Origin of the sequence: Corynebacterium sp. MSK047, assembly GCF_030232285.1 — a bacterium.
Classification (GTDB): Bacteria; Actinomycetota; Actinomycetes; order Mycobacteriales; family Mycobacteriaceae; genus Corynebacterium; species Corynebacterium jeikeium_D.
Genome location: NZ_JASPJI010000018.1, coordinates 1 through 57,671 on the forward strand (window position 1 = coordinate 1; position 57,671 = coordinate 57,671).

At 58.7% G+C, this 57,671-nt stretch carries 49 protein-coding genes and 2 pseudogenes (1 of these 51 running past the window's edge); 34 read left to right on the forward strand and 17 right to left on the reverse strand.

Annotated elements, in window-relative coordinates; all coding sequences use genetic code 11:
- Positions 1 to 272: 272 nt before the first annotated feature.
- From QP981_RS08260 to QP981_RS08275, 4 genes and pseudogenes are all read right to left on the reverse strand, one after another.
- Positions 273 to 1,491 (reverse strand): annotated as a pseudogene (locus QP981_RS08260) (IS110 family RNA-guided transposase).
- A 165-nt stretch (positions 1,492 to 1,656) separates the two neighbouring features.
- Positions 1,657 to 1,863, reverse strand: a complete 207-nt coding sequence (locus QP981_RS08265) for a hypothetical protein (RefSeq protein WP_284857829.1) — start codon at positions 1,861 to 1,863, stop codon at positions 1,657 to 1,659.
- 301 nt (positions 1,864 to 2,164) lie between these two features.
- Positions 2,165 to 2,320, reverse strand: coding sequence for a hypothetical protein (locus QP981_RS08270; protein WP_284857828.1), 156 nt, complete (start codon positions 2,318 to 2,320; stop codon positions 2,165 to 2,167).
- A gap of 2 nt (positions 2,321 to 2,322) precedes the next feature.
- Positions 2,323 to 5,703, reverse strand: coding sequence for a type ISP restriction/modification enzyme (locus QP981_RS08275; RefSeq protein ID WP_284857827.1), 3,381 nt, complete (start codon positions 5,701 to 5,703; stop codon positions 2,323 to 2,325).
- 272 nt (positions 5,704 to 5,975) lie between these two features.
- Here QP981_RS08275 and QP981_RS08280 point away from each other — a divergent pair, with 272 nt between their 5' ends.
- The 4 genes from QP981_RS08280 to QP981_RS08295 all read left to right on the forward strand — a co-directional run bounded on the left by QP981_RS08280 (position 5,976) and on the right by QP981_RS08295 (position 8,057).
- Positions 5,976 to 6,185, forward strand: coding sequence for a helix-turn-helix domain-containing protein (locus tag QP981_RS08280; protein WP_284857826.1), 210 nt, complete (start codon positions 5,976 to 5,978; stop codon positions 6,183 to 6,185).
- Positions 6,186 to 6,365: 180 nt separating this feature from the next.
- Positions 6,366 to 6,872: a hypothetical protein gene (locus QP981_RS08285; protein WP_284857825.1), complete on the forward strand. Its 507-nt coding sequence runs from the start codon at positions 6,366 to 6,368 to the stop codon at positions 6,870 to 6,872.
- 61 nt (positions 6,873 to 6,933) lie between these two features.
- Positions 6,934 to 7,137 (forward strand): hypothetical protein, encoded by a 204-nt coding sequence (locus QP981_RS08290; RefSeq protein WP_284857824.1) that lies wholly within the window; start codon positions 6,934 to 6,936, stop codon positions 7,135 to 7,137.
- Between the two features lie 677 nt (positions 7,138 to 7,814).
- Entirely contained in the window at positions 7,815 to 8,057 is a 243-nt protein-coding gene (locus QP981_RS08295) for a hypothetical protein (RefSeq protein WP_284857823.1), read from the forward strand.
- Positions 8,058 to 8,870: 813 nt separating this feature from the next.
- On the opposite strand, the gene QP981_RS08300 is transcribed toward QP981_RS08295, so the two are convergent.
- Both QP981_RS08300 and QP981_RS08305 read right to left on the reverse strand, forming a co-directional pair.
- The gene (locus tag QP981_RS08300; protein ID WP_284857822.1) at positions 8,871 to 9,788 is read right to left on the reverse strand and encodes a hypothetical protein; all 918 of its coding nucleotides are present in this window, start codon (positions 9,786 to 9,788) and stop codon (positions 8,871 to 8,873) included.
- Positions 9,785 to 10,375, reverse strand: coding sequence for a DUF6932 family protein (locus QP981_RS08305; protein ID WP_284857821.1), 591 nt, complete (start codon positions 10,373 to 10,375; stop codon positions 9,785 to 9,787). The genes QP981_RS08300 and QP981_RS08305 overlap by 4 nt, the downstream gene beginning before the upstream one ends.
- 374 nt (positions 10,376 to 10,749) lie before the next feature.
- On the opposite strand from QP981_RS08305, the pseudogene QP981_RS08310 reads away from it, so the two are divergent.
- A pseudogene (locus QP981_RS08310) lies at positions 10,750 to 11,859 on the forward strand (acyltransferase family protein).
- Here QP981_RS08310 and QP981_RS08315 read toward each other — a convergent pair.
- Together QP981_RS08315 and QP981_RS08320 are read right to left on the reverse strand one after the other, a co-directional pair.
- On the reverse strand, positions 11,853 to 12,278 hold the full coding sequence (locus QP981_RS08315; RefSeq protein ID WP_049171597.1) for a carboxymuconolactone decarboxylase family protein: 426 nt from the start codon (positions 12,276 to 12,278) through the stop codon (positions 11,853 to 11,855). The pseudogene QP981_RS08310 and the gene QP981_RS08315 overlap by 7 nt on opposite strands.
- Complete coding sequence (locus tag QP981_RS08320; protein ID WP_284857820.1) at positions 12,262 to 13,164, reverse strand: LysR family transcriptional regulator; 903 nt, start codon at positions 13,162 to 13,164, stop codon at positions 12,262 to 12,264. The genes QP981_RS08315 and QP981_RS08320 overlap by 17 nt, the downstream gene beginning before the upstream one ends.
- A 69-nt stretch (positions 13,165 to 13,233) precedes the next feature.
- On the opposite strand from QP981_RS08320, the gene QP981_RS08325 reads away from it, so the two are divergent.
- Positions 13,234 to 14,157 (forward strand): TDT family transporter, encoded by a 924-nt coding sequence (locus tag QP981_RS08325; protein ID WP_284857819.1) that lies wholly within the window; start codon positions 13,234 to 13,236, stop codon positions 14,155 to 14,157.
- Here QP981_RS08325 and QP981_RS08330 read toward each other — a convergent pair whose 3' ends face one another.
- Positions 14,158 to 15,348, reverse strand: coding sequence for an MFS transporter (locus QP981_RS08330; protein WP_126107987.1), 1,191 nt, complete (start codon positions 15,346 to 15,348; stop codon positions 14,158 to 14,160).
- Positions 15,348 to 16,073 (reverse strand): IclR family transcriptional regulator, encoded by a 726-nt coding sequence (locus tag QP981_RS08335; protein ID WP_069358794.1) that lies wholly within the window; start codon positions 16,071 to 16,073, stop codon positions 15,348 to 15,350. The genes QP981_RS08330 and QP981_RS08335 overlap by 1 nt, the downstream gene beginning before the upstream one ends.
- Positions 16,074 to 16,138: 65 nt before the next feature.
- Here QP981_RS08335 and leuC point away from each other — a divergent pair, with 65 nt between their 5' ends.
- The 4 genes from leuC (at position 16,139) to QP981_RS08355 (ending at position 22,129) form a co-directional block, all read left to right on the forward strand.
- Positions 16,139 to 17,566, forward strand: coding sequence for a 3-isopropylmalate dehydratase large subunit (gene leuC / locus QP981_RS08340; protein WP_284857818.1), 1,428 nt, complete (start codon positions 16,139 to 16,141; stop codon positions 17,564 to 17,566).
- Between the two features lie 62 nt (positions 17,567 to 17,628).
- On the forward strand, positions 17,629 to 18,219 hold the full coding sequence (leuD, locus tag QP981_RS08345; protein WP_038628602.1) for a 3-isopropylmalate dehydratase small subunit: 591 nt from the start codon (positions 17,629 to 17,631) through the stop codon (positions 18,217 to 18,219).
- A gap of 47 nt (positions 18,220 to 18,266) precedes the next feature.
- The gene (locus tag QP981_RS08350) at positions 18,267 to 19,658 is read left to right on the forward strand and encodes a 3' terminal RNA ribose 2'-O-methyltransferase Hen1 (protein WP_284857817.1); all 1,392 of its coding nucleotides are present in this window, start codon (positions 18,267 to 18,269) and stop codon (positions 19,656 to 19,658) included.
- Positions 19,659 to 19,660: 2 nt separating this feature from the next.
- The gene (locus QP981_RS08355; RefSeq protein ID WP_284857816.1) at positions 19,661 to 22,129 is read left to right on the forward strand and encodes a polynucleotide kinase-phosphatase; all 2,469 of its coding nucleotides are present in this window, start codon (positions 19,661 to 19,663) and stop codon (positions 22,127 to 22,129) included.
- A gap of 3 nt (positions 22,130 to 22,132) precedes the next feature.
- Here the strand turns inward: QP981_RS08355 and QP981_RS08360 are convergent, their stop codons facing one another.
- Positions 22,133 to 23,113 carry an NUDIX hydrolase gene (locus QP981_RS08360; protein ID WP_172954645.1) on the reverse strand — a complete coding sequence of 327 codons (981 nt, stop codon included), beginning with the start codon at positions 23,111 to 23,113 and terminating at the stop codon, positions 22,133 to 22,135.
- A gap of 112 nt (positions 23,114 to 23,225) precedes the next feature.
- Between QP981_RS08360 and QP981_RS08365 the strand changes: the two genes are divergently transcribed.
- Positions 23,226 to 24,224: an NAD(P)H-dependent glycerol-3-phosphate dehydrogenase gene (locus QP981_RS08365; protein WP_016422532.1), complete on the forward strand. Its 999-nt coding sequence runs from the start codon at positions 23,226 to 23,228 to the stop codon at positions 24,222 to 24,224.
- 35 nt (positions 24,225 to 24,259) lie between these two features.
- Positions 24,260 to 25,363: a D-alanine--D-alanine ligase family protein gene (locus tag QP981_RS08370; protein ID WP_070603797.1), complete on the forward strand. Its 1,104-nt coding sequence runs from the start codon at positions 24,260 to 24,262 to the stop codon at positions 25,361 to 25,363.
- A gap of 10 nt (positions 25,364 to 25,373) precedes the next feature.
- Here QP981_RS08370 and QP981_RS08375 read toward each other — a convergent pair whose 3' ends face one another.
- Positions 25,374 to 26,354: a DUF3515 domain-containing protein gene (locus QP981_RS08375; protein WP_069358786.1), complete on the reverse strand. Its 981-nt coding sequence runs from the start codon at positions 26,352 to 26,354 to the stop codon at positions 25,374 to 25,376.
- Positions 26,355 to 26,465: 111 nt separating this feature from the next.
- Between QP981_RS08375 and QP981_RS08380 the strand changes: the two genes are divergently transcribed.
- From QP981_RS08380 to ftsY, 16 genes are all read left to right on the forward strand, one after another.
- Entirely contained in the window at positions 26,466 to 27,422 is a 957-nt protein-coding gene (locus QP981_RS08380; RefSeq protein WP_049171566.1) for a thiamine-phosphate kinase, read from the forward strand.
- A 37-nt stretch (positions 27,423 to 27,459) separates the two neighbouring features.
- Positions 27,460 to 28,125, forward strand: a complete 666-nt coding sequence (locus QP981_RS08385; RefSeq protein ID WP_048735462.1) for a uracil-DNA glycosylase — start codon at positions 27,460 to 27,462, stop codon at positions 28,123 to 28,125.
- Positions 28,126 to 28,131: 6 nt separating this feature from the next.
- Positions 28,132 to 29,658, forward strand: coding sequence for a DAK2 domain-containing protein (locus tag QP981_RS08390; RefSeq protein ID WP_284857815.1), 1,527 nt, complete (start codon positions 28,132 to 28,134; stop codon positions 29,656 to 29,658).
- Between the two features lie 4 nt (positions 29,659 to 29,662).
- Entirely contained in the window at positions 29,663 to 31,813 is a 2,151-nt protein-coding gene (locus tag QP981_RS08395; RefSeq protein WP_284857814.1) for an ATP-dependent DNA helicase RecG, read from the forward strand.
- A 24-nt stretch (positions 31,814 to 31,837) separates the two neighbouring features.
- Entirely contained in the window at positions 31,838 to 32,110 is a 273-nt protein-coding gene (locus QP981_RS08400; protein ID WP_187405325.1) for an acyl-CoA carboxylase biotin carboxyl carrier protein subunit, read from the forward strand.
- Complete coding sequence (gene rsmD / locus QP981_RS08405; RefSeq protein WP_048735471.1) at positions 32,111 to 32,677, forward strand: 16S rRNA (guanine(966)-N(2))-methyltransferase RsmD; 567 nt, start codon at positions 32,111 to 32,113, stop codon at positions 32,675 to 32,677. It abuts the gene before it with no gap.
- A 44-nt stretch (positions 32,678 to 32,721) separates the two neighbouring features.
- Complete coding sequence (coaD, locus tag QP981_RS08410; RefSeq protein ID WP_016422540.1) at positions 32,722 to 33,195, forward strand: pantetheine-phosphate adenylyltransferase; 474 nt, start codon at positions 32,722 to 32,724, stop codon at positions 33,193 to 33,195.
- Positions 33,196 to 33,205: 10 nt separating this feature from the next.
- On the forward strand, positions 33,206 to 33,967 hold the full coding sequence (locus tag QP981_RS08415) for an SPFH domain-containing protein (protein ID WP_016422541.1): 762 nt from the start codon (positions 33,206 to 33,208) through the stop codon (positions 33,965 to 33,967).
- Between the two features lie 29 nt (positions 33,968 to 33,996).
- On the forward strand, positions 33,997 to 34,557 hold the full coding sequence (locus tag QP981_RS08420) for a YceD family protein (RefSeq protein WP_048735478.1): 561 nt from the start codon (positions 33,997 to 33,999) through the stop codon (positions 34,555 to 34,557).
- A gap of 42 nt (positions 34,558 to 34,599) precedes the next feature.
- Positions 34,600 to 35,328 carry a ribonuclease III gene (rnc, locus tag QP981_RS08425; RefSeq protein ID WP_038628630.1) on the forward strand — a complete coding sequence of 243 codons (729 nt, stop codon included), beginning with the start codon at positions 34,600 to 34,602 and terminating at the stop codon, positions 35,326 to 35,328.
- A complete protein-coding gene (gene mutM / locus QP981_RS08430) occupies positions 35,328 to 36,191 on the forward strand; it encodes a bifunctional DNA-formamidopyrimidine glycosylase/DNA-(apurinic or apyrimidinic site) lyase (RefSeq protein WP_284857813.1) in 864 nt (287 codons plus the stop codon). The genes rnc and mutM overlap by 1 nt, the downstream gene beginning before the upstream one ends.
- 18 nt (positions 36,192 to 36,209) lie before the next feature.
- Positions 36,210 to 37,670, forward strand: a complete 1,461-nt coding sequence (locus tag QP981_RS08435) for an alanine/glycine:cation symporter family protein (RefSeq protein WP_284857830.1) — start codon at positions 36,210 to 36,212, stop codon at positions 37,668 to 37,670.
- Positions 37,660 to 37,941, forward strand: coding sequence for an acylphosphatase (locus QP981_RS08440; RefSeq protein ID WP_069358780.1), 282 nt, complete (start codon positions 37,660 to 37,662; stop codon positions 37,939 to 37,941). Before QP981_RS08435 ends, QP981_RS08440 begins: the two co-directional genes overlap by 11 nt.
- A gap of 257 nt (positions 37,942 to 38,198) precedes the next feature.
- Positions 38,199 to 39,515 (forward strand): ammonium transporter, encoded by a 1,317-nt coding sequence (locus QP981_RS08445; RefSeq protein ID WP_284857812.1) that lies wholly within the window; start codon positions 38,199 to 38,201, stop codon positions 39,513 to 39,515.
- 88 nt (positions 39,516 to 39,603) lie between these two features.
- Entirely contained in the window at positions 39,604 to 43,098 is a 3,495-nt protein-coding gene (gene smc, locus QP981_RS08450) for a chromosome segregation protein SMC (protein ID WP_284857811.1), read from the forward strand.
- 47 nt (positions 43,099 to 43,145) lie between these two features.
- Positions 43,146 to 44,705 carry a signal recognition particle-docking protein FtsY gene (gene ftsY / locus QP981_RS08455; RefSeq protein ID WP_049171536.1) on the forward strand — a complete coding sequence of 520 codons (1,560 nt, stop codon included), beginning with the start codon at positions 43,146 to 43,148 and terminating at the stop codon, positions 44,703 to 44,705.
- 167 nt (positions 44,706 to 44,872) lie between these two features.
- Here the strand turns inward: ftsY and QP981_RS08460 are convergent, their stop codons facing one another.
- Positions 44,873 to 45,625 (reverse strand): intestinal mucin, encoded by a 753-nt coding sequence (locus QP981_RS08460; protein WP_101687588.1) that lies wholly within the window; start codon positions 45,623 to 45,625, stop codon positions 44,873 to 44,875.
- 475 nt (positions 45,626 to 46,100) lie between these two features.
- Entirely contained in the window at positions 46,101 to 47,063 is a 963-nt protein-coding gene (locus QP981_RS08465; RefSeq protein WP_284857810.1) for a collagen-like domain-containing protein, read from the reverse strand.
- 605 nt (positions 47,064 to 47,668) lie between these two features.
- Here QP981_RS08465 and ffh point away from each other — a divergent pair.
- The gene (ffh, locus tag QP981_RS08470; protein WP_284857809.1) at positions 47,669 to 49,282 is read left to right on the forward strand and encodes a signal recognition particle protein; all 1,614 of its coding nucleotides are present in this window, start codon (positions 47,669 to 47,671) and stop codon (positions 49,280 to 49,282) included.
- Positions 49,283 to 49,298: 16 nt separating this feature from the next.
- Here ffh and QP981_RS08475 read toward each other — a convergent pair whose 3' ends face one another.
- Complete coding sequence (locus QP981_RS08475) at positions 49,299 to 51,449, reverse strand: acyltransferase family protein (protein ID WP_284857808.1); 2,151 nt, start codon at positions 51,447 to 51,449, stop codon at positions 49,299 to 49,301.
- Positions 51,450 to 51,747: 298 nt separating this feature from the next.
- Here QP981_RS08475 and rpsP point away from each other — a divergent pair, with 298 nt between their 5' ends.
- The 4 genes from rpsP to QP981_RS08495 all read left to right on the forward strand — a co-directional run bounded on the left by rpsP (position 51,748) and on the right by QP981_RS08495 (position 54,400).
- Entirely contained in the window at positions 51,748 to 52,230 is a 483-nt protein-coding gene (gene rpsP, locus QP981_RS08480; RefSeq protein ID WP_038628648.1) for a 30S ribosomal protein S16, read from the forward strand.
- A gap of 144 nt (positions 52,231 to 52,374) precedes the next feature.
- Positions 52,375 to 52,869 (forward strand): ribosome maturation factor RimM, encoded by a 495-nt coding sequence (gene rimM / locus QP981_RS08485; RefSeq protein ID WP_070652970.1) that lies wholly within the window; start codon positions 52,375 to 52,377, stop codon positions 52,867 to 52,869.
- Positions 52,866 to 53,753: a tRNA (guanosine(37)-N1)-methyltransferase TrmD gene (gene trmD, locus QP981_RS08490; RefSeq protein WP_070605002.1), complete on the forward strand. Its 888-nt coding sequence runs from the start codon at positions 52,866 to 52,868 to the stop codon at positions 53,751 to 53,753. The genes rimM and trmD overlap by 4 nt, the downstream gene beginning before the upstream one ends.
- On the forward strand, positions 53,753 to 54,400 hold the full coding sequence (locus QP981_RS08495) for a phosphatase PAP2 family protein (protein ID WP_150963187.1): 648 nt from the start codon (positions 53,753 to 53,755) through the stop codon (positions 54,398 to 54,400). The genes trmD and QP981_RS08495 overlap by 1 nt, the downstream gene beginning before the upstream one ends.
- Here QP981_RS08495 and QP981_RS08500 read toward each other — a convergent pair.
- Positions 54,360 to 54,854, reverse strand: a complete 495-nt coding sequence (locus tag QP981_RS08500) for a DUF1877 family protein (protein ID WP_016422552.1) — start codon at positions 54,852 to 54,854, stop codon at positions 54,360 to 54,362. The two genes, QP981_RS08495 and QP981_RS08500, sit on opposite strands and share 41 nt — an antisense overlap.
- 82 nt (positions 54,855 to 54,936) lie before the next feature.
- Here QP981_RS08500 and QP981_RS08505 point away from each other — a divergent pair, with 82 nt between their 5' ends.
- Positions 54,937 to 57,252, forward strand: coding sequence for a Tex family protein (locus QP981_RS08505; RefSeq protein WP_284857807.1), 2,316 nt, complete (start codon positions 54,937 to 54,939; stop codon positions 57,250 to 57,252).
- A 38-nt stretch (positions 57,253 to 57,290) separates the two neighbouring features.
- Here the strand turns inward: QP981_RS08505 and QP981_RS08510 are convergent, their stop codons facing one another.
- Positions 57,291 to 57,671, reverse strand: the 3' portion of a protein-coding gene (locus QP981_RS08510) for a DUF1648 domain-containing protein (RefSeq protein WP_284857806.1). 603 nt of this gene lie beyond the right edge of the window; 381 of the gene's 984 nt are visible here — the last part of the coding sequence; the start codon falls outside the window, past its right edge; it ends in the stop codon at positions 57,291 to 57,293.

A 57,671-nucleotide genomic window follows, 5' to 3' on the forward strand; every position in this document is an offset into this window, starting at 1 on the left:
AGCTATTCTTTGGTGATTTGTGGTGTGTGGTCTGGGGTTATGGTGGCATGCGGACACACTTTTCTTTACTTAACCCGTGGAAACACTTCCAATGTTTCGGTTGATGGTAGCAATTGAGCCTTCCGTTCGGCTGGGGAGTCGTAGTCGAGGGATTTTCGGGGCCCTATGTTTTTGTCAAGCCAAAATCAGAATTTTTAAATGAAGCTCTTGGGGGGGGGGGCACGGTCATTGGGCCCATCAAATGGTGTTGGTGGGCCTGATTGCTACTCGGCTTAAACTGCTACTGATTGTTTGGTAGGTGCCTCTCGGTAGAATTCCTTGTTCCCAGCATGGCGTAGGATGACGTTACATCTGCGTCTGGCTAGGCACATGAGTAGGACGCATTGTGGCGTTTGCCTTCTGCTCTATTGCGTTCATAGTAGGTTCGGGATGTTTCGTGGCTTCGAATGGCAGCAAACGCTTCAGTAGAATATTGTATTTTTCAGTCGCTTGTTTCCTGTTCTGGATGGGAACTCGCCTCGTATTGATGAGCTTGATCTTCGTGTCACAGGAGCAATTCCTGCATAGGCGGCCAGGTGGCCAGAGGATGCGAAGTCGGATCCATTACCGATGGAAAGCAGGATTTGTGCTGCGGTCTTGATGCCGATTCCCGGCATACTCGATTCAAGACCGCGGAGGCAGGGATATCCTCCAGCATGCCGTCGAGCTGGCCGGCGATAGTTTCGCGTTGGGCCTTTAGTGCTTTAATGTTGGCTGCCAGCTGCGGGAGAGCAAGCTCGGCTGCCTCTGTTTCGGGAACAGTAACAGTTTGTGCCGCTAGTGCGACGAAAATGTTGTCTACCGGCACGTCTGGGTGTGGTGGCTTGTCCTGGATAACCATGCCAGAACCCGGGTGCGACCAGCTTTTTCAGTCCTGTCGGGCCTTTGTAATGGATGAGTAGGTCCAGTACCGGGGTGGGGGTACGTGTGCTGCCAGTGAAAACTCGCTCCAGGCTGGGGTGGATTTGGGTGATAATACTGCGTAGCCGGTTGAGGGTTGTGGTGCGGTCACGAGAAATGTCATCGTCAAAGCTGGACAGCATCTTGAGGGCCGAGAGTACTTCGCTGTTTGGGTCAACCGCCCGTAGGGTGTGCGGCATTGTTCGTGCAGTGTCGGCGATGATGAAGGTGTCGCGCCTGTCGGTTTTCGCCTGTTCAGGGTAGGGATCCGCGGCTTTTGGTGCGGCCAAGCCTGGTAAGTAGTCGACCTGGCAACCGTGTTGATAGGGAAACCGCAATGGGTAGTGCTCCGATGGTGTTGGGTTGGTCAACAACAACTAAGTCTGTGCCGTGAGCCTGAAGGTCATCGAAGAGTGCTGCTAACTCTGATTCGAGTTGGAGAAGCGGTTTGTCGAAAACCTTTGTTCCGTCCTTGTTTAAGGCGCAAGCGTGGTATTTGGATTTGTCTACATCTAGGACAAGGAAAGTGTCGATGGGAATATCCGGCGACATGGATGGCTCCTAGGGGGGGAAAACGTGGTGGATTTGTCGGTCGCTGGTGTCATGACATCGGTGGCGCACCCACGTTACAAGGAGACCTTGAGATTCTGGTCGCCTCCCTATTAGCTGTCATCGAATGCTCTGGTGTCGGGCGGCATCACTTCCGGATTATTGAGACTACAGGGCGATGAAGCCGTACCCGGCCCAGTGGCTATCCCCATTATCGGGGATGACTTCAAGGTAACGGGCTAGAATAAACTGATTGGGGCGGTAGTGGGCTTTGCCGTGAGCCAACGGTGCCGCATGGAAGCGGCGCATGGGTACGGCGCGGCCAGCCACATCGAACAGCATCACTCCTGTCTCATCGACGTAGACTGTTCCCACGTGAGGTAAGAAGCTTTCTTGGCCCTCAGACCCGCGCCAAGGCACAGACAGACCACCAGCTGTTTTTGAGTACGTGGGTCGCAGCATTCGCCGCGTAGTTCATCCAGATCACGCTTTGCTCGATCTCTGCTGGCGTATACGGCGTTGGAGCGGAGTCAGGTCCGGCAGGGTCGAGTGCGTCTGGTTCGACGTAGCTGGGATTGACGATGCGGGCGATGGCTCACAGTCTAGAGCGGCGGCGTTGCGCGGTTCCCGGCGAGTAGGCGGGGATGAGGGACTCGGCATAAGCGTTGATGATGTCTCAGTCGGGTACGTACTCCTTCTCCAATTCGTAGCTTTGCGTCTCAACAGCCCACGTCACGAGATCCGTTAGGACGAGACTGTCCTGCGAGCCAGGGGACAGGTTTGGATGGGAGAGCAGCTGGGCTACGAAGTCGGAGATAGGGGTGGTGGACATGACTATTCGAGATTCAGGGTGGCTTGCGTCCTAGGTTGCTCTTTCGGCTTGGAGCTCTCAGACTTGCTTGGGGCTCCAAACAATCGTGTCGGGATCTTGGGCTCTGTAATCAATCGTTCCAACAAGTGCCCAGCTCGGGGCTCTGCATTTACGAAAAATTCTAGCTGCCAGAGAAGTTGTAAGAGCTCGCCATCCTCCGACCATTCGTGGGCTTGAATCTTGTCCAACCAGGAGTCGGAAAGTCCACGTGCATCTTTCATTCTGTATCCGAGCCACGAGTCAACTACGCGCATGCCGGAGACTTCGAACTCCATGACTTCAGGTGAAACGTTGATAATCTGCAGTTCGCCCACGTTCAGAACCCGTGCAGTGCGGTCGTAGCTCCAGGTTTCAGGGTATGTACGCGCAGGAGTCACCTGCTTGATTGACGCTGAACCGCGAGACAGAGTCTGGGTTTGGACACCAAATTGATTGATGCGGCCGCCGCGTTCGCCCCATGTAGCCTCGAAAACTAGCTCGGCTCCAAGTTCAGCCACTTCCTTAAATAGGGCATAGTCGGTAGGAAAAATCACCGTTGGGGTTGATTCTGCTAGCTCATCTCCGAATCGTCGAGAATACGCAGATGTGCCCAATTGACCTACAACAAATTGTGCCACTTCCAGTCCCGTTATGGCTTGCTGGTACGTATCTGTTAGCACGGGGAGAATTGAGTGCAGGAGATTGAAAGACTCGTCGTTGACGTCTCGGTACAGAGGACGGACATCTTTGGCTCCACGATTACTGAAGAAGTCGAAATCGACCGGGTAAGGACTCACCGTGAGTGCTGGTCCTTGTCCGATTGCTGTGGACGACAGAGATACGAAAAATATTTGTTTCATGCTTGCTTGGTAGCGCCACACAGAGCCAGGACGATCGATCAGCCTGTGATCTGCAAAGCAAAACTGACGATCGAAACTCCTGTATCCATAGCGCTCAATTGAAATCGTGTGTAGTGATGGATCCTCAGAGATCGCTGTCGATTTATCCGCTGACGAGGGGATCATCGAAGATTTAGAAGGCTCATTGAATTTTCGACCCGACGGAGAGTTGTCAAAAATCTCCTCGCCTACGGAGTCCTTTTGGTGCTCAATGAGTGCTTCCATCCGTCGCGTCAAAGCTTCAGTGGTTGGCGCGATCGGCCATTTGCGTCCAACCTTTGAACCGGAGAAATACCACGGGAAGACCGACTCCAGTGGAATGCCGTCGCTAAGTGAAGCTGCTGTGGACGGAACAAACTTATCCGACCAGTCGGCGTCTTCGAGCCTGATCCATTCGTGTGACGTATCCGGCGCGCTGACGTTGTTGAGTGCGTCAAGTTTTTCCTTGCGAGTTCCGTTGATTCGGCGATAAAAGATCTCCGCCTTTTGTTTCATGCGATTGTCATGGCGCTTTTTGACGAACTCCCCCGTCTGTTTGTTGAGTGTGTTTTGATGTTGTACGCCCACAAAGATTGCAACTGGTGTCTCAATCGTGAAGACATTTTCATCCTTCCGCGCTCCTCGGTTATCTCCACCGAGATCGATAATCCAAATCTCATCAAAGACTTTTCGCATATAGGAGCGCACACCAGCGAAACCTGGGCCGCGCAGGTACGAGGACGAAGTAATGAACGACACCACGCCAGGTTCCTGAGGATTTTGCTGGCACGCTTTCCACAGTGCCCAGCGGATGAAGTACACGTACAAGTTGTAGAGGTTCTTAGCCTGTCCGCCCGCACCAAGTGCCCTCAACGGAGCAATGAAGTCATTGATAAGCGGCTCATTGCCGTCAAAGTCTTGGAGAACCACGTTGGGAATTTCCGCTGTACCAAGAGAATCTCTGCGTTTTCCGCGCTTATATGGCGGGTTGCCGATAATAACACGAACGGGAGTTTGCTTGTCTTTGATAATGCCTGCTCGCTTTGACTCTTCGCTAAGGTCGGCTTCGACATGCCACAGCGCATATTGGGAAGAGTCTTGAGACAAGTCTCCGGCGGCGAGCAGCGTGTTAGTAAACAGAACCTGCACGCCGTCCTTGTCGAGTTCGAGACCAGTTGCTTCGAGCGCCTGGGTCATGCGCAGGTGTGCCACTGAGTAGGGGCCCATCAGTAGCTCAAAGGCACTCAGCCGCTTCGACAGTGAGCGGGCTGCGTCCTGAGGCGCTGCGGAGTCTTTGAGGACATGCTCGGTGATAGCCAACGGGTAAGTTGCGGTGCCGGCGGCGGGGTCAAGGATGTTGACCGAATCGTCACCGAGGCCCTTGGGGCGACCGATTCGGGTCCTGATTGCATAATCAACAAGGCGGACCTGCGCGCGGACAATCTCGACAGGCGTGTAGTAGACACCGGATTCCTTGCGCATCTTCGGGTCGTACGCGGCCAGGAAGTCCTCGTAGAAGTAGAGCCACGGGTCCGTTTCTTTGGTGAACTTCGCTGAGTCAACGGCACCGAGGGTGGCTTCTAGGAGGTTAATCGGATCTTCGACAAGCTCGCGGAACTGTTCTTGACCCATCAGCTCTAGGACAGAACCCAAGAGTTTGTGTCCATTGCGCCGCAGCCCTCGGGTAAGTGTGTTCACGCTGAACTCGTCGGCGGGGATGTCAGTCTCCACGCGAGCTAGCAACAAAGCATAAGTGAACGTCTGAGCGAACGAGTCAGCGAACTGAGCCTTGCTCGCACCAGGCATGAAGTCGATCTTCCAACGGGCATACAGACCATCAAGGGCATCATCCTCGTTGTCCCCAATAACTTCCTTGACACTGTCACGTAGGAAAGCCGTTAGCGGAGCTAAGAGATCTGCCAGAGCACGGGGAGATGAGGGAGTGGTTGGTTTCCACGTCAGGAACGCTGTGAGAAGCTCAGCTAGAATTTCCAGCTGATTGTCGGGCACGTTACCTTGCGAGTCGGCGTCGAGGATTACGTGATAGAGCGGAGCCTTGAGCCCCTGACGGACCAGTGACCACTCCCAGCCGTTTGTATAAATGAGGTTGGAGTGGTTCTTGAGTTTCTTCCATTGGGCTTTGTCATGCTTTGACCAGCCTTGAGCCTTGTATGGGTTTGCGCCCTTAAGCGAGGATTTGAGCTCGATGTGTCCGACGAGTGGACCTGTGGTCCGCTTGATGGCCATGTCGAGTCGAACCCCCTGAATATCATCGGCTGCGGTCTGCCGGTGCTCCGTGACTACACGGATCTTGCGCGCCATAAACTTAGCCGTGCCCATGAGGAAGTTGTGGATCGGTGTCTTGAGCTGATCCTCGGGACTGGTTCGACGGTCCTTTCCGAGTTCGTCATCGATTACCGCAAGTTCACGAACGAGCGTAGAGACAAGCAAGACGAAGTCAGTCGAGCTGGGGGATAGGGCAACCACAGTGATCCTTTTGGTCGGGGATAGCTGGGTTTAGTTTATCGATTCGAGATTGGGGCGGACTGAGTTTACGGCAGTGAGTTTGGTATTTTCGGTTGTCCTGGTGCTTCTACGCACCTATAATCAGTCACAACTGCCGTTGCCTAACAAAAGTGGTCGTATGCCCCGCATAGAAGCGTCTCGTGGACATGTATCCCGACTGGCCTAATACCGATTCTGTAGATATACGCAACGAGGTTTATCGTTGCTTGCCCCTGTTGGCGAAGAACGTACAGATGGAGGCTGGTAAACACGGCTCTGTTCGCTATGTGGCGGAGCGCTCGCAAGTCTCGCACACAATGATTACTCGCTTCGTTCGCGGCGAGTCGATCCCTAGAGCCGATACCATCATGGCGATTGAAGAGTTCGTGGAAACGAGCGTGTGGCCGGTACGTGAGACCACAGCTACGCCTGTCGAGTTGCCTAAAGGATCCTGGACCCGGTAGACGGGTAAGCCATCCCTACTACCTCGAATCTATCGAGAGAAAAGGCCGACGAACATGGCCCTCGAAACCTACCAACCGTCCATCATCTCCAATACGCGCTGGGAAGCGATTCGCGACTTCACAGTGAGCCTTGGGCAGTAGTACCGCGACCTTCACCCCGAGATTGCCTACAACCGCTACATGCCTGTCCTAACGCGACTGATCGATGTGGCGTGCAAAAGGGACGGCTATGAGCAAGGCATCGAGGTCGTGCTTGACGCTGAGATGATGATCCGCGATGAGCTAGACGATCTCTCCGTCCATTCACGGGGCGTATACAAGACCACGCTGCGCAGGCTCGGAGAAACGCTCAACCCGAGCTGGATGGGGCAGACGATCTACAAGAAGCACGCCCGTACGACCTCACAGCCGCCGTACACCCCAGCTGAGATAACTGACATACTCGACTGGTGTGTGGACACGGACGAGTTCATCAGCTGCGAGCGACGCACGATCGTGGCGCTGGGATTAGGCGAAGGGTTGACGAGTCGGCAGATGAGTGGGCTGAAGTGGTCAAGTGTCGAGGTTGACGAGCGGGGAGTGCTCATCTATCTGTTCGACCGCACGATCGCTGTAACGGCTTGCTGGGTCTACCTACTCGACCTGGACAAGGAGGGCGAGATGAGTACGTTCTGCGCCCCAATGTGACGAGCCGAGAGCCTGATGATGTGACGGGCAGGACGGCACGCAACAAGATCGAGTCAGGAATGTGGCCGATATTCGCCGACTGAAAGCGACATGGATCGTGGACTTGATAAACCGCTATGTGCCCGCTGCGTTTACCTGTTACGCGGCGGGGATCAAGACGTTGAAGGGCTACGATCAGCATCGACCAGACCTCGGGGATAGGGATTTGGTGGCGACGCTGGGCCGTTTCATTGAGACAAGCGGGGTGGGGGTGCGGGTGGTTTAGGGGGGGGGGGATCCGTGTCCGCGCTGCTTACTAGTATGCGAGGCATGACTCCTAAGTATCTCCAAAAGAACCCCTTTCCCGCCGTGACATCGAGACCTGTTGGATCTGCCTAGAGCGTCCAGCTGATTCTCAGGGGCATGCATTTAAAGCCAGTCGAATCTGCGAGCTGATGGTCGATGGAGAGCCGCTTCATGTTTCATGAATACGTACGCCAGGGCGAGCGCTATCGGACTGGACGGGAATACCTACGTACAGGGTCAACCGCTGGCTTATTTTGCTGCGGTAATTCAGGACGGACCTGTTGGAGTCGTGTTCGAGTGGGCAGATCCGAGTCTCAAACAAAACCCCTCCACTCGCCTTTGGTATTCAACCGAACTTCGTCGTGCAGGATCGGGAATTGTTTCAAGGGCCAATCCGTGAACTACTCTATACCTGGGATGACTACACGCGAGGCGTATTTCTTTATCAAGACCTTGAAAAGGTTGGGGTGGCGTTGGAGAAACTTACCGCGCAATTAAATAACCCAGCTCTCCAGCCATTTGAAAAGAACTCTGCTATGTAGATTGCGCAGACCAAGCAGAAAAGAGGCAATGCGTTGTTCGCGGAGCTTCAGGAGGTACTACCCGAAGCGCTTTGGCTTACAGGACAGGATACATACGACAACGGCTACTAAGGCTGTGCCGACGACGGTTCGCCGGACCGTCGCTCAGCTCCCCGCGGAGACTATCACCCAGACTCAGCCCGCAACGGTAACTTCGACTCTCGTGGTTTCGACCGTCACCAAGACCGTCTTCGCAGAGCCGAGCAACTCTGGCTCATCCGATGGCTCGGTAGTTGGCTGGATTCCGGCATTCTCGTCGCTCTGGGCCTCGGCGGTATCGATGGGTTCATGGCTCAGAACCTCAATATCTCTAGTCTGAATTTCTAATATCGGCTGTTGAAGCTAATCGCGCTCCGTTGACTCGACGGAGCGGGGTTGGCTGATCCTGCTCCTATCCGGCGTAATCATTCCTGTCCCTACGACGCAGGAGCTCATATGCCCGCAAAACAATTCACATCAGCTGGTTACTGGAGCAATGGAGCCGAGTCCGAAACCACAATCTCACGATCCGATTTCCCACCCGACATAGTGGCGATGATTGATCTGCTCACAGCTCGGTGATACCGGCCCAACCTTCCGCATATCGGCTTTGACCTGATGGAGAAACACCACCAAGGAGCCAAGGAACTTATCACTGACTTGAATCGCGCTTTGCATAACGAGTGGGACATGCTCGGCGGCTGGGCGGGACTGTATGAATCTGGTCAAGCCCAGCGAATCGTAGCGCGGGTGACAGCCGAGGTCGAGGATTGAGAGCTGGCTTCTTTTTGCGGCGGCATCATCGAGGATTTGTTCCTGTCGGCCATGAACGATGAGCGGTCAGCGCAGGAAGGCCGCAAAGTTCTCAAAGAATTAGGGGTACAATGCCCCGACGTCCTGTTGATGTTCCGGCACGATCTATCTGGTCTTGCTGACGGCGAACTGGAGTTGTGGCACTCGGAGCTGCGGCGTAGCTATCTGCCACTGGCTGATTCAAAATGCTGTCGCAGCGGAGCAGGAAGGGGATGGTTTACCGGCGTGGCAAATAGCTAGGTCGTAAAGGAAAACTCTCCAAACCGGGGGGGAGTTCGGTGAGTCTTGGGTCTGCCAATCCCTTGCGCAATGGTCCGATGAGACAGAGTGGCAAAACACGTCAAAACAGACCATGTTGTGAGTAATCGACTTTATCTGACACATAATCAGACCGCGCGGAAACCTCAGAGCCAAATCCATCAATGTATTTAGTCGTTTCGACGTCCCACGACACTGAATCCCCAATGAACTTGTCGAGATTCTTGAACGCACTTTGTTGTACGAAGACTTCGTTCTTTTGTGCTCGTTTTGTAAGGGATGAACGAACAGTGACTACATAGAGATTATCTTCCGCATAAGCTACTGCAGCTATGATTCCCTGAACGACCTTTCGCTGTGAGGAAGGCAGTTGCTTGTGCTTGAGTTCATTTAGGTACTCAGCGGAACTCTCGGTGATTGCTACCACTCGGGCATTGCCAGTGTGGGAGAACCAAGCAAATTCCGCAGTTAAATTATGCTTGGTCAACTCTTGACTCAACTTGTATGCCCGACGAAGGGCAGCAGTTTGCCCCGGCTGATCGATGTGCGCCTCGATGTTCTTTATAAATGCGAGGGCCTTGGCAGCAGCAGCGTGAGCAGACGAGTGTGACACAGTCACACTAGGGTCTCCAAGGACATCTTCTTCAACTACGTCACGCTGAGTCGGTTCATATACTAGGACAGTGCTTCCGGATTCAATGCCAGTCAATTTTAGGTCCATGTTGAACGGGCTTTCCGCAAAAAGACCAGTTACAGCGGATTGAACAGCTTCAAGTGGCTTGTCTACACCTGCGAGTTCGGCGGCAGGACCTTCGAGGTGAACTTTTAGTGCCTGAGGAGATGAGGGATCGATGCCGTACTGCTCTCGAAGCATTTCGTTAGTGAAGCTATGCGTGCGCGCGCGCTGCTCGAAGTCACTTTTTTCGTCGATAGCGCTTAGCCATGATGTGTCGTGATCTCGGCTTAGATCAAGTAATTTCTTTCGAGTTTCAGGAGTCACAGGATTACCTCAACATATCCACGTCGAGACCCGGCCGATGACCGGCTTGGGGCTCTATCATCGCTGTTTCTTTTGCGCTGCCACCAGTCATCCCATGCACCTCGATTCGTCAGATAGCTAAGCTCAGCCTGTGTAAGATCACCAAGCTTGAAAACTGACTTTACCGGATAATAGTCCACTCGCAGAGGGGTAATTTTTGAAAACTCGGTACTGCTTCTTAGCTTCTTTCTTGAGAAAGCTTCTTGGCCAATCCACCCAGTTCCGGGTTTTCCTTTTATTTTTTGCAATGTGCTGTGGTTGAGAAACAAGGTGAAGTCCAGATTTCCAGGCTCAGGCTTATCACTTATGAAACTCCCGCCCAGCCACAGATACGTTATTAGTGACTCAGTTGGCTCAATCCAACCTTCACTGATTGCGTGTTCTTCAATCTTCGCAAACCTTGCTAGATAAGTCTCAAACTGCCCCCAAATGTGTAGCCTGTGTTGTGATTCGGGCATTTGAGTCACCCACTTATTCTTGGCTTCGGAGAGTGACATCCTAATCCGGCCAGGTACCGGAGTGACGTAGTCGTTTTGTGCAGTAGTCATTATTCTGAGGGGAATTTGAATCTTCGGTGATTTCCGCTAAAGCTTGCTGAATTAAGTTTACTTTGTCCGCGCTCAAAGATGGCTTCAGGGGGGGCGAATACCAAAGAACAACCGAACTCACTATGTTCCTGTACGTGGGGCTCAGAGCGACGGATCGTTTTCGTGAAATGACCGGTGCTACTTCTGAAGTTGATCAAAGGTTGATCATCGGTCATGCATTTTTACGTAGCGCTAGGAGTTGTTGTGGTGCAAGCCCCGAATCTCTGTGGTGCAGAGGTATCTGTAGGTTGGGGGGGGGCAGGCTTGTGGGGAGATTCGTGATTGTGCCGAAGATAAAAAGCACGACAACCCGATCGCGCTCCTAAAATATTGGCATGAATTCGGCCAAGTCCACCTACGTTCCGGAGCTGACCAGCATCCGAGCCATCGGCGCGTTCGGCGTCCTGCTCACGCATGCCGCGTTTTGGACGGGCAATTACACCGGCGATTGGTGGGGGCGCCTCAACGGTCGATTCGAAATCGGTGTCACCATCTTCTTCGTGCTCAGTGCGGTTCTGCTCACAGGGCGCTGGCTCGGTTCGCCTGACGACGTCCCCGCGAACCGACCGGACTTGCGGAAGTACTTCACCAGCCGTGCGAAGAGAGTCCTGCCAGCCTACTGGATTGTGGTCACTGCGGCCTTTCTCATTCACACCGCAGACGACCCACCACCATCTGGTGGAGGGCTACAGGGCTGGTTGCGCACGATGTCGTTTACCCAGACGCTCCAATTCGGCTGGATTCACCCGGGCTTGCCGTAGATGTGGTCGATGGTGGTGGAAGTCGGCTTCTACTTGGTATTGCCGCTGGTGGGGCTTGGCATCTGGACGATCACAAAGGGGCGGCTACGGCCTGGTCCAACGTTGGCCATCATTATTGGTTTTGGCCTCATTGGCCCGGTCTGGACTGTGCTATCGCACGGGGAAAACCTGCTGCCGGTGGTGGCACGGCTGTGGCCGATGGCGTATTTCGACTGGTTCGCCATCGGTATGCTGCTGGCCTACGGGCGAAAAGTTGGCTGGCGCGTTAATTTGGCGGCCAGCTGGCTGATAGCGCTAGTCCTGTTTTTCCTATCCACAACCACTCACGTGGGGCCAGCAACCTTGGTGCCGGATGATGTCGACCAGGCGTTGTGGAAGACCACGCTGTATGGCTTGTCCGCAGGCGCATTCGTGGCCCCGATTGCGCTGGGTACGGAGGTAAGGTGGCTTCGTCATCCAGCCTTGATGTGGTTGGGGGAGGTCTCCTACGAGTTCTTCCTCGTCCACGTGTTGGTCATGGACTGGGTAATGAGCTTGATGGGTTATCAGACCTTCCAGGGCTCGATGTTGGCAGTGGCAATTGTCACCACAGCCATCGCCCTGCCATTGTCGTGGCTGCTGCGCCGCATCACTGATGTACTAATGCGGAGGCCAGGGCCTGAGAGCCCGTGGGCTGCCTACTGATCGTCGTCGTCAAGCGGGCCGAGCTCGGCAACGAGCACTTCCTGCGCGACCTTCATTGCGGACAGTGCGGCCGGTGCGCCGCAGTAACCGGAAGCGTGGACGATGGCTTCGGTGATCTCGGTGCGGGTCAGACCGTTGGCGAGGGCGCCCTTGATGTGGCCGCGCAGTTCCTCGGTGGCTCGCAGAGCGACGAGCATTCCAATGTTGAGCAGAGAGCGATCGCGCTTGGCCAGCCCTTCGCGGCTCCAGACAGAACCCCAGACTGTGGCGGTGATGTGCTTCTGCAGGGTCTCTCCGTCGGAGCCAGCATTGCGGGCGAGGGCGGCATCGACGAATTCGTCGCCCATTACCTCGCGGCGGATTTGGATACCGGCATCGTAGCGGTCGGAGGAAAAGAGTTCATCATTCGAATTGCTCATGCTTGCTAAGTATAGGACTAGCAATGCGGATAAATTCCGAAATGTCCCCACTAGCTTTACTGCCACGACGCATAACCACGCTGAGGTTGCGAGTAAAAACGGTGTCGGTGGGAACGATGACGATGCGCCCGAGCGTTACCTGATCGCGAATTGCGCCGCGGGCGATGATTGTTGGCGCTGCCAGCGCAATCATTCCAGCGCGCTGTGCTGAAAGGGAGCCAAATTCTCCGGCGGGTTCGGTGAGAGTGCCCAGTGCATCTTCCACCACCTGTCGGCTGCCGGAACCCGGTTCGCGAATAACGAGTGGCGTCGCGCGCAGTTCCTCGGCGGATATCTCGGCCCGCTCAGCCCACGGATGGCCAGTCGGCACGGCGAGGACCAATTCGTCGGTGCCGATGATTCGTTCTTCGAGGTCGTGCCGACCAGCCTCGCCCTCTACCAGCCCGAAGTCCACCGCACTGTCGGCTACTAGTTGCCGCACCTCACGGGAGTTTGCCTGCACCATCGAAAGTTTGACTGCGGGATGTTGCCGGTGGAACTCTGCGGCCCAGCCGGGGTAGTAGAGCTCAGCGACAGTGTTGGACACCGCAAGGGTGAGGTGGCGGGGAACATTGTCGGAACGCAAGCTGGCGGCAATGCCCGAAAATCTGTGGCAGGCGGCGAGGAGATCTGGGAGGGCGTCGATAAGCACTTGCCCTTTTTCTGTAGGTGAGACGCCGTAAGGGGAGCGTTCGAAGACGGTGATTCCCAGCGCTCTTTCCGCCCGTGCGATGCGTGCGGACATGGTCTGCTGGTTGGTGCCGAGCTCACGCGCGGCCTTCGAGATCGACCCCGCACGGGCGACGGTGAAAAGTGCTTCGAGTTCGGCCACAGCGGAGGGGTACATGCGTCAATGGTACCCCTCACAGAGTTTCGTGATAGCGGTGACTGCAGCAAGAACAAATACGGTATGGGCATGACCAACTCTCCTTGCAGTGATGTGCTTGCGCCCGCCGGGCCTGCGTGGGCAGGATCGCTGATGGGCACCTCCATCTTCGCCACGCTTACGCACATTCATGATGTGCCGGTGGTTCCGGAACTGCTTCTCGTCGTGGCAGGTGGCATTCTCAGTTTCATAGTGGTCGGTTGGTTGCGATTTCGAAACCCGGCTTTTCACTCGAAGTTGCAGGCGCCGTGGGGCATGTTCGCGATGGGCATTATGTCTCTCGGTAGTGCTGCGACTGCGCTAGCTAGTAACTCATCGTGGCAGCTGGCGTCCTGGTGGATCGGTGCGCCGCTGGCAATCTACGTCAGCCTTCGCCAACTGCGAGGATTCGAAGGCGAACCAACTTTTCAGTGGGGCCTCGCGCTAGTCGCCCCGATGGTGGCGGCGACAAGTGGCGCGCAGCTGAGCGTTGACTACGGCACGTTCTATCACGTCTGCGCACAAATACTCTTTTGGATGGCGTTGATTACCGTTCTGCCGATTTTCGTACGCTGCTACGTCGCGCTGTTCTCTGGCACCATGCGCATCCCCGATTCCATCGCCGGTACTGCCTGGATTCCGCTCGGGCTGGTCGGTCAGTCCACGGCCGCTGTGCAGCTGCTTTTCAACCGAACCTTCGCTGTCGCTTACGGCACCGCTGTGCTCATCGTCGGTGTCTTCCTCGCTGCCATTGCTTTACGACGATTCACCCGCGCCGTAATCAGTTGGGCCGGATACAGCCCTGGTTGGTGGGGTGCAACCTTCCCCGTGGGCACTCTGAGTCTTGGTACGCACAGTCTGGGTGACACTACCGGCGTGCAGTGGCTATACGTGATCAGCGCTGGGCTGCTGTGTTTGCTGGCTGTGCACTGGTGCGCGTGCGTGGCTCGATTTGTTTGGTGGGTGCGGAGCTAGCTAGTCAAGCTCGACCCGCACCCTCCCGTTGCGGTTCTGGTCTTCTCGTGGCGCAATACCCAGCGCGGCGGCGGGGAACAGAGCCGTGACGGCAAACAGTGCGGGGAAGCCCGCAGCGGCCACAATCGCACCCGAAACCGGAGGCGTTGCAGCGTAGATAATGTTCTGGAACGTGTTCTGCGTACCCATAGCGCGTCCGGACCAGAAGGGGCCTGCGTATTCAGCAACTGCGGTGAAGGCAAGACCATTCGGGCTGACCACGGCAACGGCCAGTGCGCAGACCAGCACAGTGCCAAGTGTGCGCCAATCAGCCCAGCTGGCAATCATCATTGTGACAGCCAGGATAAAAGTCGCACCCGAGACCCAGCGGTAGGGGCGGATGCGGGACCGAACGCGGTCGGAGACCACACCCATCAGTGCTCGCGATCCGGCACCGAGCAGCTGTGAGACCATCACAATCGTGCCCGCCGTGCTATCGGCATAACCCACGGACAACAGCCACACCAGAATGTAGGCGCCCATCATCGACTGCGGCCAGGACAGCAGCGCCGAGGCGATATGGATGCGCACAAGGTATTTGCCGTCGCGGTAAGGGCTGGCCGTGACGGTGGGGTTCGAGGCATCAGGGCGAGGGGGATTCTTTACGCCTATCAACACAAGTAACGCCAGCACGGCGCACAGGATTGCAGGCATCGCGAGTGCGACACCGATGCTGTAGTTCTGCGCGAGAGGGTGCAGGGTTACCGCTGATAGTGCAGCGCCAAGGGGCTGAGCCATTTGGCGAATGCCCATCGCAGTACCGCGTTGATGCGGCGGATACCAGCCCGACACCACGCGGCCGGATGCAGAATTCACGCTCGCCGCCGCACATCCAGCGAGGAAGAGCGCAGCCCCGAGCAGGGCCGGGCTTGACGACGAAGCCAGCGCCGCAAGCCCCGTCGTCAAGGCGGTAGAAGTCAAGCCTGCGAACAGAGCTGCGCGTTCGCCGTAGCGGTCGACAAACCAGCCCCAGGCGATGAGTGTGAAAACAATACCGGCCGCCGGCATTGCTGCGACGAGACCGGCGGCGGAGAGGCTTAAACCGTTTTCCTGCAGGGATGGGATGAGAAAAGGCACACCCATGTGAACGACGGACGAACCGACCGCCGCGAACATGGACAGAAGTAGGACAAGGTGACGGTAAGCGGGCATTACAGTCGGGAGCTCATCTCCTCGGCAGCGGAAAGAACCTTTGTGCCCCAGCATTCATAGGGCGACGGAGTCATGCGCTCCACGGGGCCGGAGACGGACAGGACTGCAATCATGCGGTGGTTGCCGTCGAAAACCGGGGCGGAGACAGAGGCGAGTGCGGGGTCGCGCTCGCCCATGGACTCAGACCAGCCGAGACGTCGGCAGTCATCGAGATCCTGTTCGTTGAAGTCGGCGTCGGGCAGCATGCGCTCAGCGAGATTGGCCGGGCCAAAAGCCAGCAGAACACGTGCGGCGGAGCCGGCGGTCAGCGGCATACGAGAGCCAACCGGCACGGTGTTGCGCAGCCCGGTGGCGGGCTCCATGGAGGCAATGCAGGTGCGGGTGTCGCCGGTGAGACGGTAGAGCTGCACGGACTCTCCGGTTACCTCTACTAGCTTCGGCAGGATGTGCGCTGCGGCGTCGGCAAGCAGGTCGGTTGTGACAGGCGTGATCTCGGTGAGGCCGGGGCCCGTCGTCCAGCGGCCGTCCGGAGTGCGGGTGACAAGGCGGTGTACTTCCAACGCCGTGGCCAGCCGATGGGCGGTGGCGCGGGGCAGGCCGGTGTCGTCGCAGAGCTCGGCGAGGGTGCGAGGAGTTTCTGCAACGGACTTGAGAATGAGTACCGAACGATCGAGAACTTTAATGCCACTTAGAGCTGGCGTCTCGGATGTGCTAATCTGTCCCATGCCATGATATTAACATCTCATACTTTGAGATAAAAGCGATATATCCGGAAGGCGGCTCACCCACTATGCGCACCACGGACACTAGCCCGAAGACTCTGGCCGAGAAAGTCTGGCGTGACCACGTTGTCAAGCAAGGCGAAAACGGCGAACCAGATCTGATTTATATCGATCTGCACCTCGTCCACGAGGTTACCTCGCCGCAGGCTTTTGATGGCCTCCGTCTGGCAGGGCGCAAGGTGCGCCGCCCGGATCTGACCATCGCAACCGAGGACCACAACGTTCCGACGACTGTAGCCGGTGGCCAGATTGATTTAATTGAGGAACCGACCTCTCGCACCCAGATTGCCACATTGCGCAAGAATGCCGAGGAGTTCGGCATCCGCCTGCATCCGATGGGTGACCGCGAACAGGGCATTGTCCACGTCGTAGGCCCGCAGCTGGGCCTGACTCAGCCGGGCACCACCGTTGTCTGTGGTGATTCGCACACCGCTACCCACGGCGCTTTCGGTGCGATGGCCTTCGGTATCGGTACCTCCGAGGTGGAGCACGTTCTGGCTACCCAGACCCTACCGCTGAAGCCTTTCAAGACCATGGCGGTCAATGTCACCGGCGAGCTGCAGGATGGCGTTACCGCCAAGGATCTGATTCTGGCGATTATCGCCAAGATTGGTACCGGTGGTGGCCAGGGCCACGTTATCGAGTACCGTGGCGAGGCCATCGAGAAGCTGTCGATGGAAGCCCGCATGACCATCTGCAACATGTCCATCGAGGCCGGTGCCCGCGCCGGCATGATCGCCCCGGACGAAACCACCTTCGAGTACCTGAAGGGCCGCCCGCACGCGCCGCAGGGCGAGCAGTGGGACGAGGCTGTCGAGTACTGGAAGTCGCTGGTCACCGAGGACGATGCGGAGTTCGACAAGGTTGTTGAAATTGACGGTTCCGCGCTGACCCCATTCGTTACCTGGGGCACCAACCCGGGCCAGGGCGTACCGCTGGGCGAGACCGTGCCGGACCCGGAGTTCATTGCTGAAGACTCCGACCGGATTGCCGCCGAGCGTGCACTGGAGTACATGGATCTGAAGCCGGGCACCCCAATGCGTGACGTCAAGGTCGACGTTGTCTTCGTTGGCTCCTGCACCAACGGCCGCATCGAGGACATGCGCGCCGTTGCCGATGTACTGAAGGACCGCAAGGTTGCCGACGGCGTTCAGATACTCATCGTGCCGGGCTCCGCAAAGGTCCGCGCGCAGGCTGAAGAAGAGGGACTGGGCAAGATCTTTGAAGAAGCAGGCGCTGAATGGCGTATGCCGGGCTGTTCCATGTGCCTGGGCATGAACCCGGACCAGCTGACTCCAGGCCAGCGTTGCGCTTCGACCTCCAACCGCAACTTCGAGGGCCGCCAGGGCAAGGGTGGTCGTACCCACCTGGTCAGCCCTGCCGTCGCCGCAGCTACCGCCGTCGCCGGTCACTTCGCAGCACCGGCTGATCTCTAACTGACTCTCACTGCCGATCTTTGCACAACAGAACCAAGCAGAACTTCTAAGGACCTTTCACCATGGAAAAGTTTGATACTCACACCGGCGTCGGCGTTCCCCTGCAGCGATCCAATGTCGACACCGACCAGATCATCCCGGCCGTCTACCTAAAGCGCGTCACCCGCACCGGATTTGAGGATGGCCTGTTCAGCAACTGGCGCAACAACGAGTCCGACTTCGTGCTCAACCGCCCGGAATACGCCAAGGGCTCCATCCTCGTAGCAGGGCCGGACTTCGGTACCGGTTCCTCCCGTGAGCACGCCGTGTGGGCGCTGATGGACTACGGCTTCCGCGTCGTCATCTCATCCCGCTTCGCCGATATCTTCCGCGGTAATGCCGGCAAAGCGGGCCTGCTCGCCGCACAGATGCAGCAGTCTGATGTCGAGCTGCTGTGGAAGTTGCTCGAGGCCAACCCGGGCATGGAGCTCACCGTCAACCTGGAGACCCGCACCGTCGAGGCCGGCGAGCAGGTCTTCCCGTTCGAGGTCGATGACTACACTCGCTGGCGTCTGATGGAAGGGCTTGACGACGTCTCTCTGACCCTGCGCAACGAAGCGGACATTGTGGCCTACGAGAAGAGTCGTCCGGCCCACAAGCCGAAGACGATGTAGGTCAAAAATGCTCTAGTCCAATCCGCGGTAGGCGTTAAACTTGCCGTATGTATCTGGCAATCACTAAACACTCTCGGCTAGGTGAATCTTCGCCTGTTGAATCGGCACGCGATTTGGGATTTATTTTGCGAAAGCATCCCGATCGCGTGCATGAGGCCGAGTTAAAGTTCGGTGTTGCCCGCGTCTTTTTCCCCACTGCAACCGATGCCGAATGCACGGCAGCCCTCTGGGTTGATATTGACCGCGATGAGTTGCTGAAACTCAAGCAGTACCGTGCCGATACGTTCAATCTGACCGGCTACATTAATGATCGGCAGTGGGCTGCGTCATCGCTTTTGACTGTGGCGTTGAAGTCGGTCTTCTCCACGGCGATGGTCATGGAAAAGATTTCGCCTTACGACGAAACCCCTAGCGACCTCACCGCGACAGTCGCGGCGGTACCCGGCACCGAGGAAGAAATCCGGGCTCTGTTCGAACCGCTGGGGTGGAACGTCGCCTGCGATTTTTCGAACAATATTGCCGGCCAGAAGTTCTCACCGACGGTAACGCTTTCGGGTAGGGCAACCGTCCGCGATTTGCTCAATCACCTGTATATTCTGCTGCCCGTCCTCGACGGTGGGAAACACTATTGGGTCGATGACCGGGAAATCGACAAGCTCGCCGCGCGTGCGCGGGACTGGCTACCGGAGCACCCACAGCGGGAGAGAATCCTGGGGCGCTATCTTGCGGATCAAAAAGGCCTGGTCAACGAGGCCGTCGTGAAGCTTGCTGGGGAAGCTGCTGCAATCGAACTGCCCCGCGGTGACCAGCCAGCCAAGCCACTTAATCGACAGCGCCAAGAGCGAGTACTGCGTGAAGTACTTAGCCTGCGCCCGCGCAGTGTAGTCGACATCGGCTGCGGTTCCGGCGTGCTACTGGGGCCGATGCTGGAGAATCCGCGAATCGCGCAGATCGTTGGTACCGATGTTTCTGTGGGGGAGCTTCGTAAGGCGCACAAGGCGCTGAACCTAGATCGCATGCCGGAGCGCCAAGCCGCGCGGGTTGAGCTTTTCCAATCCTCGGTCACCTATGCCGATGAGCGCATTGCGAACATGGACGTGGCAATCCTGATGGAGGTCATCGAGCACATTGATGCCGACCGGCTGCCCGCGTTGGAGAACAACGTCTTTGGAGCAGCCCGGCCACAGTACGTCATCGTCACCACGCCGAACAGCGACTATAACGCGTGCTATCCAAACCTAGCGCCCGGGCAGTTCCGACACCTGGATCACCGTTTCGAGTTTAGTCGAACGGAGTTTCGCCAGTGGGCGAAGGACGTGGCCGAGAAGTTCGGTTATCTGGTGGACTTCGACGGTATTGGGGACGTGCACGAAAATTACGGCCAACCAACACAAATGGCGGTCTTTTCCTACGACTTCACCGCAGCAGAGGAGAGCTAACTATGAGTACCATCTCACTTCCTAACCTCAGCTTGGTCATGCTGGTCGGTGTCTCCGGTGCTGGAAAGTCGACCTTTGCGGCACGACACTTCGGCCCGTTTGAAGTCGTATCCTCGGATACTTGTCGCGGCATTGTTTCCAACGATCCGAATAACCAGGCGGCGACGGCGCCTGCTTTTGAGCTGCTGGAGACGATCGTCGGCAAGCGGCTGGAAGCAGGCTTACTCACCGTGGTCGATGCGACGAATGTGAAACCGCAGGACCGCGCCCGGCTCGTGAAGCTGGCGCGCAGACACCATGCGCTCAGTGCTGCTATCGTTTTGAATCTTCCGTTGGCGGAGGTGAAGGAGCGGCACAGGCAGCGCACTGACCGCAACTTCAGAGTAGAGGTGTTGGAGCGCCAGCACCGTGACCTGCGCCGAGGGCTCAAGCACCTGAAGCGCGAGAAGATTCACAACGTTTTCATCTTGAATTCCGCGGAGGAAATCGACAACGTCACCATTGAACGTGTGCCGCTGAAGGTCGATCGCAGCGATCTCCACGGCCCTTTCGACATCATCGGCGATGTCCACGGTTGCTTCGACGAGCTGACCGCACTGCTGGAGAAGCTCGGCTACGAGCTCTCGGCGGATGGCAGCAATGCTCATCACCCAGATGGCCGCAAGACCATTTTCGTTGGTGACCTCGTTGACCGCGGCCCCAATAGCCCAGCCGTCTTGAAGCTGGTCATGGGGATGGTCTCGGACGGCAATGCTCTCTGCGTGCCCGGAAACCACGACTCTAAGTTGGTGCGCGCCCTCGACGGCCACAACGTCACCACGGGCCACGGGCTGGCCGAAACGCTCACTCAGCTCGCAGGCGAAAGTGAGGAGTTCCGGAAAGACGTCCGCGACTTCATCGACCACCTGCCTGTGCACTACGTGCTTGATGACGGAGCCCTGGTCGTAGCCCACGCGGGACTGCCTGAGCACCTCCATGGCAGGGCCTCTGGAAAAGTCCGCGAGTTCGCGCTCTACGGTGCGACTACTGGCAAGCTCGATGAAAATGGCCTGCCAGAACGTCTGGATTGGGCGGCGGACTACCGCGGTGCCGCCCGTGTTGTCTATGGCCACATGGAAGCGGACCGTCTGCGCTGGGTCAATAACACCATGTGCATCGACACCGGTTGCGTATTCGGCGGTAAGCTCTCTGCACTGCGCTATCCCGAACTAGAGAACGTGCAGGTCGATGCAAAGCAGACGTGGTGGGAGGCCCCATCCCGCAAGACCACCAACCGACCGGAGTCCGAGCTGCGTATCACTGACGTGTTAGACGTCGATGGTATCCAGACTGGGCGCCATGGACGCATCCGCATTGATAGTGACCGCGCGGCTGCAGCGCTGGAAACCATCAGCCGTTTCACGCTCGCGCCCGAGGGAATTCCTTACCTGCCACCGACCATGTCACCGGCGCCGACCTCGCAGCGAGAGGGATTCCTGGAACACCCGGAGGAGGCATTCCGCTACTACGCTGAACACACTGACCAGGTCATTTGTCAGGAAAAGCACATGGGTTCCCGAGCTGTGCTCTGCCTGATTCGGCCAGGAGCAAAGACCCGTTTCGGTGCTAGCACCTACGCATATACCCGGACGGGGCGTGCCTTCTTCGACGGTAAGAATCTAGCACTCGACGAAATGACCAAGGCCGCAGAGCGCGCCGGGCTGTTCGACCAATTCGGCGACTGGGTCCTGCTCGACGGCGAAGTATTGCCTTGGAATCTCAAGGCGCAAGGGCTTATCGACGACATCTATGCACCCACTGCTGCCGCCGGTATTGGTGCTGCCAGACAGCTCGCGGCCGCTCTGCAGGCAGCTACCGGCAGGAGAATAGAGGTCGGCGGTCCCGCTCCAGAACAGACTCTGGACGAGCTCGAGAAGTTCCGCGCTGCTTACAACCGCTATGTCGACAGCGACAACAAGATTCAGTTCGCACCCTTCCAAGTGCTGGCAAGTGAGGATGCCACCTGGCACTACAAGTCGCACTCATGGCACTTGGATATCGCGAACCAGCTGGTAGCAGCTGACAGTAAGATCTACCGGCAGACGCGCTGCTTCGTCCTCGACCCCAGTGGCCCGGAACAGGTGGAGGCCGCATCGCAGTGGTGGTTGCAACTGACAGAGTCGGGCGGGGAGGGGGCCGTCGTCAAGCCAATGGAAAACGCGGCAGTGGACCGCCAGGTGCAGCCCGGCATGAAGGTGCGGGGGCGGGAGTATCTGCGCATGATTTATGGGCATGACTACCTGCACCCGCAGCGTCAAGAGCAGTTGAAGCGGCGAAATCTGCAGCACAAGCAGTCATCGGCGCTGCGCGAGTATGCCCTCGGCATTGAGTCGCTGGAGCGTCTAGCGGCGGGCGAGCCTCTGCATCGAATCCACGTCCCTGTCTTCGGCGTGTTGGCGCTGGAGTCAGAGCCGATGGATCCGAGGTTGTAGGACCTACTTCACCGGCAGCGCCGAGGCGTAGTAATCAGCCGTGGTCATCACACCGTCGTTGAAGCCCAGCACCCAGGCAGAGCCCTTCTTGCACAGGATTTCCTCGTCGAAGGGCAGGGTGCCCTCAGCGGACCAGGCGGCAAGCAGGTCTGGGATGGTGATGCCCTGAGAGCAGATGACGCTGACTCCGCCTAGCGCGACAATGTCTTCGAATGCCTTCTTGGACTCAACCTGGTTGGCAATCCAGTGCTCGTCGCCAAGCCGTTCGTCGACTGTGACCTGCATTCCCAGCTCTGCGGCGAGTGGCGCGACGGTGTCCTGGCAACGCACGGGCTCGGCGGAGTAGATCCGCTCGGGGCGGAAGCCTTCCAGGGCAGAGACGAGCAGTTCCGCTTGACGACGTCCCTTCTTATCCAGTGGCCGCAGTGCATCATTGCCGTTCCAGTTGGTGCGACGGTGCGCACGCCCATGGCGAACCAGAATGAGACGGGTGTCCGGTTCCTTGTTCATGCGCTTGCGGGCCTTGACCAGCACGTCGCGGTCGAGGTCGTAGGACAGCAGCTCCTCGGCTTCGTCCCAGGAGACCCAACGAAGCTCGTTGACCTCGGAGTTCTGTTCGAATTCGCCGTCTAGAACCTCAGCGGTCCAGTACCAGACCAGCTTCGTTCGTCCGGCGACAGGGTAAGAGACGTTGCCGACGAGCTTGCCCAGACGGACGCGGTAGCCGGTCTCTTCCCAGATTTCGCGGACGGCGGTGGCAATGAGGTTCTCGCCGGCGTCGAGCTTGCCTTTCGGCAGCGACCAGTCGTCGTAGGAAGGACGGTGAATCACGCAGATTTCAGGGTTATGGACATCGCCGCGCCATAGAACCGCGCCGGCCGCGAAGGTCGGCTTGGTGACATCCTGACCTGGCTTCGTCGGAATCTGGCGCAGGCGACCGGTCACGGAGGTATCGCCCTTGAGGTCCTTGTCCTCTTCGTGCATCATCGTGAATTCCCTTTCAATCCTTTGTCGCCGACCTAGTTTAGTATCGCAGTGTGAGAACGTCTCGCTAGACTTGTTGGAGATTAGAGGCTAACGGAGGAAGGTCGCGGCGATGGTGCAAGTTTCAGTGATGGGTGCGGGCTCGTGGGGCACGACGCTCGCCAAGGTTTTTGCTGATGCGGGCAATCCTGTACGGCTGTGGTCGCGACGCGCGGAGCAGGCACAGCGTATTCAGATCAGCCGCGAAAACCACGACTACCTGCCTGGTCTGGGGCTGCCGCGCAACATCGAAGCCACCTCGGATGCAGAGGCCGCGCTGAAGGGCGCGGATGTGGTGGTGCTGGGCGTGCCCTCGCAGACTCTGCGTGACAACCTCAAGGTCTGGAAGGACTTCATCGGGCCGGAGACGATTCTGCTCAGCCTGGCCAAGGGTGTGGAGCGCGAGACACATCTGCGCATGAGTGAGGTCATTGCGGAGGTCACAGACCTGCCAGCAGAGCGTATTGCGGTGCTGTCCGGCCCGAACCTCGCCCGCGAAGTTGCGATGGAGCAGCCAGCGGCAACGGTGATTGCTTGCGCCGATGAGAACAACGCCAAGATGATTCAGGCGGCAGTTGCCACTAATTACTTCCGCCCGTACACCAACACCGATGTGATCGGCTGCGAAATCGGCGGTGCCTGCAAGAACGTCATTGCGTTGGCCTGCGGTATGGCCGCTGGTCAAGGATTGGGTGAGAACACGCTGGCAACCATTATCACCCGTGGCTTGGCGGAAATCACGCGTCTGGGCGACGCGGTTGGTGCAGAAGATAAGACTTTCGCGGGATTGGCGGGCCTCGGTGACTTGGTGGCCACTTGTTCCTCGCCGCTGTCGCGTAACCGTACCTTCGGCGATCGTCTCGGTCGCGGTGACACGATGGAGCAGGCGCAGCACGCTACGCGCGGTCAGGTGGCTGAGGGTGTGATTTCTTCAATCTCGGTCCGTGACCTCGCTCGTCGCAATGGCGTGGAAATGCCAATTACTGAGGCCGTTTACGCCGTCTGCCACGAAGGCGCGAAGGTCGATGAGACAATTCGCAAGCTGATGGGGCGAAGCCGCAAGTCGGAGTAACCACTTCAACGAGGTCGGGGCTAAACTAAGTCACCATGACTTCGTCGAATAGCTCGTCTGCAGATCGCATTTCCGTCGCCGTCATCTACGGTGGCGCAAGCCCTGAGCACAGCGTCTCCTGTGTCTCGGCTGGCGCAATTATGGATCACCTGGATGAGGACCGCTTCCGAGTGGTTCCCATTGGTATTACCAAGGATGGTGTTTGGACCGTCGGCACGCGTGAGACGGATACGCTGCGCACGCAGGGGCGTACGATGCCGGAGGTCATCCCGGGCGAGGAAGTTGCGCTGAGCACCTCGCCGTCACGCCGCGGTGAATTCCGCTTCGTCACCGGTGATCGCGCCGGCGAGGTTTTCGACACCGTCGACGTCATCTTCCCGGTTCTCCACGGTCCGCACGGCGAGGACGGCACGATTCAGGGGCTCTTTGAGCTTTCCGGCATTGCTTATGTCGGCCCGGGCGTGCTCGCTTCCGCGGCGGGAATGGATAAGGAACGCACGAAGAATCTCTTGCAGGCAGCGGGGCTTCCTACCGGCAAGCAGGTTGTTTTGCACGTCGGCGAGTCGCTTTCCGACGAGGACAAGGAGACCCTTGGCCTGCCGGTGTTCGTTAAACCTGCCCGTGGTGGATCGTCGATTGGTATCTCCCGCGTCGATGATTGGGCGAATCTGGATGCGGCGGTAGAGCTGGCCCGAGAGCACGACTGGAAGGTCATTGTAGAGGCCGGTGTAGACGGCGCCGAGGTGGAGATTGGCGTGCTGCAGCGCGCTGACGGCAGCCTGCAGGTCTCTGTCCCGTCCCTGCTGCGTGGCACGGAGGACTCCGACGAGGGCTTCTACGGTTTTGAGACCAAGTACTTGGATGATGTCGTCTCGGCGCAGATCCCGGCTGAGCTGCCGGAGGATGTTTTGAAGGCACTGGACACGGATGCTCGTCGGGCGTTCAGGGCACTGGGCTCTGATGGTCTGACTCGCGTGGACTTCTTTGTCACGGATAATGGCCCGATTATCAATGAGGTCAACACCATGCCGGGCTTTACCCCGATTTCGATGTACCCGCAGATGTTTGCGGCTTCCGGTGTTGCCTACGAGGAGCTGCTCAGCGCCCTGATTGAGCGGGCGCTAGTAGCTCGTCGATAGAAGTTGGTTCTTACTTTTCTTCGCTCGGCGAGATGTTCTCCAGGTTGTCCGCGATGACCGAGGAGAGCACCGGCATCAGTGAGCTGGCCTCCGACATCGGCATTTCAACGGCGACGAAGCGCTCCCGGCCCATGGCGTACCAGGTGGCGGAGGTACCGGAGGAAAGCGTTGGTTCGTTGAACCAGACAATGTCGCCAACCTGCGTCAGCTGCTGCGTGGTGGTGCTATAGCCAGCCGGCTCGTCGACACCACAGCGCAGCACCACCGGATCGGCTGGGGTGCCGCCCCAAATGACCATGTCCTTCGGCATGTCAGCCGGCATTTCCTCTGCGCTCAGACGGTGACGGTTGCCAAGCTCGCGGGGGAGGGCAGCCTCCAAGCCGCTGCAGCGCTTATCAGCTTCCGGAGCTGCCAGTTCTACCAGTGGGACGCCGCCGCGCTCCGGCTTGTTCTTGTACTCGGAGTCCGGGCGCAGCGCCTCGGCGAGGTCACTCAGGGCATCCTCCGCCTCTGCATTTCCTTCGGCGGTAATCGCAACAACCGGTTCGCGCCCGACGGTGAACCAAGTCGCCAAAGACTCGTCGGTACTGTCGACAACACGCAGCCACGAAATGCCCTTGACCTCTTCGGTCTTAGCCAGTTCGTTGTACTGGCTAGGTACGTTCGCGCCACAGCGCAGCGTGATGCGGTCTTGTTCCAAGTTTCGGTACACAGCGGCACCTTCTGGAGCCGGCTCTGCAATGTCGGCGCGAACCAGACCTGCAGCGCGATCTGGCAGCCGGTCGAGCAGTTCCGCACACTCGGGCGAGTCATTGGCGGGGAGCTCCGGGTTGGAAATCGCGACTGGCTTTGTCGCCTGATTATCCTGGTAAATCTTTGCGGCAAAAATGATGCCGAGGATAGAGATAATGGCGATAGCGAGTGCGATGCCCGCGCGTGTCCGGCTACCCTTGGACTGAACTGTTTCTCCCGATGGGGGTGCGTCTACCATGGGCCTGATTCTACGTTGTCCGGTACCAACTCCAATTGGTTGGGGGCAATACCGAGACGGGTTCCGCTATTAACGGTTAACCATCGACTATTAGGAATGTGACTCGACACTGTGACTGAATTGACCATTGGCGATATTGGCGAGTTTGGGGTCATTGAGGCCATCCGGGCTATCGCCCCGTCGGCACGCAATGGCGACGATGCCGCCGTCTTGACGCAGACAACCCCCAACGCCCGTTTTGTCACTTCCACTGACATGTTGGTGGAAGGGCGCCATTTCCGCCTGGACTGGTCGACACCTCAGCAAGTTGGAGCTAAGGCCGCAGTACAGAATTTCGCCGATATCGAATCGATGGGTGCGCGTCCAACGGCCATGCTTTTCGCCATCTCAGCACCGTTGCATACTCCGGTGAGTGTGGTCACCGGTATCGCCGAGGGGTTGTGGCAGGAAGGCAAGCAATGTCCGGCGGAGCTCGTCGGTGGTGACATGGTCAGCGGAGATTCTCTGGTGATTTCCATCAGTGCGATGGGCGAACTCGGTGGACTTGGGCGGCCGCTGCTGCGCTCAGCAGCACGCGCGGGGGATACGGTGATTGCGTCGGGACGCATCGGCTACTCTGCTGCGGGCCTTGCGCTGCTTCAGCACTGCGGAAGCCCGGCAAAGGTTCCAAGCGAGTTTGCGCAGCTGGTGGCAGCACACTGTACGCCCGAATTCGAATACCGCAGGGGTGCCACGGCGCGAGCTACAGGTGTGCGTTCACTGACGGACAATTCCGATGGGCTGGTGGTGGATCTCCGCGCTATTGCGCAGGCCTCCAGGGTTACTTTGGAAGTCGACAGCAGTGCCATTGCGCCCGATGAGTTGCAGATTGCCGCTGGTGAATACCTGGGCATCGACCCGTGGGAGTGGGTGCTCACCGGCGGGGAGGACCATACACTGATCGGTTCGACGCCGGGGGAGCCTCCGACGGGGTTCCGCGCTATCGGTACGGTGTCGAAGGAAAAGTTCGATTCGGTGCTTATCGACGGCAAACCTCCTGCCCGCGATGCCGGTTGGGTTTCCTTTTAAGAGTTCGAAGAGGTTTTGAGAAGAAAGGCTGCATGACATGGATCCGTTGCCGGTCGAAGAAGGGTGGCAGAAGGCGCTGGAGCCAGTGGCCGATGACATCCACCGGATGGGGCAGTTCCTGCGCGAGGAGAACGCGGCCGGCTACGGTTACCTGCCCGCGGGCACCGATGTGCTGCGCGCCTTTACTTATCCATTCGATGAGGTCAAGGTGCTCATTATCGGTCAGGACCCGTACCCGACCCCGGGCCATGCGATGGGGCTTAGCTTCTCGGTCCAGCCGGATGTGAAGCCGGTACCGCGGTCGTTGGCGAATATTTTTAAGGAGTATTCCTCCGACCTGGGGCTCCCGACTCCCTCCAACGGTGACCTCACTCCGTGGAGTAGGCAGGGCGTGGCCCTGTTCAACCGTGTACTGACCGTGCGCCCGGGTGCTGCTGCCTCGCACCGCGGTAAGGGCTGGGAGGCAATCACGGAGCATGCCATCAAAGCATTGGTCGCCCGTGATCAGCCTCTCGTGGCCATTCTGTGGGGACGCGACGCGCAGAGTTTGCAGCGTTGGCTCCCCGGCGTGGACTGCATCTGTTCGCCGCACCCGTCACCGCTGTCGGCATCCCGTGGGTTCTTCGGGTCGCGTCCGTTCAGCCGGGCCAATGAGTCGCTGATTCGTCAGGGAGCTACCCCTATCGACTGGACGCTAGAATAGGAATTCATGTCTTTGCAGATTGGTTCTGCCGCCATCGTCGGCTGGGTTGCCCGGGGGATTGACGCGCTTCAATCCCGCCGCGATGAGATCAACAGTCTCAATGTCTTCCCAGTACCGGATTCCGATACCGGGTCGAATATGCTCGCGACGTTGAGTTCGGCCTATGAGGAAGCGCAAAAGGCTGACGCTTCCGATGTTCGCGCAGTCACCGCGGCCCTAGCTGCCGGTGCAGTGCGCGGTGCCCGCGGTAATTCGGGCACTGTGCTCTCGCAGGTTTTTCGCGCGGTGGCTGAGGCTGCCTCCGGTAGTGGCATTGGCGTTGAGTCGGTACAACACTCGCTAAAGCTAGCTGTGCAACATGTTTCCCAAGCGATTGCCAATCCGGTGGAGGGCACGATTCTGACAGTCCTGCGGCACGCCGCGATTGCCGCGGAGGAATTTGAGGGCGACTCGATTGAGGAGCTCGCCGACACGATCGCGGATGCCGCTCGCGATGCGCTGGCGAAAACCCCTAGCCAGCTCCCGGCACTGCAGCAGGCGGGCGTGGTCGACGCCGGCGGCGCGGGGTTGGTCATTCTGCTCGACGCGCTTGCCGACGAAGTCAGCGGCCGCGCAGCCGCACCGGTCGATTTGCATGTCGACGCGCCACACGTAGCCACCGTTGAGATGGAGGTCATGTACCTGATTTCCTTGGCGGATACCCAGGCGGTGGAAGCGCTGCGAGAGCGGTTGAACCCGCTGGGCAATTCGCTCATCATCGCAGGTGATGCTGGTAATGCGGAGACCGCGCAGTACATGGTGCATATCCACACAGTGGAGCCGGGCGCAGTTATTGAGGCGGCACTCGACTTCGGTCGTCCGGAACGCATCCGTATCGAGGTGCTCGATGAGCCGGAGACAACACCTGAGTCCACTCGCATCCTCATTGCGGTAGTGCCGGACGGTCCGCTGAATGATCTCATCACCTCCTCGGGAGCGATTGCTATCAGCCCGACCCCCGCTCCGACTCCCACATCCACTCCCACAGATCGAGCAGCCATCGCCGACCAGGAGTTCGCTGACAATGTGGTCACCAAGGCGCTGACTGCCATGCGGGGTGCGGATGAGGTAATCCTGCTGCCAAATGGGCTGGTCAGCGACCAGGAATTGGCGGATATCGAATTCGCTGCTGCCGCGGCTAATCCGACTCTCGCGGTAGTGTCCACAGCCTCCATTCCGGCTGGCCTTGCTGCCTTGGCCGTGCATTCGGCTGAGCTGCCGCTGGCGGTTGCTGCGTATGCGATGGGAGAGGCCGCCAATGGCACGCGAACGGCTGTAGTCGCTGCGGACGTCGATAAGCCCCTGACTGACGCACTCACAGAGACCATCTCAGACCTGTTGGCTGGCGGCGGGGAACTAGTGACTCTGCTGCTCGGGCGCGGATCTGAGGGCGTTGACATAGCGCAAGTGCGGGCACGGCTGGACAAGCCTGTGGAGGTCGTAGCCTACGATGCAACCGGCATCGATGAGCTGGTGCAGGTAGGAATCGAGTAGCACGATGCTCGGATGGCTCGGCTCGGATTATGCGCGCACGCCCCTGAGTATCGTGGTGGGGCCAAAGATTGCAAAGAAGCTGCATACGGCTTTTGGTATGGAGACCGTCTCGGATGCGCTGACGAACTTCCCAAAGCGCTACGTGGCGCAGGGTAAGAGCTTAGATGTGTCATTTTCCGACATTGGCGACACCATCACCACAGTCGTGGAGGTGCACAGCATTTCGCCAGCGCCCGCCTTCGCCGATCGACGCAAGCCACTGAAAATCTATGTCAGCGACGGCGTGCGCATTCTTCCGGCCGCGATTTTCGGTGCCGAATGGCTGCGCAATATGCTGCACCCCGGTGTGCGTCTGCTCATTGTTGGCACGCTCAGCGAGTTCCGCAATGAGCTACAGCTGAAAAATGTTGATTGCATGGTGCTTAAAGCCGACGGTTCGGTAGGCGCAGCCACTGGCAAGCTGGCCACGCTGACGAAGACAGCCAAGGGGATTGCAGAGATGCAGCGGTTGCTCACGCGTCCTTACTTGCCCATTTACCGTGGCCGCAAAGGAGTAGCGGGTATTCACCTGGCTCTGTACATGCAGCGCATCCTCGAATGGTTGCCGCTGCAGCCAGACCCGTTGCCCGCCGCACCGGAGGGACTTACCGATTTCGACTCCGCACTGCGTGGCGCACACTTTCCCTCCATCGCGGGCCCCGACATCGCGCTTGCCCGACTGAAGTACGACGAAGCGCTTGAGCTCCAGCTCGCCGTTGGTGCACGCAAGCGTACTCAAGCGAGTCTCACCGCTCCGGCCTGCATGGAAGTCGCCGGGGGACTTCGCGACGAGCTACGCCGGGGGTTGCCGTTTTCGCTTACCGACGGTCAGGTCGCGGTCGCAGCCGATATTGCGGACGATATGTCGCAGCCCAGCCCAATGAACCGCCTGCTAGCAGGTGAAGTCGGCTCGGGTAAGACCGTGGTGGCCCTACTGGGAATGCTGCAAGCAGTCGATTCCAGCAGGCAGTGCGCGATGCTGGCGCCGACGGAAGTCCTGGCCCAACAGCACTACCGATCGCTGACAGCGATGCTGGAGCAAGCCGGAGTAGCAGTGACTGTACGACTGTTGACGGGATCGATGTCGACGAAGGAGCGCCGGGCAACCCTGTTGGAGGCAGTCAACGGGGAGGCTGACATTGTCGTCGGCACGCATGCCCTGCTCAGTGAGGGCGTGGAGTTCTTCGATCTCGGGCTGGTGGTCGTCGATGAGCAGCACCGCTTTGGTGTGCGCCAGCGCGATCAGCTGCGCAGCAGGGGACGGGGTGGAATGACACCGCATCTGTTGGTGATGTCGGCAACCCCCATTCCGCGCACGGTAGCGATGACCATTTTTGGCGACCTCGCAGTTTCGCAGTTGACGGAATTGCCACGGGGACGTCAGGAGATCCAATCTTTTGTCGTACCGACGCTGGAAAAGCCGCGCTGGGAGGCACGAACCTGGGAGCGGATTGGGGAAGAAGTGGCCAAGGGCAACCGCGCCTTCATTGTCTGTCCCCGCATTACCCGCGACGAGGAACAGTTCCTCGACGAGTCCGTGGAGGCGGTGTTCGACCGAGCGAGGAAGAAACTTCCCGGTGTACGTATCAGTCAGTTGCACGGCAATATGGCACCGGAGGACAAAGACCGCGTGATGCAGGCCTTTGCCACAGGACAGCTGGATGTGCTGGTGTCCACCACAGTTATCGAAGTCGGCGTGGATGTACCAGAGGCCACGATTATGATGATTCGCCGCGCCGAGAGCTACGGCATCTCGCAGATTCACCAGCTGCGCGGTCGTGTCGGCCGTGGTGACCGGGGTGGACTGTGCTTCTTGTGTACCCACACGCATTCGCAGACACCCGAGCGCACCCGGCTGGAACGCATTGCCGCCACCACCGACGGCATTCAACTGGCGGAGTTGGATCTGGCCACGCGTAGTTTCGGCGATCTGCTCGGCGATGACCAATCGGGGCTGGCGACTGGCCTCGGCCTGGTGGACCTCACCACCGACGGCGAAATCATCGAGCGCACCCGACATGATGCCATGGTTCTCCTCGATGTTGATGAGAGGCTTGTGGGAGAGCTCATCTCCGATATCGATGAAGAGCAGTCGAACTACTTGGACCGCTCCTAGTAAGACCAAAGTAGACTGTTGGGCATGGTAGATGTCTGTGCACCTTTTGCAGGAGTAGTCCGCTGGGAGGTCGCCGAGAAAGACTCGGTGACGACCGGTCAGGTCATTGCGGTCGTGGAGGCCGTCAAGCTAGAAGCGCCGGTTTTAGCGCCCTGCCCGGGCACGGTCGCGGAGGTGGCGGCAGATCAATTTGTGGATGTCGAAGGTGGTCAGCTGCTGGCACGAATCACGCCAGCAACTCACAGCACCACGGCACAGCACAACGGCAACGAGAACACATCGCACGAAGGGAAGTAGATGACCCGCATTATTGCAGGTGAGGCACGCGGCCGTAGGCTAGTCGCGCCCAAGGGAGAGACCACGCGGCCAACTAGCGACCGCGCGAAGGAAGCCATCTTTTCTTCCTGGTCCACACGCTTTGGGCTAGAGGGAACTCGCGTTCTCGACCTGTTCGCTGGCTCGGGTGCGCTCGGTTTGGAAGCGGCTTCGCGCGGCGCGCGTTCCGTCGTGTTGGTGGAAAACGATCCGAACGCCATTGCCGCTATTGAAAAGAACATTCGCACCGTGGGGCATCCCGATGTGGCCGTGTCTCCGATGAAAGTGTCGTCGTACCTTGCGGGCGCGCCGGGCGAGCCTTTTGACCGCGTCATTGCGGATCCTCCCTATGAGCTGGCGGGGGAGGCCGTTACAGAGATGCTCGAGGCGCTGCGCAGCTTCCTCGCGCCGGGCGCGGTTGTGACTGTGGAGCGTCACCGCGATGACGAGGAGACGCAGTGGCCCGAGGGCTACGAACAGCTCCAGCAGAAGCTGAAGCGCCGCATTCACGGTTTGGCGCGCTTCGACACCGCTATCTATAACGCTTAACGTTCTTCTTTACGCTTTACGACGGCCAAAGGTGGTTTACCTCTATGACTCACGCATGCTGCCCCGGTTCCTACGATCCCATGACCTCTGGTCACCTCGATGTGATTGAGCGTGCCGCGCGCCAATTCGATCAGGTGACCGTGCTGGTTACCCACAACCCGAATAAGCAGGGCATGTTCAACGTCGAAGAGCGCATGGACCTCATTCGGCAGTGCACGCAGCACTTGGACAATGTGCAGGTGGACTCCTGGTCGAAGCTGTTGGTTGACTACACGTCCGCGCAGGGTATTACCTGCCTGGTCAAGGGGCTGCGCTCGGCGGCGGACTACGAGTACGAGGCTCCCATGGCGCAGATGAATCGGCGCATGACGGGCATTGAGACTCTCTTTGTGGAGGCTGATCCGAAGTACGGTCATGTGTCGTCGACACTGATGAAGGAAGTTGTTCGCTACGGCGGTTCGGTGGAAGGGCTAGTTCCCGAGCCTGTCTTGCACGCCCTGCAGCGCCGACTGAAGTAGCATGTAAGTCATGTTTCGCGTCTTCGAATCTCTTGATGAACTGGTCCAGATCCTAGAAGAGGCACACGGCGTGCCACTGTCGGCCAATTGTATGGTTCCGCGTCAGCGTGTTCTCGAGTTGCTCGATGAGCTAAGGGATGCTTTCCCGGCTGAGCTCGATGACGCGCAGGACGTCTTGGACCAGCGGGATGAGATTATCAACGATGCTGAAGCCCGGGCGAACAACACCATTTCGACTGCGGATGAAGAAGCCCATCGCATTGTCGACGAGGCCGAGGCCCGAGCTAACCACACCGTCGAGGATGCCAATGCCCACGCAGCTGGCACCGTCGCGGCCGCTGAGGACGACGCCCGTCGCCTCCGCGAGGATGCTCAGCACGAGTATGACAGCATTGTGGATCGTGCTTCTGCCGAGTCCGATCGCCTGATTCACGCTGGTAACGAATCCTACGAGCGTTCCGTTGCGGAAGGCCGCGAGGAGCAGGCTCGCCTGGTCGCTGAGTCGACGGTCGTCCGCGAGGCCAACGACGAGGCGAATCGTCTGCTTTCCGACGCACACGCGGATTCCTCTCGCCTCCGTGAAGAGTGTGACCGCTACGTCGATTCCAAGCTCGCCGAGTTTGAACAGACTCTCCAAGAGACCCTGCGTAATGTCGGTCGCAATCGCTCTGTACTGCGTTCGGGAGCCGGTGCCGTCGGCGGTGGTGCAGGGGCACAGAACGCGCCGTCTTCCTTCTCCGAGGGGCAGGAACGCCGCCGGTACGAGCGTTAGCGCATCTTCGGGGTAGACTGAGGCTTATCATGACTGACTCATCCCCATTTGTTCTGGACGTCTCGACATGTCTGCAGGGCGGCATGCCCGAGCAGTTCCGCAAGGTAGGCGATAGCCCTGTCCGCGTTGGTGTCGAGATGATTGGCATCGCCGCTGGCGAGGAGGTTGTCGTTGACGGCATTGTCACGAACCTCGGCAGCGGTGTCATGGTTGACGCGACTGTGACTGCCAAGGCCACCGGCGAGTGCGTGCGCTGCCTAGCCCCGCTGAATCCGGAGCTCAGCTTCCACATTTCGGCTGTCTTTTCCAACAACGAGGACTTCATCACAGGCGACGATGCCGAGGAAGAAGACCTCGAGGACGAAGTTGGCCAGATCGTCGACAATACGGTGGATATCACTCAAGCCGTCATCGATGAGGCGGGCTTGAATCTGCCCTTCAATCCGACCTGTCTGGATTTCGATTCCAGCTGTGCTGAGTCGGACTCAGAAGTGCCGGAGCCAGACGGCATCTCGGGTGAAGAGGAGCGCATTGATCCGCGTTGGGCTGGCCTGGCGGAAAAGTTTGGCTCGCTCGGCGACGAGAAGTAATCGACGACGACTTAGACGAAGACTTTAAAGGAGATATAACGGATGAGCCGCAAGCGTCGGCTAACCGGTGAGGCGGCTAGAAAGGCGGCTTTCGAGGCCGTCGATCACGCCCCGCTGCTGGAAAAACTCGGTGTTGAGCTACCAGAGGAGTCCCTGAAGCTCGCTTTGACCCACCGCAGTTTCGCGAATGAAAATGGCATGCTGACCAATAACGAGCGGCTAGAGTTCCTGGGCGACGCCGTGCTGGGCATGTGCGTTGCTGAAGAACTCTACCGTCGCTTCCCGGATCGCGCTGAGCAGGATATTTCCAAGATGCGTGCAGGTGTCGTGAACATGTACGCGCTGGCTGACCTGGCCCGCAGTATCGGGCTGGGAGAGCATATTCTCCTCGGCCGCGGTGAGAAGGCCACCGGTGGCGCGGATAAGCACTCGATTCTCGCTGACACCACCGAGGCGCTGCTGGGTGCTATTTACCTGCAGCATGGCTTCGAGGTTGCCCGCGAGACCGTGCTTCGCCTGTTTAACCAGATGATTGACGATGCCCCGACTGAGTCTCGCGGTCGGGACTGGAAGACGCTGTTGCAGGAGCGCCTGGCGGCCAAGCAACTACCGGCTGCCGAGTACACTGTGCGCACCACCGGCCCCGACCATGACCTAACTTTCTACGTCGACGTGCTGGTTGACGGCGTGGTTAAGGGCAGCGGTACCGGCGCCACGAAGAAGGAAGCCGAAATGCACGCCGCGCATCAGGCGCATACCGCACTGGCCTAATGCCCGAGCTTCCTGAAGTCGAGTCCGTACGCCGCGGTCTCGACACTTACGTGGTCGGTGGCCGCATCGACGATTCCTTCGTCTACAACGCTCGTGCCGTGCGGCGCCAACCCGGTGGCGCCGCGGAGTTTATCGGTCGTACGCGCGGGCGCACGGTTGTCGCTACGGATCGTCGTGGCAAGTTCATGTGGCTCACGCTTGACGACGACTCCGCAATCGCCATCCACCTGGGCATGAGCGGCCAATTGCGCGTGGAAGCTCCGTACACTCCCGATACGCTGCCTGGCCGTCACACCCGAGCCGCTTTCGGCATCGCCCTGCCGGACGGCGCTCGGCACCTAATCAACTTCAACGATCAGCGCACCTTTGGTTGGGTCTGGGCCTGTGAAATGGTCGAATCCCATGGACGCTTGGTTCCGGAACCCGCAGCCAAGATCGCGCCCGATCTATTGGAGCCCACCGTCGATGTGGTTGCACTTGCACACCGCATGATGAAGTCGCGTTCACCGATCAAGGCCGTATTGCTCAACCAGAACATTGTGTCGGGTATCGGCAACATCTATGCCGACGAAATGCTTTGGGCGGCGAAGGTCGATGGTCGCGTGCCGGCGTGCGACCTTTCGGTCCGTCGTTTAGCGAAACTTTTGCGCGAGGGACAATCCGTGCTCGAACGGGCGCTAGCGGCCGGCGGCACGAGCTTCGATGCGTTATATGTGCATGTCAACGGCGAAAGCGGCTATTTTGAGCGGAGCTTGAACGCCTATGGACAAGCGGGGGAACCGTGCCCGAGGTGTGGGCGCGCAATTGTCCGTCTGCCATTTGGGAATAGATCGAGTTATCTGTGTCCCACCTGTCAGCGCTAGAATTTCCTTATGAGTTTCATGGAGCAAGCAACCGACTGGGTAAATGCTTGGAATGACAAGTACTGGCTGCTCATGATTGTTCTGCTGATTGGTACAGGTTTGTACTTCTGTTGGCGGACCATCATGGTGCAGATTCGGTACATCCCGGAGATGTTCAGGGCCATCACTGAAAAGCCCTCTGATATTTCTGAGGGCGTCAAGGGCATCTCGGCCTTTAAGGCCTTTACAATTTCGGCAGCCTCACGCGTGGGTACCGGAAACGTCGCAGGTGTGGCGGTGGCGATCACCACCGGTGGCCCTGGCGCGGTGTTTTGGATGTGGCTGCTCGCCGCGATTGGTGGCGCAACCAGCTTCGTGGAGTCTACGCTGGCACAGCTGTACAAGGTGCGGGATAAGGACTCTTACCGAGGCGGCCCGGCCTACTACATCACCAAGGGGCTAGGGGAGAACTGGCGCTGGATGGCCTCGCTGTTCGTCATCGCTATCACGGTGACCTACGGTTTCGTGTTCAACGCGGTGCAGTCCAACTCGATTACGGCGGCTGTGGCTCAGTCGACCGGGCAGGAGACACCGATCTTTAAGTTCTGTGTCGGTATCGTGCTGGCAATCTTGGCTGGTGTCATCATCTTCGGTGGTGTGCAGCGTATTTCGGCGGTGACGCAGATTGTCGTGCCGATTATGGCCGTGGCCTACATTATCCTCGGCCTGATTGTCTTGGCTCTCAACATCACCGAGGTGCCGGGCATGATCAAGCTGATTTTTGAGCACGCCTTCGGTATCCGTGAGATTGCTGGTGCTGCCGTCGGTACTGCCATGATGCAGGGTATTCGCCGCGGTCTGTTCTCCAATGAAGCCGGTATGGGTTCCACTCCGAATGCGGCGGCGACGGCATCGGTGTCGCACCCGGTCAAGCAGGGCCTCATTCAGACCATGGGCGTCTACTTCGATACCTGGGTCGTCTGTACCATCACCGCGGTTATCATTCTGCTGTCCGACCCGACTTTCGGCGGCGATGTAGAGGGCACCGCGCTGACTCAGGCCGCGCTGTCAGCGCAGGTGGGTACGTGGGCTATCCACGCGGTTACGGTTATCATTTTCTTCCTTGCGTTCTCCTCGCTGGTGGGCAACTACTACTACGCCGAAGCAAATATCCCGTTCCTGTCTAAGAGCAAGGCTGTCCTGAATACCGTGCGCGTCCTGGTCATCCTGTGCGTTATTGGCGGAGCTGTCGGTTCCGTGCCGCTCGTCTGGTCGCTTGCAGATACCTTCTCCGCCCTCATGGCCACCATTAACATCATTGCCATTCTCCCGCTGGGTGGCGTCGCTGTCGCCCTGCTGAAGAACTACTCCGAGCAGAAGTCCAAGGGGCTCAATCCGGTATTCCACCGCGATGATCTGCCAAACCTCCGCGGCCACGACAAGATCGAGTGCTGGGACGGTTCCGACCCGATGACAGTGCGTGAGTCCGATGTCGCTTAACGACGTCCGCCTCACCGCGTGGGTACACGGTCGTGTTCAAGGTGTCGGTTTTCGCTGGTACACCCGCGCGACGGCTCTGGAGTTGGGGTTGGTTGGTTATGCCCAGAACTATCCGGATGGTCGGGTGTTAGTTGTTGCTGAAGGGCCACGGGCAGACTGTGAGAGTTTGCTCGCTTGGCTTGAGGGGCCGAATACTCCGGGCGATGTGACGGCAGTGGTGCCGTTATGGCAGGAACCGAAGGGTGCATTGAGCACGTTTGACCGTCGTTAAGCGTGTGCCAACTGCCTTCCTCCCCCCCCATGTCGGTGTAGGAAACCGAAAAATTCGAAAACATTCTATCCCTCGCTCTGCGTCATTGTTTTTACGCAGTTAGCGGGGGATTTTTTCGTGTCTTGAGGTAGTCGATTGGGACGCTGAAGAGGTCTTAGAGCGCTGAACAACTACGCAAGTGAGAAAAAGAATACGCAAATACGGAGGAAAAGTGATTTAAGTTAATAACTACCTACTGACAGACAGGGGAGGCACATATGACGCCTGAAGAAGTAATTGCACAGTCTGGAAACTCAGCGTGGATGCTGATTTCGGCTTCGTTGGTTTTGCTGATGACACCGGCGCTCGCGCTGTTCTATGGCGGCATGTCGCGACAGAAGTCGGTGCTCAACATGATGATGATGAGCTTTGGTGCTGTCGGCGTTGTCGGTGCCATTTACGTGCTGTGGGGCTGGTCGATGTCCTACGGATCGCAGTCGATCGGTGGTGTTTTTGCCAACCCATTCGAGTTCTTCGGTCTGCGTAACTCAATCACGGATGACGACGGCAACTACATTGCGAGTGCGAACGGTTACCCAAACATCATCGACATTGGGTTCCAGCTCACGTTCTGCTCGATTTCTGTAGCGCTGATCTCTGGGGCGCTGGCCGAACGCGTGAAGTTCTCCACCTGGTTGATTTTCGTCGGTTTCTGGACAACGCTGGTGTACTTCCCAATGGCCTTCATGGTCTGGGGCGGTGGTCTGCTGAGCCACTCTGCAGAGAGCCTTTCGGCGAAGCTGTTCGGCACCGCCGACGGTGAAGCGCTCATCGCTCCAATTGACTTCGCCGGCGGTACGGTTGTCCACATTGCTGCTGGTACCGCAGCTTTGGTGCTGGCAATCATCGTCGGCAAGCGTAAGTCTGTTGCCGCCAACCAGCACCGTCCGCACAACCTGCCACTGGTCATGTTGGGAGCCGCACTGCTGTGGTTCGGTTGGTTCGGCTTCAACGGCGGTTCGGCATTTGCGGCCGACGGTGTCGCTGGTCTGGCATGGCTGAATACGACGGTGGCAGCGTGCGTGGGTATGCTCGGCTGGATTTCACTCGAGCGTATTCGTGATGGACATCCCACCTCGCTCGGCGCTGCTTCGGGTGTCATCGCAGGGCTTGTGACTATTACTCCGGCCGCAGGAGATATGAACCCAGTGACCTCAATCATTCTGGGCTATATCGGAGGTGCGCTGGCTTGCTGGGGAGTTGGCTTAAAGTACAGGTTCAACTTCGATGACACCCTGGATGTGGTTGGTCTGCACCTGGTTGCAGCTATGTGGGGAACGATTGGTGTCGGTCTGCTGGCCAACGACCGAGGACTGCTTACCGGCGGTGGCATCGACGGCCTGAAGTTGTTTGCCATCCAGGTCATTATTGCTGTCGTCGCAGCTGTGTTCTCGGGCGTGCTGACGTACATCATTGCCCGAGTCCTGAAGGCAACCGTCGGTTGGCGTATCCACGGCGAGCAGGAACATTCTGGTATTGACGTCGCTCAGCACGGTGAGTCGGCCTACACGTCGGCCAAGCAGGCGGCTGTGTAAACGGCGCCGTGTAAACAAGGCTGTGTAAATGAGTGAGTGCTTGGGGTAATTCAGCTCCAAACCGTAACTACGGGTAAGATATTGCCCCATGTATTTGAAATCGCTGACTCTGAAGGGCTTTAAATCCTTCGCTTCGGCGACGACGATGAAATTTGAGCCCGGCATCTGCGCAGTTGTCGGCCCGAACGGATCCGGAAAGTCGAATGTCGTCGATGCCCTCGCGTGGGTTATGGGTGAGCATTCCGCCAAGACCCTCCGTGGCGGCAAAATGGAAGATGTCATCTTTGCGGGTACCTCCGGGCGAAAGCCCTTGGGGCGCGCGGAGGTTACTCTTACCATCGACAATTCCGATGGGGCACTTCCCATTCAATATAAGGAAGTCTCTGTCACGCGTCGCATGTACCGCGACGGCGCAAGTGAGTACGAAATCAACGGTTCTCGCGTCCGCCTCATGGATGTCCAAGAGCTCCTCAGCGACACCGGTATTGGCCGCGAGATGCACATCATCGTCGGCCAGGGCCGGCTTTCGCAGATTCTGGAGTCGCGGCCAGAGGAGCGTCGTGCGTTTATCGAAGAAGCAGCGGGTGTGCTCAAGCACCGCCGCCGCAAGGAGAAAGCGCAGCGCAAACTCCAGTCGATGCAGGCTAACCTCGACCGTCTGCAGGATCTGACAGGTGAGCTTTCCCGTCAGCTCAAACCGCTGAAGCGTCAGGCTGAGGCCGCCTCTCGCGCCCAGACTGTGCAGGCAGACCTGCGCGACGCCAAGTTGCGTTTGGCTGCCGCGGACTTCGTGGATTTGCAGGACAGCCTCAATGACATTGCTGGTCAAGCCAAGCTCATTGAGGAAAAGGTGGAGGCCGCCACGGAGCGAGCCGAGATTGCCGCTGAGCGCACTGCAGAACTCGAAGCCGAACTGGAGGACATCACTCCAGCTGCCGATGCTGCCCGTGACCTTTGGTTCCGTCTCTCCGCACTCGGTGAGCGTATTCAAGCGACGGCCCGCATCGCCGCCGATCGCGCGGCCGACCACTCCGTCGCTCCGTGGGTAGGCCCAGACCCGGACTTCCTGGAGCAGCGTGCCGACGATGCCGCCACCGAAGAAGCCACGCTCGCTGAGGCTGAGGCAGAGGCCCGTGAAAAACTGGAGGAAATCCGCGAAACGCTCTTCGACGCCGAGGAGACTTTCCGCGAAGCCGAAGCGGAGCACCTCGCGGCCGTTCGCGCAATCGCCGACCGTCGCGAAGGCGTGGTTCGTCTCATTTCCGCAGAAGAATCTCTGCGCACCCGCTTGGAAGCCGCCGAAGCCGAAGCTGCACGCCTTGCCGAGCAAACCAATGAGGCCGACGAACGCCGTGCCGATGCCACCGAAGCTGTGGAAAACGCCGCGCAGGAGCTAGCCGAGGCAGAATTCGAAGGTCCCGAGCTGCAGAGTGCTTATGAACAGGCCAACCGGGAAGCAGAGCTGGCCTCTACACGGTTGAAAGAACTCCGCGCTGACGAGCGCGACCTCGAGCGCAGCGTCTCAGGTCTGTCCGCCCGCATCGAAGCTCTGGAGACCGCCCGCACCGCCGCTGCCAACGACGGCACTGCGTGGCTACGTGAAAAGCACGAGCTCGGCGTTCTCTCTGAAGTCATCGATGTCGACGCTGGCTGGGAAAAAGCGCTCACTGCCGCCCTCGGCGCGGCCGCCGAAGCACTGGTCAGCGAGGGCAGTGGAGATTCGCTTATCGACGAGCTTGTGGCCGCGGGCAAGGGTAGTGCCGTCGTTATCAATTCTGCGGATGCATCTGACTCCTGGCGCTTGGACATCACTCTGCCCGCACAGGCATCCTGGCTGCTCGATCATGTGACGGTGCCAGCTAACCTCGCTGGTTCGTTGACCTCTCTGCTCGTTGATGTCGTGGCCTGCGACGACGAGCACGTCGCCCGTGAACTGGTGGCGCAGGATACTCGACTGCGCGTTGTTGATCGCGATGGTGTGCTGCGTGGCTCTGGTTGGGTAGCTGGCGGTGCTGGTGGCACTGCATCAGGTGTGGAAATCGCCGCCGACATTGCTAAGACTCGCGAAGAACTAGCAGAAGCACAGGCGCGTTTGAGTGACCTCGGTGGTGTGCTCTCCGGTGCACAGGCCGAAGAAGAGGACCGCCGCACTGACGCAGCGGCCGCCCGTGCTGCGTTGCGTGAACATCAGAGTCGTATGAAGGTCCTCACGGATGCCCGGACTCGGGCCACAGCGCAGCTGTCTGGCGTGGTGCATGATGCCGAACGCGCTGAGCAGCGCGGAGCCGAAGCCGCGGACCGAGTAACGAAGCTCCAGAAGGAGTTGGCGGAGGTCGCAGACCGCTTAGCTCGCGTTGACCGTGACCCCGAGGAGGGGGAACCGTCGACAAGCGAACGTGACCGTGCCTCGGAGGCGCTGACGGCTGTGCGCGCCATGGAAACAGAGGCGCGTCTGTCGCTGCGTACGGCAGAGGAGCGACTGTCGAGTGTACGAGGCAAGGCCGAGCGGCTCCGTCGCCAGGCTGCATCGGAGCGCGTAGCGAAGGCTCGCCATGAGCAGGCGCAGATGGCGAAGGTTGCCCAGCGGGCGCTTGCAGAAGTTGTCGCGGAGCTGGCTGAGGACCTGCACGCGAAGGTCAACGTGTCGTTGGCGCGGGCAGAGGCCGATCGCGACGATGCCGAGGCGCAGAAGAAGACGGTGTCGCAGGCACTATCAGCGGCCCGGACGGAGGCGAATACGGCGCAACGTGAGCTGGCACAGCTAACGGATTCCGCGCACCAGGGCGACATCGCCCGTGCGCAGGCGCAGGTCCGCGTGACCGAGGCTGCAGAGCGCATCGTCGACCAGTTGGGGCTGTCTGTCGATGACCTGCTCGCGGAATTTGCTCCTGATGAGAACTTCGACCGCGCAGCCGTGACGAAGCAGCTCAAACAGGCGGAGAAGGATCTGCGTGTGCTCGGCCGCGTCAACCCGTTGGCGCTGGAGGAGTATAAGGCGATGGAGGAGCGCTACTCTTTCCTATCCACGCAGCTCGATGATGTCCTCAAGGCCCGCCAGGACCTCACCGATGTTGTCGAGGAAGTCGATGCCACGATCCTGCAGCTCTTCACAGACGCGTGGAACGATGTCGAGGCAGAATTCCCCGCAGTCTTTCAAACGCTTTTCCCGGGCGGCGACGGACGACTGGTTCTCACCGAGCCGGACAACCTGCTCACGACAGGTATCGAGGTTGAAGCCCGCCCGCCGGGCAAAAAGGTCAAGCGGCTGTCGTTGCTCTCCGGCGGCGAGAAGTCGCTGACGGCGCTGGCAATGCTCGTCGCTATTTTCCGCGCGCGCCCGAGTCCCTTTTACGTACTCGACGAGGTGGAAGCCGCGCTTGACGACGTCAACCTGCGTCGCCTTATTGCGCTGCTCGAGGAACTCCGCGCGACCAGTCAGCTGATTGTCATTACGCACCAGAAGCCAACAATGGACGTTGCGAATGTGCTCTACGGCGTGACCATGCGGGGCGATGGTGTGACTCGAGTAATCTCGCAGCGAATGTCACCGGCATCCGCAACTCCGTCGACAGGAGCGGAGTAAGCGCGGAGTAAGTGAGGAAGAGTCGTTGATACTGCATAATGAGAGTTATGACTCCAACTCAGTGGATACTCCTTGTCGTCGCGATTGTCGTTATTATCGCGCTGCTCTTTGTTGTGGGCTATGTCCGCAGGAAGAACCAGCGCATTTCCTTTGCGAAGGAAGATACTAAGGAACTCACCCAGCAGGAGAAGTCTGGAAATTACCAGGCCACTAGTGGTTTTAACTTCGCTCCGGCCGGTGGTGGGACTGATACCCGCGAGAAGCAGCCGGTTGAAAAACCGATGCCGAAACCGGCGGAAAAGCCGATTGAAAAGCAGGCCCCGGAGCCGGAGGAAAAGCAGGCTGATATACCTGCCGATCAGCCGGACGGTTCACTGCTGAAACCAGAAGGTCGACTGGTTATTCCGGATAACCCCACCGAAATGGAGGGGGATTATGACCGCGTAATGCGGGAAATCCCAATCGATTTGCCAACGGCCGGGGAAGAGGAATCAGAGCCCGAGCCGGAACCACAACCAGAGCCCGAAGCAGAGCCTGAGGTAGAGGTAGTTCCTGCTCCTGAGCCGGAGCTGGAGCCGGAACCGACTCCCGAACCAGAACCGACTCCAGAGCCGGAGCCGGAAGCTGCGCCGGAGCCGACGCCAGAGCCAGAAGCAGAACAGCAGATTGACTCCATCGACCCGGCTGAGGGACGTCTGGGCCGCCTGCGCGGTCGTCTGTCACGGTCGCAGAATGCAATTGGCCAGTCTGTGCTCGGCATCTTGGGCGCGGGTGACCTTGATGAGGACGCGTGGGAAGAGGTTGAAGACATCCTGGTTATGGCTGACCTCGGTGCGGCTGCGACGCAGCGTGTCGTCGATAAGCTGCGCGAGCGTATTGCCAGCCAGAAGGTGAGCACGGAAGAGCAAGTGCGCGCCCTGCTGCGTGAGGTGTTGATTGAGGAGTGCAAGCCTGAGATGGACCGCTCCATCCGCGCACTTCCGCACGAGGGCAAGCCCGCAGTGATTCTGGTAGTCGGTGTCAACGGTACAGGTAAGACCACGACGACGGGCAAGCTGGCTCGTGTACTGGTCGCCGGTGGCCACCGTGTTGTTCTCGGCGCAGCGGATACCTTCCGTGCTGCTGCAGCCGACCAGCTGGAAACCTGGGGGCGACGCGTTGGCGCGGAGACCGTTCGCGGCGCTGAAGGCGCCGATCCTGCGTCTATTGCATTTGAGGCAGTTGCTCACGGTATCGAGTCCGGCGCTGATGTGGTGCTCATCGACACCGCCGGCCGCCTGCACACCAAGGTCGGTCTGATGGACCAACTGGACAAGATTAAGCGCGTGGTGGAGAAGAAGGCTCAGGTTGACGAAGTCATCCTGGTTTTGGACGCGACGGTCGGCCAAAATGGTCTACTGCAAGCTCGTACGTTCCGGGATGTAGTAGACATCACCGGCGTTGCCCTGACCAAGCTGGACGGTACCGCGAAGGGCGGCATTGTATTCCAGGTGCAAAACGAGCTCGGTGTGCCGGTGAAGTTGGTTGGCCTTGGTGAAGGTGCTGACCACCTGGCGCCGTTTGAGCCGGAGAGCTTCGTAGACGCACTGCTCGGCGGCCGCAAATAGTAACTAACATCGATGAGTGAATTTTCCATCGATTGGTGAGTACAGCGTCGCCCGTTGCCCCCGGCAAAAATAAAGGCCTCGGAGCCACCGCGTAGATTTCTGTAGAGGATACGCGGGGCTCCGGGGCCTTTAATGTTGAGGTGCTAGGAATCTAGCGGAGAGTTGTGCTAGGAATCCTTAGAATTCTTGCGTGCGAGGCGGGTAGCTGCCACGCCACCGACCAAGAGTGCAAGAGCGGCACCGCCGAGGGCAGTCGCCTGAACACCAGTGACTGCTAGCCCAGTGTTCTTGGTCCCGGTTTGCTTACCGTCATTCTTAGGGTTGTCGGGCTTGTCGCCTGGTTTTTCCTCCCCGGGATTCTCGTCCTCCCCGGGCTGTTCGTCACCTGGGTTTTCATCGTCGCCCGGAGTTTCGTCATCGCCTGGGTTCTCATCGTCGCCCGGAGTTTCGTCATCGGAGGTCGGACAGTAGCCGTAGACTCCGGTTGCCGGGTCGATCTTGCTCATATCACGCGGGGAACCGTCGGGGCACGTTGCGGTGTCATCGACTCCCGGCGGAATTCCGTCATTCTCTGGGGCATCTTCATCGGGCTCCGGAGTTGGGCCGGAATCATCTGAAGTGCCACAAGCGCCGTAAGCTCCGGTTGCCGGGTCAATCTTACTCATGTCACGCGGGGAACCGTCGGGGCAGGTCTGGGTGTCCTCAACGCCCGGTGGGATACCATCGTTAGATGAACCTCCTGGATCCGGGTTTGCAGCGTCATCTACACACTGGAAAGTACCGTCAACATTTTCAAAATGTTGACCGGCGGGGCATTCCGACGGGGCGGGGTCAGGAATCTGTGCGGTGGCAGCGCCAACGCCGATGAGCATGCCGGCTGAAGCGGCAGCGGCCACCATGGTCGAAGAGAGCTTCTTCATTTGGAAACCTCACAATGTCTATAGGAAAGCCCTGCAATCAAAGGACTTAAGGGGGAACACTGTTCACACTTTTGATTCTAATAACTAATTACAGTCTTTGGTGGTATGGGTTTGGGGAGGGGGTAAATCGAAATTGTTGACTCGTCCAAGTCCCAGTAAGGGAAAGCGGGAACTTATATTTACAACGCTGAGTGTGTACACCCGTTGTGGTTGGAGTATCTTTAGAACTCGCCACTGTTTACTCAGCAGGAGATTTTTCCTGTCTTCGCTAGCGAAGCGTGGTACCTGATCGTGTCGGGTGGTGAAAGGCGGATGGGGCGTAGAGGTTCGGTAAAAAATCGGTGCCTGTGGGGTTTATGCTTCGAGCTATGGGAGTTATGAATTTTCGGAGGTATGGCGCACAAAAATGCTCCCGATGCTAAATAGGCATCAGGAGCATTTTATATTTCGTTACCGGGGTAGAACCCTAAGCTTCTTAGCGGTTCTTGCGGGCGATGCGGGTAGCGGCGACACCGCCGACCAGGAGAACCAGAGCGGCTCCACCCAGGGTGGTGGCGTCAACGCCGGTGGCTGCCAGGCCAGTGCTCTGAGTCGAAGAAGCCTCCTTGGACTCAGAGGTATTCTGCTCAGACTTCTTGGAGTCCGAAACCTTCTTTACGTTCTCGGAAGAGGTCGTCTTCTTGGACTCGGAAGCCTTCTTCTCAGCCTTTTCCTTGGCCTTCTTCTCTTCCTTCGTGCACTTGTTTTCGTTCTTGCACTCAGCAGAGATCTTGATGTCAACGTTTACCTTGACATCCTTGCCGTCCTTACCTGGCTTACCGTCCTTGCCGTCCTTACCTGGCTTACCGTCCTTGCCATCCTTGCCCGGCTTACCGTCCTTGCCATCCTTGCCCGGCTTACCGTCCTTGCCGTCCTTACCCGGCTTACCCGGCTTCTCGTCGTCCTTGCCTGGCTTGTCAGCGTCCGGCTTGTCCGTGCCTGGTTTGTCAGTGTCCGGCTTCGCCTCGTCCTTGACGCAGACACCGAAGATGTTCGGGTTGCCTGGGACTGGCTTGCTCATGTCGAAGTGCTCGCCCTCCGGGCACTGCTTATCAGAAATGCCTGGGTTTCCCAGGTCGCCCGGCTGGGACCCATTGTCGCCCGGTGTTTCGGGCTTAGGAGCCTCCTGGTCCGCGACGCACTGGAAGGTTCCGCCGACGTTCTCAAAGTGCTGGCCGTCTGGGCACTTGTCCGGCATTGGGGCCGGAATTCCGTCAGTGGAATCCTGCTCAGGCTGGTCTGCGACGCACTGGAAAGTGCCTCCGACGTTCTCAAAGTGCTGGCCGGCGGGGCACTCGGTCGGCATTGAGTCCGGAATCTGTGCAGTAGCGGTGCCTGCGCTTGCAATCATGCTGGCGGAGAAGGCAGCGGCGGCGATAGCCGTGGTGAACTTCTTCATGAAAACCTCTCAAGGAGTCAAACGGTCAGAGACCAATGAATATGATTTCGCCGTTCATCCCTCATCGTGCACGGCGGAAAATAAAACCAGGCCAACTGCGGTTAACTAGGTTCATGATTAACCATAAACTGGTTGATATATGAACGGTATTGGAGGTAGTTATAGGAATAACATCAGGTGCGCAGTGGCGTGCTTTGACCTGCTGCAATGCCGCCGGTTTGCTATTTGGCTTACACCATTCCGGGGGAGGTTCTTACTAAGGGTGACCTTAGCAAAAGCTAGCCACTGGCGTTATCTTGCTGTTACCTAGCTGGTGGTAGCTGGGTTGGATAAACGTTCTTTATGCAGTAGGGCATTCATATCTGGAGGCTCGTTTAATTGTCACGTTAAAATAACGAACAGTAATCTAACGTCCTTGAGAATAAAAGAGCTTCATCCTATTGCTATTTTTTACTTCCTATTGGTTACACCCGAATCGGGGCATTTAGGGTGGGTGGGCTGCAATCGTTGTCGATAGGCGAAGCTGTAGATATGTGCCAAATGGAGTATCCAGCGGGTACGGTAGAACAGTTAAGAAAAAACAAGGCAAAAGGGGAGCTGGAAACTTGTTTGAGTCTCTTTCCGATCGTTTGACGGGTGCCCTGCGGGGGCTGGGCGGGAAGGGCCGCCTGACTGAGGCGGATATTAACGCCACCGCCCGCGAGATTCGGCTGGCTCTTCTGGAAGCCGATGTCTCCCTCGAGGTTGTCCGTACCTTCATCAAGCGCATCAAGGAACGCGCTAACGAAATTATTGGCAGCCAGACTGTCAACCCGGCAAACCAGATTATTGAGGTCGTCAATGAGGAACTGATTAACATCCTCGGTGGCGAGACTCGACGGCTGAATATGTCGAAGCAGCCACCAACGGTTATCATGCTGGCCGGTCTGCAGGGCGCTGGTAAGACCACCTTGGCCGGTAAATTGGCCAGGTACCTCACGGATCAGGGGCACACCCCGGTCCTCGTCGCCTGTGACCTGCAGCGTCCGGGCGCGGTGCAGCAGCTGGAAATTGTCGCTGAGCGTGCAGGCGTGCCGTGCTTCGCACCGTTCCCGGGCACCAGCCTCGATTCCACCCATGAAATGGGCACCAGCGAGGACAACCCAGTTGACGCCGCGTTCCGTGGCCTCGCTTATGCTCGCCAGCATCGCCACGATGTGGTGATTATCGATACCGCAGGTCGCCTGGGTATCGATGAGGTTCTGATGAAGCAGGCTCGCGACATTCGCGATGCCATCAACCCGCATGAAGTTCTGTTTGTCATCGACTCCATGATTGGTCAGGATGCGGTAGAGACCGCCAAGGCCTTCCGAGACGGCGTTGACTTCACCGGCGTTGTACTGACCAAGCTCGATGGCGACGCGCGCGGTGGCGCTGCACTGTCTATCCGTGAGGTCACCGGTAAGCCGATTCTGTTCGCCTCCACGGGCGAGAAGTTGGAGGACTTTGACGTCTTCCACCCAGACCGTATGGCCAGCCGCATCCTGGGCATGGGTGACCTGAAGACGTTGGTTGAGGTCGCTTCCAAGGAAATCGATCATGAGCAGGCTGCCAAGTCCGCCCAGAAGATTGGTTCCGGCGAGCTGACTCTCGAGGACTTCCTCGAGCAGATGATGATGGTCCGCAAGATGGGCCCAATCGGCAACATCCTCAAGATGCTCCCCGGCGGCGCGGAAATGTCCAAGGCCGCGGAAATGGTCGACGAAAAGCAGCTTGACCGCATCGAGGCGATTATCCGCGGTATGACTCCGGAAGAGCGCGAGAATCCGAAGATTCTGAATGCTTCACGACGTCGTCGTATCGCCAACGGTTCCGGTGTGTCCGTTTCAGAGGTTAACCAGCTCATCGAGCGTTTCAATGAGGCGCGGAAGATGATGGCGCAGATGGCCGGCCGATTTGGTATGGGCAGTGGTCGCCCATCGAACCGCAAGGCCAAGCGTGGTCGAAAGGGCAAGGGCAAGAATAAGCGCAAGGGCGCTAACCGTGGTCCAACGCCACCGAAGGCAATGCGCGGTGGCGGAATGCCCGGTATGCCTGGAATGCCAGGTATGCAGGGCATGCCGGGTATGCCTAGCATGGCTGAACTGCAGAAGCTGCAGAAGCAGATGGGTAATCAGCTGCCAGAAGGTATGGAGGACTTTGACCTCAACAATCTCGACTTCGGACAGGGCAAGAAGTAGCAGGGACTAGAAGTAGCTAGTCCCGCAGAGCCTTCTGAATCTGGCGGTCCATTTCAGGACTGAAAGTGGCCGCTAGTTCATCGGTGATGTGATTGCTGTCGCGGTAGACGTAGATATTGCCAATAACTTTACGGCAGGTGGTCGGACCGCAGAAGATATCGGAGAAATCTAGACTGTGCCCGTTGGGGAAGTTCGCAAGAATCTCCTCAGCGGGATTTTCTGCATTTAGGGCAGTTTTGCGGTGGATAGTGCAGTCTTCTTCCGCTTCTTCGCATACGCTGGGGGAGAATTGGTCCAAGTCCTCCCGTAGCGCCCATGGGTTATCGCGGATGGCGAAGAAATCAATTCCGCGTTCTTGTAGAGCAGCGAAAAACGAAACGTAACCATCCGGTGTGTAGTCGCCCGGCTGCGGTGGGTCCGCCTGGAACAAGGGTCTGGTTGAAGTGGTGAAAACCATCTTTGGCTGAATCTCGTCAATTTTCTGCAGAGCCTCGAAAGTCCAGGCCACGCAGATATCGCCGACTCCGTGGATCGGTTCTAAGGTCGCTGGACAGCCTTGTCGGAGAAGAACCACCACTCGGTACCCGTTGTTTTTGCCGTAGGCATCAATCGGGGCAAACCAATGTTCCATGTGCGAGCCGCCGACGATGACAATCGATTCACTAGCATCTGGATCACCGTAGACACACGGCTGGGTCTCATCGCGCCAACGGCGATTCGGCGGGAAGTATCCGACGTCCTCACCGCCTGTCGCAAGGCAGCCATCGAGGGCAGGTTCCGGCCAAAGGTCCGTGATGAAATCGGTATTCGGCTTTGTGGCTGCCTTGGGGACCTCGTACCCGTCGGTAAGCGCGAGTGCACCTGGATAGACCTCTGGATCTAGGCTGGTGGCGGAGGCGCGATCGACGCGCACCTGTTGCACGTTGACAAGGCTGGACATGCCGACCAACGCAATGACGACAACAGTGCCGACTACCGCTAGACGACGAGCCGGGCGACGATGCTTCATTGCGTGGATTGCATCGCCGACGACGGGCTGAGTCCGGGTCGGTCGGCGAGTCGATTGAGCCAGCGGCAGCTCGACATACTTGTTGGTGAGTTTGGCCAAAATAAAGGAAACGACGATCACTGCGGTGCCAAGCTTCAGCCCCGGAGTATCGCGGTTGAGGTAGTTTATGGCCAGGATGAGAAGAGGCCAGTGCCACAGGTAGAGCGCGTAGGCGCTCTGGCCTACTTCGCGCATTGGGCGGCTGGCCAGGAACTTGGAGATCCAGCCCGCCTCAGGGCCGGCGATAATAATCAGCGCAGCACCACCGAGGGGCCATAGGGTCCAAGGGCCTGGGAACTGTGCGGCGCCGTCGAAGATGAAACCGGTGGAGACTACCAGTGCGAGGCCGATGCTGGCTAACAGCACTCGAAGTGGCTTGGGCATGGGGATGGAGCCCCGGACAAGAATCAGTCCGAGTAGTGCGCCGAGGCAGAGCTCCCAGAGGCGGCTGACAGTGGAGTAGTAGTTCCAGCCCTGGTTTTCGGAGTGCATATAGAAGGCATAGGCAAGCGAGCCGAGAGTGATAACTGCCAGCAAAGGGGTGAGGATTCGGCGGAGTTTACCGCCGGTAGCGTCGGTGCGCTTCGCCTCCACCGGTGAGGTAACCGCGCCGACAATCTGGGGTGAGCGCGTCATCCAGGCGAGTAGGGAGATGAGAAAAATGGAGCCGAGATAAAACTGGCCCTGTACCGACATTGACCACAGGTGCTGCAGTGGGGAAGTTTCGCTCTCTGCGGCAGCGTAGTCCGAGCCCTGGAGTGCCAGTTCATAATTTTGGTAGTAGAGCAGGCTGGCGCGGAGTTGCTGGGCAATGTCGATGGTGCGAAGCGATGGAATGAAGTAAATGACAAACAGGGTTGTCGCGAAGAGGACCAGCACCAGTGTCGGGATTAGGCGACGCAGCGTGCGCCAGATACTCCACCATGGATTGATGGACTGCCTGGGGTTGATGGCATTGCGGTACTGCGCGCCGAAGAAGAAAAACCCGGAGAGCAAGAGGAATACGTCCACACCACCGGAAACGCGGCCGACGTAAACGTGGAAAAGGACTACGAGGGCAATCGAAATGCCCCGTAGTCCGTCCAAGTCATACCTATATTGGGTGCCGGTGGTTTTCATAGAATGTTACGTTACCGCACTGTCAACGACGTTCAGCCTTAGTGGGTATGCAGCGTTTCGAGTGCGCAGTTTTGTTAATTTCCAAAAACTGCTGGTAACATACCTCGAGTTGTCTCAATGAGAATCCTCAGCTGAGGCACGACTGCGAATTCATCGGATCCGGCCACGGCCGCCCGGTGGTCACGCGCAGTGTAAATATCCCAAGGGCAAAACCGGTCCGAAGCACTTCGTTAGTAATTACTCGTGAGCTCGGATGCATAAGTATTGTCCAGTGACATAGAAGAAAGAGGAACTCCTCATGGCAGTCAAGATTAAGCTGCAGCGCCTGGGTAAGATTCGTACTGCTCAGTACCGCGTCGTCGTTGCTGATGCTCGTACCCGTCGCAACGGTGCGGTCATTGAGAACCTGGGCATCTACCAGCCGAAGGAAGAGCCGTCGATCATCAAGATTGACTCCGAGCGCGTTCAGTACTGGCTGGGCGTCGGTGCACAGCCGACCGAGCCGGTTCTGGCTCTGCTGAAGGTCACCGGCGACTGGCAGAAGTTCAAGGGCCTCGAGGGTGCAGAGGGCACTCTGAAGGTTGCTGAGCCGAAGCCGACCAAGCTCGAGCTGTTCAACAAGGCTCTGGAAGAGGCCAACAATGGCCCGTCCGCTGAGGCCATCACCGCTAAGCGCCGCGAGGCCAAGGAAGCAGCTAAGGCTGCTAAGGAAGCTGAGGAGGCCGCAAAGGCTGCCGAGGCTGAGGCTGCTGAGTCCGAGGCTTCCGAGGACGCCGAGTAATAAGGACGCTGAGTACGCCGCTTAGCTAATCCGGGCGCTACCTTATACTTCAAGACGAAGTGTTGGGTGGCGCCTTTTTGCTTTACGCGGGGTGTTTTACAGAGCCTTTATAAGAGAGGGAGTGTGCGCGTGTCGGTAGCTGACATGGTGCTTATTGGCCGAGTGATCAAGCCCCACGGTGTGCGCGGGGAAGTCGTCGTCGATGCGACAACGGATGACCCGGAAGGGCGTTTCGCAGTCGGGGCCACGCTGTTGGGTGTACAGGCCGGCCGTGAGGAACAGCTGACTGTGAAAACGGCACGCCCGCACCAGGGGCGTTTGCTGATTCGCTTCGAGGAGATTCCGGGCCGCAATGAGGCCGAGCGTCATCGGGGTATGAAGTTTTATGCCGAGCCCGTCTTCGAAGACGAGGACTTTTATGACTTTGAACTTGAAGGCCTGCGCGTAGTCCATAACGGCACCGATATAGGCGAGGTCACTTCTATCGTCCGCGCGCCCGCTCATCGTCTCCTTGAAGTCACGCTTGACGACGGGGCCCGGGAGGTACTCATCCCTCTGGTAGAGGAAATCGTTCCGGAAGTTGACCTTGAGAATTCTACTGTCACCATCACCCCGCCGGAAGGACTGTTGGAGCTGTGAGCTTACGTCTCGATGTAGTCACAATCTTCCCGGAGTACCTCGAGCCACTGCGTCATGCGTTGCTGGGCAAGGCAATTGAGCAGGGCATTTTGAGCGTCGGCGTACACAACCTGCGCGACTGGGCGCCAGGTGTACACCAGGCCGTGGATGACTCACCCTACGGCGGTGGCCCCGGCATGGTTATGAAGCCGGATGTCTGGGGTCCCGCCCTCGACGAGGTAGCGGCGCTGAAAGCGGAGCAGTCGCTCACGTCCGCGGTGCCACATTTGGACAATGTCCGCCATGATCAGAAATTGGGTTTGGCCGAGGAATCTTCCTATGCTGCAGCGGAAGTGCCGTCGTTAAGCGAAGAAGATTCAGCGAAGCCCCTGCTGATCGTCCCGACCCCGGCGGGCGAGCCGTTTACGCAGCAGATGGCGCAGGAGTTCTCACACGAGGAGCACATTGTGTTCGCGTGCGGGCGCTACGAGGGCATTGACCAGCGCGTTATTGACGATGCTGCCAACCGCTACCGCGTACGTGAGGTCTCTATTGGCGACTATGTGCTTATCGGCGGGGAAGTGGCGGTCCTGGTGATCGCCGAGTCCGTCGTGCGGTTAATCCCTGGTGTGCTGGGTAATCGCAAGAGCCACGAGGAGGACTCGTTCTCTGACGGTCTGCTCGAAGGGCCGTCGTACACGAAGCCGCGCGAGTGGCGTGGTCTGGAAGTGCCGGATGTCCTGCTCAGCGGCAATCACGCGCTGGTGGACCGTTGGCGGCGCGAGCAGTCACTAATCCGCACGGCCGAGCGCCGCCCCGATTTGCTTGCCGACGTCGACCTCAGCGCCCGTGACCGAGAAGCAATTAAAGAAGTCATTGAAGAAGTAACGGAGGAGAACCGCTAGTGGCACGTGCTCGAATTGCGCGACCCCGGCATGTCATTGGTTGGTTAGCTGTCCTAGGTGCACTGGCGTGGTTCACTCAGACGCAGCTGGCGGGGAGCGTGGATCAGTCGTTTGCGGGCTGGGTCAGTGACCTGCATGGGGCGCGGGATGGCCGCGTCGATAGTTTGATGCTGGCTTTGAGCGAGATTATCCGGCCGATTTACATCGCGCCGGTCACGCTTGTTGCTGCGGCACTCCTGTGGTTCCGCTTCCGTGCGTGGGCGTTGCTACTGCCGGCGTCATTCGGTTCGTCGATTGCGGTGACTTATGCCATGAAGTGGTTTTTGGACCGCGACCGACCGGGTGAGGAGTTCTCGCTGGTCAACCTACATGACGCGGCGTTTCCTTCTGCACATGTGGCAGCGGTTACTTCCAGCGGTATGGCCGCGATGCAGCTTGCCATCCCCGTATTGCGCCGCACAGCCCGCAAGCTGCTCGACCTGGCCATCATCGCGCTTATCGGCGCCGTGGCTCTGTCGCGCGTGTGGGTCGGGGCGCATTGGCTCACCGATGTCATCGGCGGCCTCATTGCCGGAGTTATCGGCTTAGCAGTTGCGCTGCTAGTTCTTAGGAGATGGCCACGAGCACGGCGCTACGCGCTGCCTTAGTCTCCTCGTAGAAGGCCACGAGTTCGCGGTACCGCTGTGTCGCAGTGGCTTCGTCGATAAGCGAACCATTGTCCGTGATGCGGGCGGCAAGATCGATGCTTGCCAGCGTCTGGTGCACGTCGCCGACGCGATCGGCGCGGATGACTGCAGACAGCGGCTTGCGGCAGACGCGGTCGGCGCCGAGGATGGCCTCCGCCAGCGGGTCGCCGAGTGCTTGGCCGTCGATGGGATTGCCGGTCAACGTGCGCAGCAGGGACTCCCAGTCCGTGTCGATGTCCAGGGCGTCTTCGTCCGGAACGTCGACGAAGTGCTGCAGGATAATCTTCTCCGCGCCGTCGTTAACAAGCCCCGCCGTGCCGCCGTCGCTGGTTGCCGCAGGTGCTGCGACCTCAACTAACCGCGCTGCCTCCTCATCGGAGATGCGCAGGTATTCGGCACAGAGTTTCTGCTTCATGGGGCTCCTTTTCCGGTGTTTACTGCGAGCCTTCTGTGGGGCGTTCGCCAATTGGTACTTCCACGATAGTAAAGTTGCCCGGGTGATTTCATCAGTAATTGCCCGAGAACTCGCCGCCACTGGTGCGGACGTTGCCGAAAGTGCCGTCGCCGCCGCTATCAAGCTTCTCGACGAAGGCAACACCGTGCCTTTCATCGCCCGCTATCGCAAGGAAGTAACCGGCGGACTCGATGACACACAGCTGCGTTTCATCGAGGAACGCGTCGTCTACCTGCGCGAACTAGAAGAGCGCAAGCAAACGATTCTCGCCGCTATCGAAGAGCAGGGAAAGCTTAACGACGACCTGAAGGCCGCCATCCTCGCCTGCGACACTAAGGCGCGGTTGGAGGATCTCTACCTGCCGTACAAGAAGAAGCGCAAGACCAAGGCCGATATTGCACGTGAGGCCGGGTACGAACCGCTGGTGGAGGAGCTACTGGCCGACCCCGCCGCGGACCCCGAGACTCTAGCCACTAAGTACGGCGAGGCAGCTGGTAAGGATGCGAAGGACGCTCTGACCGGTGCCCGTGCCATCTTGGTCGATCGCTTCGCTACCGATGCTGATTTGGTTGGCTCTGTCCGTGAGCAGGTGTGGTCCTCCGGTTCCGCCGCCGCTGCCGTGGTGGAGGGCAAGGAGACTGCGGGTGCGAAGTACCGTGACTACTTCGAGCACAACGAACCTCTGGACACCATGCCTAGCCACCGTGTGCTGGCCGTGCTGCGCGGTGAGGCCGAGGGCATCCTGACTCTCAATATCGATGCGGGTGAGGATGAGACCTACGAGCACATGATTCGTGAGGCCTTTGAGCTTCCCGACGGCGGTTCCTCCAAGTGGATTGACCAGGCCGTTCGTTTCGGTTGGCGCACCAAGTTGGAGGTGTCCGCTGCCCTCGATGCCCGCACTCGACTGAAGGAGCGCGCCGAGGCCGAAGCCGTGGATGTCTTCGCCCGTAACCTGCGTGACCTGCTGCTGGCTGCACCGGCTGGCCAGCGCGCCACTCTCGGCCTGGACCCGGGATACCGCAATGGTGTGAAGTGCGCCGCTGTCGACTCCACTGGCAAGGTGCTCGACACTGCCATCGTCTACCCGCACCAGCCGCGCAATGACTGGTCTGGCGCCAAGGAGCAGCTGGCCACTCTCTGCGCCACTCATCGAGTGGAGCTCATGGCCATCGGCAACGGCACCGCTTCCCGCGAGACCGAAACCCTGGCTCGCGAAATCGCCGACCTGATTGCTCAGGCCGGCGGCAAGAAGCCGACCCCAGTGGTGGTCTCTGAGGCCGGTGCTTCCGTGTACTCCGCATCGTCCCTGGCAGCAGCCGAGTTCCCGGACATGGATGTTTCTCTCCGCGGTGCCGTATCGATTGCCCGCCGCCTGCAGGACCCGCTTGCTGAGCTCGTCAAAATCGATCCGAAGTCCATCGGTGTCGGCCAGTACCAGCACGACGTTTCCCAGACCAAGCTCGAGCACTCTCTCGATGCCGTGGTTGAGGATGCCGTCAACGCTGTCGGCGTCGAGGTCAACACCGCCTCCGCGCCGCTGCTCGGTCGCGTTGCTGGCGTGTCCTCGACTGTTGCGGACAACATCGTCGCTTATCGAGACGAAAACGGCGCCTTCACCTCCCGCAAGGAGTTGCTGAAGGTCCCGCGTCTTGGGCCCAAGGCCTTCGAGCAGTGCGCTGGCTTCCTGCGCATCCACGGCGCCACCAACCCGCTGGATGCCTCCGCCGTGCACCCGGAGTCCTACCGCGTCGTCGATGCCATTGCCGCGTCGACCGGCGTTAGTGTCCAGGAGCTCATCGGCAACTCCCGTGTCCTGTCCAAGGTGCGTGCTGCAGACTTCGTCGACGAGTCCGCAGGTATCGGCCTGCCCACCGTCCAGGACATCTTGGCCGAGCTGGACAAGCCTGGCCGCGATCCGCGTCCCGAGTTCGTCACCGCCACCTTCAAGGAAGGTGTGGAGAAGGTCTCCGATCTTCAGCCCGGCATGATTCTCGAGGGCACCGTCACCAACGTCGCGGCCTTCGGCGCCTTCGTTGACGTCGGAGTCCACCAGGACGGCCTCGTCCACGTCTCCAACATGGCCCGCGGTTTCGTCTCCGACCCACACGAGGTCGTCCGCTCGGGCGAGGTGGTCAAGGTGAAGGTTCTCGACGTTGACGTCGAACGCAACCGCATCGGTCTATCGCTCAGGCTTGACGACGACGCCTCGGATACCAAGCCAAAGCGTGACGGCGGTCGCGGAGAAGGCCGTGGAGGCGGCCGAAAGCGTGGTTCCCAGAATAAGAAGCGCGGTGGAGCCAACCGTGGTGGAGGCGGCGGTTCCATGGCCGACGCGCTGCGCAGGGCAGGCTTTTAGCTCCTGATCTGTTAGCGCTTGATTTATTAGCGCATAGCCTATTGGCGCATAGCGTCGATGCGGCTGTTGATCTCACCCGCGACAGCCGCAGCCATTCCATCCGGTACGACGATGGTGTAATCGGACCCCGAGGTCTCAATCTTGACTGCCTCGCCTGACCGTGCCGCCACGGTGATGCGGCCATCATTGCCAAGTCGAAGCCCAATACCGCCACCGTCGGCCCAGTTATAAGTGGCCGGCTTCGCATATTTGATGGTTCGAAGCTCAATGGGGTGTTTCATCTTCAGCGGTCCACAGCCGTTAAAAACGGTAATGGAATCTGTCTTCGGGTCCGTGTCTAGTGTCATGCCGGTTTCATATGCGATGAGGAATAGCGGCGTGCACAGCAGAAAAACAATGCCGAGGCTTGGCAGGAACAC

Excerpts from the sequence above, each read along its gene's own strand:
- QP981_RS08270 (WP_284857828.1), bottom strand. The coding sequence starts at position 2,320 with ATGTCCACCACCCCTATCTCCGACTTCGTAGCCCAGCTGCTCTCCCAT.
- QP981_RS08280 (WP_284857826.1), top strand. The coding sequence starts at position 5,976 with ATGGAGGCTGGTAAACACGGCTCTGTTCGCTATGTGGCGGAGCGCTCG.
- QP981_RS08285 (WP_284857825.1), top strand. The coding sequence starts at position 6,366 with ATGCCTGTCCTAACGCGACTGATCGATGTGGCGTGCAAAAGGGACGGC.
- QP981_RS08305 (WP_284857821.1), bottom strand. The coding sequence starts at position 10,375 with ATGACTACTGCACAAAACGACTACGTCACTCCGGTACCTGGCCGGATT.
- QP981_RS08315 (WP_049171597.1), bottom strand. The coding sequence starts at position 12,278 with ATGAGCAATTCGAATGATGAACTCTTTTCCTCCGACCGCTACGATGCC.
- QP981_RS08320 (WP_284857820.1), bottom strand. The coding sequence starts at position 13,164 with ATGTACCCCTCCGCTGTGGCCGAACTCGAAGCACTTTTCACCGTCGCC.
- QP981_RS08325 (WP_284857819.1), top strand. The coding sequence starts at position 13,234 with ATGACCAACTCTCCTTGCAGTGATGTGCTTGCGCCCGCCGGGCCTGCG.
- QP981_RS08330 (WP_126107987.1), bottom strand. The coding sequence starts at position 15,348 with ATGCCCGCTTACCGTCACCTTGTCCTACTTCTGTCCATGTTCGCGGCG.
- QP981_RS08335 (WP_069358794.1), bottom strand. The coding sequence starts at position 16,073 with ATGGGACAGATTAGCACATCCGAGACGCCAGCTCTAAGTGGCATTAAA.
- leuC (WP_284857818.1), top strand. The coding sequence starts at position 16,139 with ATGCGCACCACGGACACTAGCCCGAAGACTCTGGCCGAGAAAGTCTGG.
- leuD (WP_038628602.1), top strand. The coding sequence starts at position 17,629 with ATGGAAAAGTTTGATACTCACACCGGCGTCGGCGTTCCCCTGCAGCGA.
- QP981_RS08350 (WP_284857817.1), top strand. The coding sequence starts at position 18,267 with ATGTATCTGGCAATCACTAAACACTCTCGGCTAGGTGAATCTTCGCCT.
- QP981_RS08355 (WP_284857816.1), top strand. The coding sequence starts at position 19,661 with ATGAGTACCATCTCACTTCCTAACCTCAGCTTGGTCATGCTGGTCGGT.
- QP981_RS08360 (WP_172954645.1), bottom strand. The coding sequence starts at position 23,113 with ATGCACGAAGAGGACAAGGACCTCAAGGGCGATACCTCCGTGACCGGT.
- QP981_RS08365 (WP_016422532.1), top strand. The coding sequence starts at position 23,226 with ATGGTGCAAGTTTCAGTGATGGGTGCGGGCTCGTGGGGCACGACGCTC.
- QP981_RS08370 (WP_070603797.1), top strand. The coding sequence starts at position 24,260 with ATGACTTCGTCGAATAGCTCGTCTGCAGATCGCATTTCCGTCGCCGTC.
- QP981_RS08375 (WP_069358786.1), bottom strand. The coding sequence starts at position 26,354 with ATGGTAGACGCACCCCCATCGGGAGAAACAGTTCAGTCCAAGGGTAGC.
- QP981_RS08385 (WP_048735462.1), top strand. The coding sequence starts at position 27,460 with ATGGATCCGTTGCCGGTCGAAGAAGGGTGGCAGAAGGCGCTGGAGCCA.
- QP981_RS08390 (WP_284857815.1), top strand. The coding sequence starts at position 28,132 with ATGTCTTTGCAGATTGGTTCTGCCGCCATCGTCGGCTGGGTTGCCCGG.
- QP981_RS08395 (WP_284857814.1), top strand. The coding sequence starts at position 29,663 with ATGCTCGGATGGCTCGGCTCGGATTATGCGCGCACGCCCCTGAGTATC.
- QP981_RS08400 (WP_187405325.1), top strand. The coding sequence starts at position 31,838 with ATGGTAGATGTCTGTGCACCTTTTGCAGGAGTAGTCCGCTGGGAGGTC.
- rsmD (WP_048735471.1), top strand. The coding sequence starts at position 32,111 with ATGACCCGCATTATTGCAGGTGAGGCACGCGGCCGTAGGCTAGTCGCG.
- coaD (WP_016422540.1), top strand. The coding sequence starts at position 32,722 with ATGACTCACGCATGCTGCCCCGGTTCCTACGATCCCATGACCTCTGGT.
- QP981_RS08415 (WP_016422541.1), top strand. The coding sequence starts at position 33,206 with ATGTTTCGCGTCTTCGAATCTCTTGATGAACTGGTCCAGATCCTAGAA.
- QP981_RS08420 (WP_048735478.1), top strand. The coding sequence starts at position 33,997 with ATGACTGACTCATCCCCATTTGTTCTGGACGTCTCGACATGTCTGCAG.
- rnc (WP_038628630.1), top strand. The coding sequence starts at position 34,600 with ATGAGCCGCAAGCGTCGGCTAACCGGTGAGGCGGCTAGAAAGGCGGCT.
- mutM (WP_284857813.1), top strand. The coding sequence starts at position 35,328 with ATGCCCGAGCTTCCTGAAGTCGAGTCCGTACGCCGCGGTCTCGACACT.
- QP981_RS08435 (WP_284857830.1), top strand. The coding sequence starts at position 36,210 with ATGGAGCAAGCAACCGACTGGGTAAATGCTTGGAATGACAAGTACTGG.
- QP981_RS08440 (WP_069358780.1), top strand. The coding sequence starts at position 37,660 with ATGTCGCTTAACGACGTCCGCCTCACCGCGTGGGTACACGGTCGTGTT.
- QP981_RS08445 (WP_284857812.1), top strand. The coding sequence starts at position 38,199 with ATGACGCCTGAAGAAGTAATTGCACAGTCTGGAAACTCAGCGTGGATG.
- smc (WP_284857811.1), top strand. The coding sequence starts at position 39,604 with ATGTATTTGAAATCGCTGACTCTGAAGGGCTTTAAATCCTTCGCTTCG.
- ftsY (WP_049171536.1), top strand. The coding sequence starts at position 43,146 with ATGACTCCAACTCAGTGGATACTCCTTGTCGTCGCGATTGTCGTTATT.
- QP981_RS08460 (WP_101687588.1), bottom strand. The coding sequence starts at position 45,625 with ATGAAGAAGCTCTCTTCGACCATGGTGGCCGCTGCCGCTTCAGCCGGC.
- QP981_RS08465 (WP_284857810.1), bottom strand. The coding sequence starts at position 47,063 with ATGAAGAAGTTCACCACGGCTATCGCCGCCGCTGCCTTCTCCGCCAGC.
- QP981_RS08475 (WP_284857808.1), bottom strand. The coding sequence starts at position 51,449 with ATGAAAACCACCGGCACCCAATATAGGTATGACTTGGACGGACTACGG.
- rpsP (WP_038628648.1), top strand. The coding sequence starts at position 51,748 with ATGGCAGTCAAGATTAAGCTGCAGCGCCTGGGTAAGATTCGTACTGCT.
- rimM (WP_070652970.1), top strand. The coding sequence starts at position 52,375 with ATGGTGCTTATTGGCCGAGTGATCAAGCCCCACGGTGTGCGCGGGGAA.
- QP981_RS08500 (WP_016422552.1), bottom strand. The coding sequence starts at position 54,854 with ATGAAGCAGAAACTCTGTGCCGAATACCTGCGCATCTCCGATGAGGAG.